At 71.5% G+C, this 56,241-nt stretch carries 53 protein-coding genes, 9 tRNA genes, 1 other RNA gene and 1 pseudogene; 38 read left to right on the plus strand and 26 right to left on the minus strand.

Translation table 11 applies throughout. The annotated features are described in order from the left end of the window. From ABZ079_RS05790 to ABZ079_RS05800, 3 genes are all read right to left on the minus strand, one after another. A partial coding sequence (locus tag ABZ079_RS05790; protein WP_356938163.1) for a DEAD/DEAH box helicase occupies positions 1-1,861 on the minus strand: 1,861 nt, incomplete at its 3' end. 311 nt (positions 1,862-2,172) lie between these two features. Then, the gene (locus tag ABZ079_RS05795; protein ID WP_356938164.1) at positions 2,173-2,682 is read right to left on the minus strand and encodes a hypothetical protein; all 510 of its coding nucleotides are present in this window, start codon (positions 2,680-2,682) and stop codon (positions 2,173-2,175) included. 88 nt (positions 2,683-2,770) lie between these two features. Then, entirely contained in the window at positions 2,771-3,121 is a 351-nt protein-coding gene (locus ABZ079_RS05800) for a metallopeptidase family protein (RefSeq protein ID WP_356938165.1), read from the minus strand. A gap of 119 nt (positions 3,122-3,240) precedes the next feature. Here ABZ079_RS05800 and ABZ079_RS05805 point away from each other — a divergent pair, with 119 nt between their 5' ends. The 4 genes from ABZ079_RS05805 to ABZ079_RS05820 all read left to right on the plus strand — a co-directional run bounded on the left by ABZ079_RS05805 (position 3,241) and on the right by ABZ079_RS05820 (position 5,174). Continuing rightward, on the plus strand, positions 3,241-4,812 hold the full coding sequence (locus ABZ079_RS05805) for a metallophosphoesterase (protein ID WP_356938166.1): 1,572 nt from the start codon (positions 3,241-3,243) through the stop codon (positions 4,810-4,812). 80 nt (positions 4,813-4,892) lie between these two features. Further along, a tRNA-Glu gene (locus tag ABZ079_RS05810) sits at positions 4,893-4,965 on the plus strand. Positions 4,966-5,001: 36 nt separating this feature from the next. Beyond that, a tRNA-Asp gene (locus ABZ079_RS05815) sits at positions 5,002-5,076 on the plus strand. Positions 5,077-5,100: 24 nt separating this feature from the next. Further along, positions 5,101-5,174 (plus strand) — tRNA-Phe (locus tag ABZ079_RS05820). A 96-nt stretch (positions 5,175-5,270) separates the two neighbouring features. Here the strand turns inward: ABZ079_RS05820 and ABZ079_RS05825 are convergent. After that, positions 5,271-5,471 (minus strand): DUF1918 domain-containing protein, encoded by a 201-nt coding sequence (locus ABZ079_RS05825; RefSeq protein WP_356938167.1) that lies wholly within the window; start codon positions 5,469-5,471, stop codon positions 5,271-5,273. A gap of 115 nt (positions 5,472-5,586) precedes the next feature. On the opposite strand from ABZ079_RS05825, the gene ABZ079_RS05830 reads away from it, so the two are divergent. The 4 genes from ABZ079_RS05830 to ABZ079_RS05845 all read left to right on the plus strand — a co-directional run bounded on the left by ABZ079_RS05830 (position 5,587) and on the right by ABZ079_RS05845 (position 10,610). Next, on the plus strand, positions 5,587-5,802 hold the full coding sequence (locus ABZ079_RS05830; RefSeq protein ID WP_356938168.1) for a hypothetical protein: 216 nt from the start codon (positions 5,587-5,589) through the stop codon (positions 5,800-5,802). Positions 5,803-6,073: 271 nt separating this feature from the next. Further along, entirely contained in the window at positions 6,074-10,030 is a 3,957-nt protein-coding gene (hrpA, locus tag ABZ079_RS05835) for an ATP-dependent RNA helicase HrpA (RefSeq protein WP_356938169.1), read from the plus strand. Positions 10,031-10,126: 96 nt separating this feature from the next. Continuing rightward, positions 10,127-10,201 (plus strand) — tRNA-Asp (locus ABZ079_RS05840). A 217-nt stretch (positions 10,202-10,418) separates the two neighbouring features. After that, positions 10,419-10,610 (plus strand): DUF6274 family protein, encoded by a 192-nt coding sequence (locus ABZ079_RS05845; protein ID WP_356938170.1) that lies wholly within the window; start codon positions 10,419-10,421, stop codon positions 10,608-10,610. A 459-nt stretch (positions 10,611-11,069) separates the two neighbouring features. Here ABZ079_RS05845 and bldC read toward each other — a convergent pair whose 3' ends face one another. Both bldC and ABZ079_RS05855 read right to left on the minus strand, forming a co-directional pair. Beyond that, positions 11,070-11,276, minus strand: a complete 207-nt coding sequence (gene bldC / locus ABZ079_RS05850; RefSeq protein ID WP_003949541.1) for a developmental transcriptional regulator BldC — start codon at positions 11,274-11,276, stop codon at positions 11,070-11,072. Between the two features lie 563 nt (positions 11,277-11,839). Further along, positions 11,840-12,682: a hypothetical protein gene (locus ABZ079_RS05855; RefSeq protein ID WP_356938171.1), complete on the minus strand. Its 843-nt coding sequence runs from the start codon at positions 12,680-12,682 to the stop codon at positions 11,840-11,842. Positions 12,683-12,882: 200 nt separating this feature from the next. Here ABZ079_RS05855 and ABZ079_RS05860 point away from each other — a divergent pair, with 200 nt between their 5' ends. Continuing rightward, complete coding sequence (locus ABZ079_RS05860; protein ID WP_356938172.1) at positions 12,883-13,989, plus strand: Glu/Leu/Phe/Val dehydrogenase dimerization domain-containing protein; 1,107 nt, start codon at positions 12,883-12,885, stop codon at positions 13,987-13,989. A 290-nt stretch (positions 13,990-14,279) separates the two neighbouring features. Then, positions 14,280-14,531 (plus strand): DUF3073 domain-containing protein, encoded by a 252-nt coding sequence (locus tag ABZ079_RS05865; RefSeq protein WP_356938173.1) that lies wholly within the window; start codon positions 14,280-14,282, stop codon positions 14,529-14,531. A gap of 66 nt (positions 14,532-14,597) precedes the next feature. On the opposite strand, the gene purM is transcribed toward ABZ079_RS05865, so the two are convergent. The 7 genes from purM to purS form a co-directional block, all read right to left on the minus strand. Continuing rightward, positions 14,598-15,695 (minus strand): phosphoribosylformylglycinamidine cyclo-ligase, encoded by a 1,098-nt coding sequence (purM, locus tag ABZ079_RS05870; protein ID WP_356938174.1) that lies wholly within the window; start codon positions 15,693-15,695, stop codon positions 14,598-14,600. Between the two features lie 43 nt (positions 15,696-15,738). Continuing rightward, positions 15,739-17,268, minus strand: coding sequence for an amidophosphoribosyltransferase (purF, locus tag ABZ079_RS05875; RefSeq protein WP_356938175.1), 1,530 nt, complete (start codon positions 17,266-17,268; stop codon positions 15,739-15,741). 201 nt (positions 17,269-17,469) lie between these two features. Continuing rightward, positions 17,470-17,925 (minus strand): META domain-containing protein, encoded by a 456-nt coding sequence (locus ABZ079_RS05880; RefSeq protein ID WP_356938176.1) that lies wholly within the window; start codon positions 17,923-17,925, stop codon positions 17,470-17,472. Between the two features lie 80 nt (positions 17,926-18,005). Beyond that, positions 18,006-18,803 (minus strand): sterol carrier family protein, encoded by a 798-nt coding sequence (locus ABZ079_RS05885; protein WP_356938177.1) that lies wholly within the window; start codon positions 18,801-18,803, stop codon positions 18,006-18,008. 401 nt (positions 18,804-19,204) lie between these two features. Beyond that, positions 19,205-21,463 carry a phosphoribosylformylglycinamidine synthase subunit PurL gene (purL, locus tag ABZ079_RS05890; protein ID WP_356938178.1) on the minus strand — a complete coding sequence of 753 codons (2,259 nt, stop codon included), beginning with the start codon at positions 21,461-21,463 and terminating at the stop codon, positions 19,205-19,207. Next, the gene (gene purQ, locus ABZ079_RS05895) at positions 21,460-22,140 is read right to left on the minus strand and encodes a phosphoribosylformylglycinamidine synthase subunit PurQ (RefSeq protein WP_356938179.1); all 681 of its coding nucleotides are present in this window, start codon (positions 22,138-22,140) and stop codon (positions 21,460-21,462) included. Before purQ ends, purL begins: the two co-directional genes overlap by 4 nt. Beyond that, positions 22,137-22,409: a phosphoribosylformylglycinamidine synthase subunit PurS gene (gene purS / locus ABZ079_RS05900; RefSeq protein WP_356938180.1), complete on the minus strand. Its 273-nt coding sequence runs from the start codon at positions 22,407-22,409 to the stop codon at positions 22,137-22,139. Before purS ends, purQ begins: the two co-directional genes overlap by 4 nt. A gap of 310 nt (positions 22,410-22,719) precedes the next feature. Between purS and ABZ079_RS05905 the strand changes: the two genes are divergently transcribed. The 8 genes from ABZ079_RS05905 to ABZ079_RS05940 all read left to right on the plus strand — a co-directional run bounded on the left by ABZ079_RS05905 (position 22,720) and on the right by ABZ079_RS05940 (position 27,394). Continuing rightward, positions 22,720-23,037, plus strand: coding sequence for an Lsr2 family protein (locus ABZ079_RS05905; protein ID WP_356938181.1), 318 nt, complete (start codon positions 22,720-22,722; stop codon positions 23,035-23,037). A gap of 167 nt (positions 23,038-23,204) precedes the next feature. Beyond that, a tRNA-Gly gene (locus ABZ079_RS05910) sits at positions 23,205-23,276 on the plus strand. 82 nt (positions 23,277-23,358) lie between these two features. Beyond that, positions 23,359-23,431, plus strand: a tRNA-Gly gene (locus ABZ079_RS05915). 126 nt (positions 23,432-23,557) lie between these two features. Next, positions 23,558-24,496 carry an ABC transporter ATP-binding protein gene (locus ABZ079_RS05920; RefSeq protein WP_356938182.1) on the plus strand — a complete coding sequence of 313 codons (939 nt, stop codon included), beginning with the start codon at positions 23,558-23,560 and terminating at the stop codon, positions 24,494-24,496. A 68-nt stretch (positions 24,497-24,564) separates the two neighbouring features. Beyond that, complete coding sequence (locus ABZ079_RS05925) at positions 24,565-25,353, plus strand: ABC transporter permease (protein ID WP_356938183.1); 789 nt, start codon at positions 24,565-24,567, stop codon at positions 25,351-25,353. 20 nt (positions 25,354-25,373) lie between these two features. Further along, the gene (locus ABZ079_RS05930; RefSeq protein WP_356938184.1) at positions 25,374-26,684 is read left to right on the plus strand and encodes a histidine kinase; all 1,311 of its coding nucleotides are present in this window, start codon (positions 25,374-25,376) and stop codon (positions 26,682-26,684) included. Continuing rightward, positions 26,681-27,295, plus strand: coding sequence for a response regulator transcription factor (locus ABZ079_RS05935; RefSeq protein ID WP_356938185.1), 615 nt, complete (start codon positions 26,681-26,683; stop codon positions 27,293-27,295). Before ABZ079_RS05930 ends, ABZ079_RS05935 begins: the two co-directional genes overlap by 4 nt. Positions 27,296-27,318: 23 nt before the next feature. Further along, positions 27,319-27,394 (plus strand) — tRNA-Gly (locus tag ABZ079_RS05940). A gap of 45 nt (positions 27,395-27,439) precedes the next feature. Here the strand turns inward: ABZ079_RS05940 and ABZ079_RS05945 are convergent. From ABZ079_RS05945 to ffs, 6 genes are all read right to left on the minus strand, one after another. Then, positions 27,440-28,339 carry a phosphoribosylaminoimidazolesuccinocarboxamide synthase gene (locus ABZ079_RS05945; protein ID WP_356938186.1) on the minus strand — a complete coding sequence of 300 codons (900 nt, stop codon included), beginning with the start codon at positions 28,337-28,339 and terminating at the stop codon, positions 27,440-27,442. Positions 28,340-28,431: 92 nt separating this feature from the next. Beyond that, the gene (locus ABZ079_RS05950; protein ID WP_356938187.1) at positions 28,432-29,934 is read right to left on the minus strand and encodes a N,N-dimethylformamidase beta subunit family domain-containing protein; all 1,503 of its coding nucleotides are present in this window, start codon (positions 29,932-29,934) and stop codon (positions 28,432-28,434) included. A 212-nt stretch (positions 29,935-30,146) separates the two neighbouring features. After that, positions 30,147-32,024 (minus strand): hypothetical protein, encoded by a 1,878-nt coding sequence (locus ABZ079_RS05955; RefSeq protein WP_356938188.1) that lies wholly within the window; start codon positions 32,022-32,024, stop codon positions 30,147-30,149. A 298-nt stretch (positions 32,025-32,322) separates the two neighbouring features. Beyond that, entirely contained in the window at positions 32,323-33,573 is a 1,251-nt protein-coding gene (purD, locus tag ABZ079_RS05960; RefSeq protein WP_356938189.1) for a phosphoribosylamine--glycine ligase, read from the minus strand. Positions 33,574-33,763: 190 nt separating this feature from the next. Then, the gene (locus ABZ079_RS05965) at positions 33,764-36,043 is read right to left on the minus strand and encodes a DNA polymerase III subunit gamma and tau (RefSeq protein ID WP_356938190.1); all 2,280 of its coding nucleotides are present in this window, start codon (positions 36,041-36,043) and stop codon (positions 33,764-33,766) included. A 53-nt stretch (positions 36,044-36,096) separates the two neighbouring features. Next, positions 36,097-36,195, minus strand: an RNA gene (gene ffs, locus ABZ079_RS05970) — signal recognition particle sRNA small type. Positions 36,196-36,267: 72 nt separating this feature from the next. On the opposite strand from ffs, the gene ABZ079_RS05975 reads away from it, so the two are divergent. The 6 genes from ABZ079_RS05975 (at position 36,268) to ABZ079_RS06000 (ending at position 41,409) form a co-directional block, all read left to right on the plus strand. Further along, positions 36,268-36,355 (plus strand) — tRNA-Ser (locus ABZ079_RS05975). A gap of 272 nt (positions 36,356-36,627) precedes the next feature. Continuing rightward, complete coding sequence (locus ABZ079_RS05980; RefSeq protein ID WP_356938191.1) at positions 36,628-36,849, plus strand: hypothetical protein; 222 nt, start codon at positions 36,628-36,630, stop codon at positions 36,847-36,849. A gap of 1,724 nt (positions 36,850-38,573) precedes the next feature. Then, the gene (locus ABZ079_RS05985; RefSeq protein ID WP_356938192.1) at positions 38,574-38,915 is read left to right on the plus strand and encodes a MerR family transcriptional regulator; all 342 of its coding nucleotides are present in this window, start codon (positions 38,574-38,576) and stop codon (positions 38,913-38,915) included. Between the two features lie 272 nt (positions 38,916-39,187). Further along, the gene (locus ABZ079_RS05990) at positions 39,188-39,391 is read left to right on the plus strand and encodes a cold-shock protein (RefSeq protein ID WP_007383480.1); all 204 of its coding nucleotides are present in this window, start codon (positions 39,188-39,190) and stop codon (positions 39,389-39,391) included. A gap of 182 nt (positions 39,392-39,573) precedes the next feature. Then, positions 39,574-41,040 (plus strand): DEAD/DEAH box helicase, encoded by a 1,467-nt coding sequence (locus ABZ079_RS05995; RefSeq protein ID WP_356938193.1) that lies wholly within the window; start codon positions 39,574-39,576, stop codon positions 41,038-41,040. 69 nt (positions 41,041-41,109) lie between these two features. Next, the gene (locus tag ABZ079_RS06000; RefSeq protein WP_356938194.1) at positions 41,110-41,409 is read left to right on the plus strand and encodes an SCO5918 family protein; all 300 of its coding nucleotides are present in this window, start codon (positions 41,110-41,112) and stop codon (positions 41,407-41,409) included. A 58-nt stretch (positions 41,410-41,467) separates the two neighbouring features. On the opposite strand, the gene ABZ079_RS06005 is transcribed toward ABZ079_RS06000, so the two are convergent. The 5 genes from ABZ079_RS06005 to ABZ079_RS06025 all read right to left on the minus strand — a co-directional run bounded on the left by ABZ079_RS06005 (position 41,468) and on the right by ABZ079_RS06025 (position 47,291). After that, a complete protein-coding gene (locus ABZ079_RS06005; RefSeq protein WP_356938195.1) occupies positions 41,468-43,249 on the minus strand; it encodes a copper resistance protein CopC in 1,782 nt (593 codons plus the stop codon). 56 nt (positions 43,250-43,305) lie between these two features. Then, entirely contained in the window at positions 43,306-44,067 is a 762-nt protein-coding gene (locus ABZ079_RS06010; RefSeq protein WP_356938196.1) for a glucose 1-dehydrogenase, read from the minus strand. After that, the gene (locus ABZ079_RS06015; RefSeq protein ID WP_356938577.1) at positions 44,064-44,522 is read right to left on the minus strand and encodes a cupin domain-containing protein; all 459 of its coding nucleotides are present in this window, start codon (positions 44,520-44,522) and stop codon (positions 44,064-44,066) included. The genes ABZ079_RS06010 and ABZ079_RS06015 overlap by 4 nt, the downstream gene beginning before the upstream one ends. A gap of 74 nt (positions 44,523-44,596) precedes the next feature. Next, positions 44,597-45,184 (minus strand): GNAT family N-acetyltransferase, encoded by a 588-nt coding sequence (locus ABZ079_RS06020; protein WP_356938197.1) that lies wholly within the window; start codon positions 45,182-45,184, stop codon positions 44,597-44,599. Next, the gene (locus ABZ079_RS06025) at positions 45,168-47,291 is read right to left on the minus strand and encodes a penicillin acylase family protein (protein ID WP_356938198.1); all 2,124 of its coding nucleotides are present in this window, start codon (positions 47,289-47,291) and stop codon (positions 45,168-45,170) included. The genes ABZ079_RS06020 and ABZ079_RS06025 overlap by 17 nt, the downstream gene beginning before the upstream one ends. A 77-nt stretch (positions 47,292-47,368) precedes the next feature. Here ABZ079_RS06025 and ABZ079_RS06030 point away from each other — a divergent pair, with 77 nt between their 5' ends. The 5 genes from ABZ079_RS06030 (at position 47,369) to ABZ079_RS06050 (ending at position 50,243) form a co-directional block, all read left to right on the plus strand. Beyond that, entirely contained in the window at positions 47,369-48,091 is a 723-nt protein-coding gene (locus tag ABZ079_RS06030; RefSeq protein WP_356938199.1) for a siderophore-interacting protein, read from the plus strand. Between the two features lie 146 nt (positions 48,092-48,237). Next, entirely contained in the window at positions 48,238-48,831 is a 594-nt protein-coding gene (locus tag ABZ079_RS06035; protein WP_356938200.1) for an HhH-GPD-type base excision DNA repair protein, read from the plus strand. A gap of 152 nt (positions 48,832-48,983) precedes the next feature. After that, on the plus strand, positions 48,984-49,652 hold the full coding sequence (locus ABZ079_RS06040) for an HdeD family acid-resistance protein (RefSeq protein ID WP_356938201.1): 669 nt from the start codon (positions 48,984-48,986) through the stop codon (positions 49,650-49,652). A 94-nt stretch (positions 49,653-49,746) separates the two neighbouring features. Continuing rightward, positions 49,747-50,067 (plus strand): hypothetical protein, encoded by a 321-nt coding sequence (locus ABZ079_RS06045; RefSeq protein ID WP_356938202.1) that lies wholly within the window; start codon positions 49,747-49,749, stop codon positions 50,065-50,067. Between the two features lie 50 nt (positions 50,068-50,117). Next, positions 50,118-50,243, plus strand: coding sequence for a hypothetical protein (locus ABZ079_RS06050; RefSeq protein ID WP_356938203.1), 126 nt, complete (start codon positions 50,118-50,120; stop codon positions 50,241-50,243). 24 nt (positions 50,244-50,267) lie between these two features. On the opposite strand, the pseudogene ABZ079_RS06055 reads toward ABZ079_RS06050, so the two are convergent. After that, a pseudogene (locus ABZ079_RS06055) lies at positions 50,268-50,765 on the minus strand (helicase HerA-like domain-containing protein); the annotation flags it as partial. Between ABZ079_RS06055 and ABZ079_RS06060 the strand changes: the two are divergent. Both ABZ079_RS06060 and ABZ079_RS06065 read left to right on the plus strand, forming a co-directional pair. Next, on the plus strand, positions 50,749-51,045 hold the full coding sequence (locus ABZ079_RS06060) for a type II toxin-antitoxin system VapB family antitoxin (RefSeq protein WP_004943146.1): 297 nt from the start codon (positions 50,749-50,751) through the stop codon (positions 51,043-51,045). The pseudogene ABZ079_RS06055 and the gene ABZ079_RS06060 overlap by 17 nt on opposite strands. Before the next feature lie 97 nt (positions 51,046-51,142). Next, positions 51,143-51,781 carry a LytR C-terminal domain-containing protein gene (locus tag ABZ079_RS06065; protein ID WP_356938204.1) on the plus strand — a complete coding sequence of 213 codons (639 nt, stop codon included), beginning with the start codon at positions 51,143-51,145 and terminating at the stop codon, positions 51,779-51,781. Between the two features lie 121 nt (positions 51,782-51,902). On the opposite strand, the gene upp is transcribed toward ABZ079_RS06065, so the two are convergent. Further along, positions 51,903-52,538 carry a uracil phosphoribosyltransferase gene (gene upp, locus ABZ079_RS06070; RefSeq protein ID WP_356938205.1) on the minus strand — a complete coding sequence of 212 codons (636 nt, stop codon included), beginning with the start codon at positions 52,536-52,538 and terminating at the stop codon, positions 51,903-51,905. A 175-nt stretch (positions 52,539-52,713) separates the two neighbouring features. Here upp and ABZ079_RS06075 point away from each other — a divergent pair, with 175 nt between their 5' ends. From ABZ079_RS06075 to ABZ079_RS06105, 7 genes are all read left to right on the plus strand, one after another. Next, positions 52,714-52,911, plus strand: a complete 198-nt coding sequence (locus ABZ079_RS06075; RefSeq protein ID WP_356938578.1) for a hypothetical protein — start codon at positions 52,714-52,716, stop codon at positions 52,909-52,911. A gap of 326 nt (positions 52,912-53,237) precedes the next feature. Beyond that, positions 53,238-53,777, plus strand: a complete 540-nt coding sequence (locus ABZ079_RS06080; RefSeq protein WP_356938579.1) for a hypothetical protein — start codon at positions 53,238-53,240, stop codon at positions 53,775-53,777. Positions 53,778-53,842: 65 nt separating this feature from the next. Then, on the plus strand, positions 53,843-54,274 hold the full coding sequence (gene tadA / locus ABZ079_RS06085; protein WP_356938206.1) for a tRNA adenosine(34) deaminase TadA: 432 nt from the start codon (positions 53,843-53,845) through the stop codon (positions 54,272-54,274). Between the two features lie 45 nt (positions 54,275-54,319). Beyond that, positions 54,320-54,404 (plus strand) — tRNA-Ser (locus tag ABZ079_RS06090). A gap of 187 nt (positions 54,405-54,591) precedes the next feature. Continuing rightward, positions 54,592-54,771 carry a hypothetical protein gene (locus tag ABZ079_RS06095; RefSeq protein ID WP_356938207.1) on the plus strand — a complete coding sequence of 60 codons (180 nt, stop codon included), beginning with the start codon at positions 54,592-54,594 and terminating at the stop codon, positions 54,769-54,771. Positions 54,772-54,781: 10 nt separating this feature from the next. Further along, complete coding sequence (locus ABZ079_RS06100) at positions 54,782-55,075, plus strand: Dabb family protein (protein ID WP_356938208.1); 294 nt, start codon at positions 54,782-54,784, stop codon at positions 55,073-55,075. A gap of 174 nt (positions 55,076-55,249) precedes the next feature. After that, on the plus strand, positions 55,250-56,086 hold the full coding sequence (locus ABZ079_RS06105) for an RNA polymerase sigma factor SigF (RefSeq protein WP_356938580.1): 837 nt from the start codon (positions 55,250-55,252) through the stop codon (positions 56,084-56,086). Positions 56,087-56,241 lie beyond the last annotated feature (155 nt).

Raw genomic sequence — 56,241 nt, forward strand, 5'->3', positions numbered from 1 at the left:
GGCGGTCGTCACGACGCTCGAAGCCACGGTCACCGCGGTCGTCACGACGCTCGAAGGAACGACCACCACGGTCATTGCGGTCACGGTCGAACGGACGACGCTCGTCACGACGCTCGAAGGAACGGCCACCACGGTCGTCCCGGCGGTCGTCACGACGCTCGAAGCCACGGTCACCGCGGTCGTCACGACGCTCGAAGGAACGACCACCACGGTCATTGCGGTCACGGTCGAACGGACGGCGGTCCTCGCGGCGCTCGAAGCCCCGCTCACCCCGGTCGCGGTCGAACGGACGGCGCTCGCGACGCTCGTACGTCGACGCGGCCGCCGGACGCTCCTCGCGCTCGGTCTGCTGCGGCGCCGCAGCGGACGCCTCGGCCACGGCGAGATCCTCCGCCGCCGTCGCCTGGGCCTCGGCCACAGCCGCCTCCGGGTCCTCGCCGCGCTCGCGGGCGACCCGGGCGACCAGCCGGTCGGCCTCCTCGCGCAGCTCGGTCGCGCGACGCTGGGCGCGCTCCAGCTGCTTGGTGAGCTGGGCCACCTCGCGCTCGGCCTGCTGGGCGGCGTTGGCCGCGGACTCGGCCTGGACCTCGGTCATCGAGCGGGCGCCGGTGATCTCGGCGACCTCCGGGTCGAAGGCGCCGGCGCCCTGGATGATGTGGCGCGCGGCGTCGACGCCGGCGTCCTCCATCAGGCGGAAGATCTGGCGGCGCTGGTGCGGCAGGGAGAGGGAGACGACCGTGCCGGTACGGCCCGCACGCGCGGTACGGCCCGCACGGTGCAGGTAGTCCTTGTGGTCGCCGGCCGGGTCCACGTTCAGGACCAGGTCGATGCCGTCGACGTGGATGCCGCGGGCGGCGACGTCGGTGGCGACCAGGACGTTGACGTATCCGTCCTTGAAGTCGGCCAGGGTGCGGGTCCGGGCGCCCTGGGTCATGCCGCCGTGCAGCGCGTCGGCCTTCACGCCGGCCTCGCACAGCTGTTCGGCGACGCGGTCGGCGCCCAGCTGGGTGCGGACGAAGATGATCGTGCGGCCCTTGCGGGAGGCGATCGCGGCGGTGACCGGCGCCTTGTCCTTGGGCTTCACGATGAGGATGTGGTGCGACATGGTCGTCACCGCGCCCTGGGCCGCGTCCACCTCGTGCAGGACGGGCTCGTTCAGGTAGCGGTCGACGAGGGTCTTGATCTCGTTCTCCATGGTGGCGGAGAAGAGCATCCGCTGGCCGCCGGCCGGCACCTGGTCGAGCAGCTCCGTGACCTCGGGCAGGAAGCCCAGGTCGGACATCTGGTCGGCCTCGTCGAGGACGGCGATCTGCACGTCCTCCAGGGAGCAGGCGCCGCGGTTGATGATGTCGCGCAGGCGGCCCGGGGTGGCGACGAGGATGTCGACACCGCGCTCCAGGGCGTAGATCTGGTTGCCCATCGAGGTGCCGCCGCAGACGACCTTCATCTTCAGGCCGAGGACGTCACCGTACGGCTGGAGGGCGTCGGCGACCTGCATGGCCAGCTCGCGGGTCGGGGTGAGGATGACCGCGCGGGGCCGCTTCTTCTCGGTACGGCCGCCGGCCAGCAGGGCCAGGGTCGGCAGACCGAAGGAGAGGGTCTTGCCGGAGCCGGTGCGGCCACGGCCGAGGATGTCCTTGCCGGCCAGGGCGTCCGGGATGGTCGCGGCCTGGATCGGGAAGGGGGTGGTGACGCCGTTCTGTGCGAGCTTGCGCACGATGCCCTCGTGGAGGCCGAGGTCGGCAAAGGTGGTCTGGGGGGTGTCAGCGGCCTCGGGGGCCTCGATGACCTCGGTCGTCACGTCGGTGAGTTCGTTCTCGTTCTCGGACACGACGATCTGGTCAGTACTGGACACGGACATGCGAATGCGAAACCTTCCGGAGTCTCTTCGGCACGCGCCCGTCAACTCCGTGATTCGCTCACGACCGCCTCAATGCGGTCCGCCACGGCAAGGGAGAGTACGCGCCACACGGCGCGCTCTGTGGTGGCGCCGGGCAAATGGGATCAAACGATCTACCACCATACGCACCTACCGCCCCCTAAGGCAAACCGGCCCCATATCCGCAGGTCAAGCAGTTTCACCTGGCTCCCTCCCCGGCGACGCCCCTCACTCTCCTCCCGACGGCACGACGGCGGAATCCGGCGGTGCCGAACACACCGCACCCCCCGATCTCACACCGACACGCCTGCTGCGGGCGCCGGCTCCCGCTGCACCAGCTGGGGTCCCGTCTCCTCGTGCGCCGACGAGGACGGCTCGGCCGACGGCGGCTCCGAGGCGGGCGGGGGCGGGGTGGAGGCCGGCGGCTCGGGCGGGGCGGAGGTGGGCGGGGGCGTCGGCTGCTCCTCGGTCGGCGCCGGTTCCCCGGGCTTGACGGTCTTCCCCGGCTTCGCCGACGTCACGGACGCGCTGCCCGCTCCGGACGGCGCGGCCGACGCCGAGGCCCGCTTCCCCGGCTTCACCTTGCCGCCGTGCCCGCGCTTGCCGTCGGCCCCGGCATCGCCGGACCCGAGGCCGCCCGCGCCGCCCACCGGGCCACCGTCAGGTGCCTCACCGCCGCGCTGCCCCGCCGAGTGCGCGGGCCTGGCCCGGCCCGCGTCGTCCCCCACGTTCACACAGCCGGCGGCGGCCGCGACGGCCAGCACCGTGACGGCCAGACGGACGGGTACGTACAAGGGGCGCACGGCGGCCACCTCCGGGGGCAAGGAAAGGAGTCAACCCCTCCAACTCCCGCCGCCCGCAAGAGGACACGCGCCGCGTTCGACTCGGCGCTCACCCGTAGCCGAGGGCGTGCAGCCGGGCGTCGTCGATGCCGAAGTGGTGGGCGATCTCGTGCACCACGGTCACCTCGGTCTCCACGACGACGTCCTCGCGGGTCTCGCACATCCTGAGCGTCGGCCCCCGGTAGACGGTGATCCGGTCCGGCAGGACACCGGCGTACCACTCGCCCCGGTCGGTCAGCGGGGTCCCCTCGTAGAGCCCGAGCAGCTCGGGGTCCTCGGTGGGCGGTTCGTCCTCGACGAACACCGCCACGTTGTCCATGAGCCGCGTCAGCTCCGGCGGGATCCGGTCGAGCGCCTCGGCGACCAGTTCCTCGAACTCCTCGCGCGTCATCTCCAGCACAGGGCCATTGTCCGGTACGAGGGGCCGGTACGCGGGGCCCGTACGTGCGCGGAAGAGGCGGGGGTGTGCGCATGCCGTGTCATCGCATATCCGCGGCGGGACATGGGCATACGGGACCAATGGCCCGCGTCCCCCTCGCAGCCCTGGACCGCATGCTGAACCGGACCCCGAACCGCACACGCCGCACGCGCACGACCGCACCGCCCGCCCTGGAACTCGCCGCGCGCCCCCGTCCGTGGCTCCACGCCCTCGGCCTCACGGCGGTCGTCCTCGTCGGCGCCTGGCTGGGCCTGCTGATCGTCGGCAACGTACGGGCCCCGGTCGGCCCGATGAACACGACGATGGCGCTGCGCCCCTCCCTCACCGGCGGCACGAAGATCAATATCTCCCCGCTGGGCGCGCTGTCCCTGGACAGCCATGTCGCCCCCGTCCGCCTGGACGTCAACGTCGACCAGCTGGACCCGCTCCGTTCGCAGGCCCTGGTCGACCACCCCGAGCGGCTCTCCGGCCTCCAGGACGAGGTGGCCCGCGACGTCGAGCACGGCACCCTCGACCTGGCCCTGCGTTCCTGCGTCGCCGTCGTCTCCGGCGCCGCGGCCCTCGGCCTCGCCGTCTACCGCCGCCCGCGCCGGGCCCTCGCGGCCGGCGCTCTGGCCCTGACCCTGCTGGCCGCCTCGGGCGCGACGGCGTACGCCACCTGGAACCCCAAGTCGGTCCTGGAACCGAAGTTCTCCGGGCTGCTCAGCTCGGCGCCGTCCGTGGTCGGCAACGCGCGCAGCATCGTCACCGGATTCGACGTCTACCAGAAAGAGTTGGCCCGCCTGGTGACGAACGTGACCAAGCTCTACGACGTCACGTCCACGCTCCCGGCCTACCGGCCCGACCCCTCCACCATCCGCGTCCTGCATGTGTCGGACATCCACCTGAACCCGGCGAGCTGGAAGATCATCGCCTCGCTGGTCAAGCAGTACAAGGTGAACGTGATCGTCGACTCGGGCGACACGATGGATCACGGCACGGCGGCGGAGAACGGATTCCTGGACCCGATCAGGGATCTGGGCGCGCCGTACGTCTGGGTGCGGGGCAACCACGACTCCGGGAGCACCCAGCGCTATCTGGAGCGCATGATGAACGTGCACGTCCTGGACGACGGCCGGGCGGAGACGGTCGGCGGCCTGCGCTTCGCGGGCATCGGCGACCCGCAGTTCACCCCCGACCGCTCGGTGGTGCCCGGCGGCAACGCCTCCGAGGAGCTGGCGGGTGACCGGCTGGCCAGCGCCCTGCGCGACCAGCGGACGGCCGGCACGCCGGTGGACGTGGCGATCGCCCATGAGCCGTCGGCGGCCCGTGAGACGGACGGCGAAGTCCCGTTGGTGCTGTGCGGCCACCTGCACCACGCGGGCACCCGGATGCTGAAGTACGGCACCCGGCTGCGCATGGAGGGCTCGACCGGAGGCAGCGGCCTGCGTGCGGTGGAGCGCCGGTACCCCGCCCCCATCCAGACCTCGATCCTCTACTTCGACCGCGACAGCCGCCGCCTCCAGGCCTGGGACGCGATCGAGCTGGGCGGTCTGGGACTGACAACGGCCGAGGTCAGCCGCCATCTGGCGGATGAGAACCGTCCCGAGGCGCTCCCGAGCCCGACGTCCTCCACCCCCCTGCCCGGGCCGCCGTCCCACGGCTCTCCGTAAACCGTTTTGGCGATACCCCCCGCCATCCCATATGCTTCTCACGTCCCCGACGCGCTGCGAAGCGCCCAGGCGGGCCGATAGCCCTCATCGTCTAGCGGCCTAGGACGCCGCCCTTTCAAGGCGGTAGCACGGGTTCGAATCCCGTTGGGGGCACGCAAGATCGTGTGCGACACTGTTGCACACAAGCTTGGTCCTGTGGAGCAGTTTGGAGTGCTCGCCACCCTGTCAAGGTGGAGGCCGCGGGTTCAAATCCCGTCAGGACCGCTGGTGTTTCACGTGAAACACCGTGGCTGGGTAGCTCAGTTGGTACGAGCGTCCGCCTGAAAAGCGGAAGGTCGCCGGTTCGACCCCGGCCCCAGCCACAGCCGCCCTGCTTGGGTAAACACCTCCTCTGGAATCTTCCAGAGGGGGTGTTTTCATGTCGGCTACGCCAACCGGTACGCCAACGACCGTCGCAGCTAGAGCTGGTCTCCAGCCTCGCGATGGTCGACGACGCTGTCAGGCCCTGGGGACATGATCGTCTCGTGGCCGTTCTCAGACCTCACGCGGTACGGCGGTGTCCCGTCCGGTCCAAGGACTTCCACGATCTCCACGACGTGATCCCGCTGTCCGGCAACGCGGCCGTGGATGACAAGCCGATCCCCTTTGCTGGCATACATACCGATCTCCCCTATCTAGAGACATGGGTCACTCCGGCACCCAGCGTGACGGGGTCGCCCGTGGATGTCATGGGTCTTGAGGCAAGATCACCTGTAAGGGCGCGAGGGATCAAGCGTGGGTCCCACCAAGCGTCCGGAGCGCCTTCCGCTGTTCGTCCAGGGAGGCGTGTGCGTAGAGCGGATACGCAAGCGCCGGAAGCCGCGCAGCCAGGAGATGGTGCGCTCGACGACCCAGCTGCCCCGTTCGACGAACGGGGCCTTACCGTACGCCGTGATCGTCGGTGTGCTCACCGCCGCCTTCACCTCGGTCGGCAGCGTGACCACCGCCTAGCTCGGCACCGCGCCCCTCACAGCGCCGCCCGCCCAGCGCAGTTCCCGGGCCGCGCGTGCCGGGCGGCCACCCGGGTGCCGGCGCCGCCAGATCGGGAAGACCGCGCACGGGACGGCGCCCGGCCGGCCAGCAGCGCGGGTCGGGTCGGCCATGGAGAACCGCTCTCGCTGAGGGCTTTGCGTGCCGCCGCGGGGTGGCTGGGGTGGGTCGGTGCCGACGCCGGTCAAATCGTTCGCGTGTTTTTTGCACGGGGTGAGATCCTGGACCGCGTATGTCTACGCATCCCGCCCCCGCCCTCGGCGCCCTCGCCCCCCGACTGACCGAGCTGTCGCTGCGCGACGCGCACCGGCTCGGTCGGCGGCTGGAGGGCGCGCGCAAGATCCGTAAGCCGGAGGCCCGCGCCGCCGTCCTCGCCGAGATCGACGCCGAGGTCGGCAAGGCCGAGGCCCGGATGGCCGAGCGGCGCTCCCGCGTGCCCGCGGTCACGTACCCCGAACAGCTGCCCGTCAGCCAGAAGAAGGACGAGATCGCGGCCGCCATCCGCGATCACCAGGTCGTCATCGTCGCCGGTGAGACCGGTTCCGGAAAGACGACGCAGATCCCGAAGATCTGTCTGGAGCTGGGACGCGGCGTCCGGGGCATGATCGGCCACACCCAGCCCCGCCGTATCGCCGCCCGTACCGTCGCCGAGCGGGTCGCGGAGGAGATGAGGACCCCGCTCGGCGAGGCCGTCGGCTGGAAGGTCCGCTTCACCGACCAGGTGAACCAGGACGCGACCTTCATCAAGCTGATGACGGACGGCATCCTGCTCGCCGAGATCCAGACCGACCGTGAGCTGCGCGCCTACGACACGATCATCATCGACGAGGCCCACGAGCGGTCCCTCAACATCGACTTCCTGCTCGGCTACCTCGCCCAGCTGCTGCCGAAGCGGCCGGACCTGAAGGTCGTCATCACCTCGGCGACCATCGATCCCGAGCGGTTCTCGCGGCACTTCGGTGATGCCCCGATCATCGAGGTCAGCGGCCGGACGTACCCCGTGGAGGTCCGCTACCGGCCGCTTCTCGAAGAGGACGCCGAGGACGCCGACCGGGACCAGATCACCGCGATCACCGACGCCGTCGAGGAGCTGATGGCGGAGGGGAAGGGCGACATCCTCGTCTTCCTCTCCGGCGAGCGGGAGATCCGGGACACCGCGGACGCCCTGGAGAAGAAGAAGTACCGGTTCGTGGAGGTGCTGCCCCTCTACGCCCGGCTCTCGCACGCCGAGCAGCACCGCGTCTTCCAGCCGCACACCGGGCGCAGGATCGTTCTGGCGACCAACGTCGCCGAGACCTCGCTGACCGTCCCCGGCATCAAGTACGTGATCGACCCCGGCTTCGCCCGGATCAGCCGCTACAGCCACCGCACCAAGGTGCAGCGGCTGCCCATCGAGCCGATCTCCCAGGCCAGCGCCAACCAGCGCAAGGGCCGCTGCGGCCGTACGTCCGACGGCATCTGTATCCGCCTGTACAGCGAGGACGACTTCCTGGCCCGCCCGGAGTTCACGGACGCGGAGATCCTCCGTACGAACCTCGCCTCCGTCATCCTGCAGATGACCGCTGCCGGCCTCGGCGACATCGAGAAGTTCCCCTTCATCGACCCGCCGGACCACCGCAACATCCGCGACGGCGTGCAGCTGCTGCAGGAGCTGGGCGCGCTTGACCCGGCCCAGAAGGACCCGCGCAAGCGGCTCACCGACACCGGCCGGAAGCTCGCCCAGCTGCCCGTCGACCCGCGCCTGGCCCGCATGGTCCTGGAAGCCGACGAGAACGGCTGTGTCCGCGAGGTGATGGTGATCGCGGCCGCGCTGTCCATCCAGGACCCGCGCGAGCGCCCGGCCGAGAAGCAGGCCCAGGCCGACCAGCAGCACGCCCGCTTCAAGGACGAGACCAGCGACTTCCTCGCGTACCTGAACCTGTGGCGGTACGTCCGCGAGCAGCAGAAGGAGCGGGGATCCAGCTCGTTCCGCCGGATGTGCAAGCAGGAGTACCTGAACTTCCTGCGCATCCGTGAGTGGCAGGACATCTACAGCCAGCTGCGCACGGTGGCCAAGCAGATGGGCATGCACCTCGAGGAGCCTTCGGCGGGCACCGACGCCCCCGCCGACCGCATCCACGTCTCCCTCCTCGCCGGCCTCCTCTCCCACATCGGGATGAAGGACGTGAAGGACGGCAACAAGAACGAGTACCTGGGCGCCCGCAGCGCCAGGTTCGCGATCTTCCCGGGCTCGGCGCTGTTCAGGAAGCAGCCCCGGTTCGTGATGTCGGCCGAGCTGGTGGAGACCTCGCGCCTGTGGGCCCGGGTCAACGCGAAGATCGAGCCCGAGTGGGTGGAACCGCTCGCCGGTCACCTGCTCAAGCGCACGTACAGCGAACCGCACTGGGAGAAGGACCAGGCGGCCGTGATGGCGTACGAGAAGGTCACGCTCTACGGCGTCCCGATCGTCGCCCAGCGGAAGGTGAACTACGGCCGCATCGACCCCGAGGTCAGCCGCGAGCTGTTCATCCGCAACGCGCTGGTCGAGGGGGACTGGCGCACGCACCACAAGTTCTTCGCCGACAACCGCAAACTCCTCAGCGAGGTCGAGGAGCTGGAGCACCGCGCCCGGCGCCGGGACATCGTCGTGGACGACGAGACGCTGTTCGACTTCTACGACCAGCGGGTGCCCCAACACGTCGTGTCCGGTGCCCACTTCGACTCCTGGTGGAAGCGGAAGCGGCACGAGCAGCCGGACTTCCTGGACTTCGAGCGGGAGATGCTCATCCGGGAGTCGGCGGAGGCGGTCACCAAGGCCGACTACCCGGACACCTGGCGGCAGGGGCCGCTCAAGTTCCGGGTGACGTACCAGTTCGAGCCGGGGGCGGACGCGGACGGCGTGACCGTGCACATCCCCCTCCAGGTCCTCAACCAGGTCACGGACGAGGGCTTCGACTGGCAGATCCCGGGCCTGCGCGAGGAGGTGGTGACGGAGCTGATCCGCTCCCTGCCGAAGCCGATCCGCCGTCACTACGTGCCCGCGCCGAACTACGCGAAGGCCTTCCTGGAGAAGGCGGTGCCCCTTCAGGAGCCGCTCACCGTGACGATGGCGCGCGAGCTGAAGCGCAGGGTGGGCGTCCCCTTCGAGGCGGACGACTTCGACTGGGCGAAGGTCCCGGACCACCTGAAGATCACTTTCAGGATCGTGGACGAGCGGCGCCGCAAGCTGGCCGAGGACAAGGACCTGGAGGCGCTGAAGCTGCGCCTGAAGCCGAAGGCGCGCCAAGCCCTGTCCCAGGCGGCGGCCGCGACCGCGTCCCGGGAGGGCGGCGAGTCCCTGGAACGCAAGGGCCTGACCGACTGGACGATCGGCACACTCACCCGCGTCTTCGAGACCCGCCGGGCCGGCCAGCCGGTCAAGGCGTACCCGGCGCTGGTGGACGACGGCGACACGGTCTCGGTCCGCCTCTTCGACACCGAGGCGGAACAGTCCGAGGCCATGTGGAAGGGCACCCGTCGCCTGATCCTGCGCAACATCCCGGTGAACGCGGCGAAGTTCGCCTCCGACAAGCTGACGAACGCCCAGAAACTGGCCCTGTCGGCCAACCCGCACGGCTCCGTGCAGGCCCTGTTCGACGACTGCGCGATGGCCGCGGCGGACAAGCTGATCGGGGACTTCGGCGGGCCGGCGTGGGACGAGGAGTCGTACCGGAAGCTGTACGACAAGGTGCGTGCGGAGATCGTGGACACGACGGTCCGCACGGTGGGCCAGGTACAGCAGGTCCTGGCGGCCTGGCAGGCCTGTGAGCGCCGTCTGAAGGCCGTACGCAGCCCGGCACTGCTGGCGAACCTGACCGACGTCCGCAAGCAGCTGGACGCCCTCGTGAAGCCCGGCTTCGTCACCTGGGCCGGCATACGACGCCTCCCCGACCTGGTGCGCTACCTGGTGGCCGCCGACCGGCGTCTGCAGCAGATGCCGACCGGTGTCCAGCGGGACACCACGCGCATGGAGAAGGTCCACGAGATGCAGGACGAGTACGCCTGGCTCCTGGAACAGCTCCCCCAGGGCCGGCCGATCCCCGCCTCGGTCCTGGACATCCGCTGGATGATCGAGGAGCTGCGGGTCAGTTATTTCGCCCACGCGCTGGGCACGGCGTACCCCGTCTCCGACAAGCGGATCGTGAAGGCGATCGACGCGGCGGTCCCGTAACCGGCCGCGCACAGGGGGTGAGTTCGACCAGGCGACTCGCCTCCTGTACAGTCTCTTCTCGCAGCGCAAAACAGCGAGTCGAGCGCCGCGAAACCTGGTCCTGTGGAGCAGTTTGGAGTGCTCGCCACCCTGTCAAGGTGGAGGCCGCGGGTTCAAATCCCGTCAGGACCGCATAGATGAGTGAGGCCCGCGCCCGACAAGGACGCGGGCCTCACTCGTTCCCCGCGCCGGCAGAAGACACCGGCCTCACGCGTAAGGGCCCCCTCGGGGGCCCTTACGACGTTCCCGGCCGGCGCCCCCGCGGGCGTCCGCGCCCTTGACGACGTCACATTCGCTCGGTACTCAGGGAGCAGGGCTCGTTCCTCCTGTATGGCCCCGGAGGTGGCGTATGGCGGCATCGGCCAGGCACGAGACGAGGGCGCTTCTGAGGGCGCATCTGTCGGCTGCCTCGTCCTACCGGCACCTCACCCGCCACTGCCCCGTCTGCCGTCACCTGCTGCGGCTGGCGATGGACGCCGGGCCACGGCCGCAGGACACGAGCGAAGAGATCGGCGAGGACGAAGGCTCCCGGAGCGCGTGACCCGCGTCGGCGCCAACCCCCCTCGGTGCACGGGACGCTGGAACACACGCTTCCACTAGTGCACCCGGGCCACGGGCAACAAGCCGCCCGGCCTGTGACGGGAGTCACTGCATGACTTTCTAAAAGGGTGGCACTTACCCCCGTCATACAAGTGGTCAATTTAATATGTGCAATGGCACCTCGTTCAGAGGCCGCGCACGGAACTCCCGACTCCCCTCCCCGGACTCCGGCAAGCCCGCTCACCGAGGCCCCGCACAGCCAGGACCAGCGCACAAAAAAGATCGCGCTGGACCCGGCGGAGTCCAGCGCGATCTACGACGCACCCTGTGTCGCTGCCTACAACGTTCTCTTCGGCTTGGGCGAGGGGCCTGTTGGGGCAGGTCCCGCGTCGCTTGGCGCTAGGGTTCCGGGCGCCTCGGTGGGTTGGGGGACCAGCCGTATCGCCCGCTGTTCAGTTGTTCAGGCCTCGCTGCGCTGCTGCGGAATGCCCGCGAGCAGAGCGCGGACCTCGGCCTCGCGGTAGCGGCGATGCCCGCCGAGCGTACGGATGGACGTGAGCTTGCCGGCCTTCGCCCACCGCGTGACCGTCTTGGGGTCGACGCGGAACATGGTGGCGACCTCAGCCGGGGTCAGCAGCGGCTCGGCATCAGGGGTGCGAGCGGTCATGAGCGGCCTCCTCGGGAGAACCGAACCTTCTCGGTTCTTTCCTCTAAATTCTGCACCTTGACCCGCGTTGCCCGAAATGGCGGACGCGAGTCGAGTCGGTTATAGGACGAACGGCTTGTCCTCGGCACTACAACTACACCATCTGTCCAGCCGCGTCGGCCAAACCGATGGAATTGCCCTCCCAGGTGTTCATCAGCGACGGAAGCCGATGGACCATGCCATAGCGGACAGTCACGCCACTGTGACGATCAGTCACAGTGGCGATCAGGAGTCACCAGACCCCCCAAAGCGTGCAATGCTGAGATTCCGCCCACAATGGAGCACAGTTGGACGGACGGAGCCCTCCCCGGACTCCTTGTCCTATTTTGGCATGAGGAGGGGCAAGAGGCGCAAGGGCCCAGTACGTGCGGTCCGTCACGCTTCAGCCATCCTCGACACAAAAGGCCGGGATCGGGACCAACGCCCCGTCAGCTGGTGAAGTGTCGTTGACCGTACGCTGTTCGACGACATCTGAGCTGTGACCCGGGTCACTATCTGGGTGTTTCTGTTGAAACGTCAGTTCGTCAGTTGGCCGAACGCCGGTCCCGCACCGCCCGCCACCGCTCGACGAGCCGCCCGTAGGCCTCTCCGGCCGCCGCTCCGTCGCCCCGGCGCAGCGCCTCGATGCCCTCGGCCACGTCCGCCGCCGAGTGATCGCCTTCCAGCTCACCGGCCGGCAGCACGTGCACCAGGCCGCCGTAGTCCAGTTCCACCCGCGAGCGCGGGTGGAACTCCTCCAGCCAGCGGCCGACGTCCACCAGCCCGTCGATCAGCGGGCCCTCATCGAGGGTGTCCTTCAGCGTGCGCAGCGCCCGCGCCACCCGGCGGCGGGCCTGCACCATGGGCGTGCGGTAGCGCAGCACAGGGGGCACCTCGGCGGTCCCCTCGTCGTACCGGCGCTCCTCGTCGGAGACCAGCACGAACCAGTTCAGCGGCACCTGCCAGGTCGCCGTGCGGATCCACGGGCGGGCATCGGGGTTGCGGGCCAGCCAGCGCTCGTAGTCCTGGGCGGCCTGGCGGCGCACCACCGGCGGCAGCACCGCGTCCAGCACCGGCGGGGGCAGCTCCTCCTCGAGTTCGTCGAGGGCCTGCCAGCCGCGCAGCCGGGTCCGCCAGGGACACACGCAGGTCACCCCGTCGGCCTCCAGCACGAAGGCGTCCCCGCTCTCGTGCACCGGTACCGCGATCGGCGGTATGGGCAGCAGGCCGGCGAGCGAGCGGCGCAGTTCGTCCTGATAGGAGGGGCGGTCGGGACGGCGGGCGTAGCGCGCCCAGTGGCTGCGCTCCGGCTCCGGGAAGGCGCCCAGCGGCTCGTACACGCGCAGGTACGCCGCGTAGGGGACGATCACGGAGGACACCTTGGGCACGCCTGCTCCCTCCCCATCGCACCCGGCTCGAAACCACTGCAAATCGTGCCACGGCGATACGTGCGCGGAGGGCTTGGGCGAGTGATCCTGAACACTGCGCGGATGGTGGTCGTGCGGAGGCTCTACGCTCATGCCACAGCACCCGCCACCCGTACGGGGGCTGAGCCCCGCCCGCCGCTACTTACACAGGAGTCACCACAGTGACCGACGTAACCGGCGCACCTGCTGATGTCCTGCACACCCTGTTCCACTCGGACCAGGGCGGCCATGAGCAGGTCGTGCTCTGCCAGGACCGCGCGACCGGTCTGAGGGCCGTGATCGCCATCCACTCCACCGCCCTGGGCCCGGCCCTCGGCGGCACCCGCTTCTACCCGTACGCGACCGATGCCGAGGCCGTGGCCGACGCCCTCAACCTCGCGCGCGGGATGTCGTACAAGAACGCCATGGCCGGACTGGACCACGGCGGCGGCAAGGCCGTGATCATCGGCGACCCGGAGCGCGACAAGACCGAGGAGCTGCTCCTCGCCTACGGGCGCATGGTCGCCTCCCTCGGCGGGCGCTACGTCACCGCGTGCGACGTCGGCACCTACGTCGCCGACATGGACGTCGTGGCCCGCGAGTGCCGCTGGACCACCGGCCGCTCCCCCGAGAACGGCGGCGCCGGCGATTCCTCCGTGCTCACCGCCTTCGGCGTCTACCAGGGCATGCGTGCCTCCGCACAGCACCTGTGGGGCGACCCCTCGCTCCGCGGCCGCAAGGTCGGTATCGCCGGCGTCGGCAAGGTGGGTCACCACCTGGTGAGGCACCTGCGCGACGAGGGCGCCGAGGTCGTGATCACGGACGTGCGCGCGGACGCCGTCCAGCGGATCGTCGACCAGTACGCCGAAGGCGTGTCGGCCGTCGCCGACACCGAGGCGCTGATCCGGGTCGAGGGGCTCGACATCTACGCCCCCTGCGCCCTCGGCGGTGCCCTGAACGACGACAGCGTGCCGGTGCTCACCGCCCGGGTGGTGTGCGGCGCGGCCAACAACCAGCTCGCCCACCCGGGCGTGGAGAAGGACCTCGCCGACCGCGGGATCCTCTACGCGCCGGACTACGTGGTGAACGCCGGCGGGGTCATCCAGGTGGCCGACGAGTTGCACGGGTTCGACTTCGACCGGTGCAAGGCCAAGGCGGCGAAGATCTTCGACACCACGCTGGCCATATTCGCACGTGCGAAGGATGACGGTATTCCGCCGGCCGCCGCGGCCGACCGGATCGCCGAGCAGCGGATGGCCGAGGCCCGCGCGGGCCGCACGGCGCGGTGAGGCGATCGCACACGTGAGCGGTACCCGTCGGCGGGAACTTAGAGAGAACTCTCACTTCCACCGGCGGGTCGTTCCCCGATAAGTGGTTAAAATCGCCACTGACCAGCGAGGACGGGGCGCCTCGAAGGTCCTGTGCACACGCGCGTGGTGCGGGCGACGTACCGTATGGGCGCGGGCTCAGGTACCGTGGAAGCCCTACGGACCGGCCTCTCCGCGGAGGGTCCGTTCCGGATCATGAACGCGTGTCAGACTCTGGGGCCGTCGAGCCCCGTCACCGAGGGGGTCGAGCCATGGGGCGCGGCCGGGCCAAGGCCAAGCAGACGAAGGTCGCCCGCCAGCTGAAGTACAACAGCGGTGGGACAGACCTGTCACGTCTGGCCAGTGAACTGGGCGCATCGACTTCGAGCCAGCCGCCGAACGGCGAGCCGTTCGAGGACGATGAGGATGACGAGGACGATCTTTACTCTCGGTACGCCGACCTCTATGGGGACGACGACGAGGAAGAGGACGAGGGTCCCTCACAGCACCGTCGCGGCGCTTGACCTAGTACTCAGCACCTACCCGGTCGGTGGCACTGCCACCGACCGGGTTCTGTGCTACCCGCAGGTTCAGACGGCGTAGTCGCCGACCAGCTCGGCGCCGGTCTCCTTGTCACCACGGTCGGTGATCTCGCCCGCGACCCACGCGTCGACCCCGCGGTCGGCCAGCGTGGCCAGGGCCACCTCGGTGGACTCCTCGGGCACGATCGCGATCATGCCGACGCCCATGTTGAGGGTCTTCTCCAGCTCCAGGCGCTCGACGTTCCCGGTCTTCCCGACCAGGTCGAAGATCGCGCCCGGGGTCCAGGTGGCGCGGTCGACCACGGCGTGCAGGTCGTCCGGGATCACCCGGGCCAGGTTGGCCGCGAGTCCGCCGCCGGTGATGTGGCTGAAGGCATGGACCTCGGCGGTGCGGGTCAGCGCCAGGCAGTCCAGCGAGTAGATCTTCGTGGGCTCCAGCAGCTCCTCGCCGAGGGTGCGGCCCAGCTCCGCGATCTCCGTCTCCAGGGCCAGGCCCGCGCGGTCCAGCAGCACGTGGCGGACCAGGGAGTACCCGTTGGAGTGAAGCCCGGAGGCCGCCATGGCGATCACCGCGTCACCCTGGCGGATACGATCCGCGCCCAGCAGCCGGTCGGCCTCCACGACCCCGGTACCGGCGCCGGCGACGTCGAAGTCGTCCTCGCCCAGCAGGCCGGGGTGCTCCGCCGTCTCACCGCCCACCAGGGCGCAGCCGGCCAGCACACAGCCCTCCGCGATGCCCTTGACGATGGCGGCGACGCGCTCGGGATGGACCTTGCCGACGCAGATGTAGTCCGTCATGAACAGCGGCTCGGCACCGCACACCACGATGTCGTCCATGACCATGGCGACCAGGTCGTGGCCGATGGTGTCGTAGACGCCCAGGCGGCGCGCGATGTCGACCTTCGTCCCGACGCCGTCCGTGGCGGAGGCGAGCAGGGGGCGCTCGTAGCGCTTGAGGGCGGAGGCGTCGAAGAGCCCGGCGAAACCGCCGAGGCCGCCCAGAACCTCGGGGCGCCGCGTCTTCTTCACCCACTCCTTCATCAGCTCGACGGCGCGGTCGCCCGCCTCGATGTCGACGCCCGCGCTCGCGTAGCTGGCACCAGTGCCCGCGTGCGGAGCACGCTGATCAAATGGGGCAGAAGACATGACCTTGAGAACTTTCGTGTCGTACTGCGTGAAACAGCGGGGATTACGGGCGACGGATCGCGTCGGCGGCGGCCGTGGCGGCGGGCCCGGCGGCCAGCTCGGTCTCCAGGAGCTGCTTGCCCAGCAGCTCGGGGTCCGGCAGCTCCATCGGGTACTCGCCGTCGAAGCAGGCGCGGCACAGGTTCGGCTTGGCGATCGTGGTCGCCTCGATCATGCCGTCGAGGGAGATGTAGGCCAGGGAGTCGGCGCCGAGGCTGGTGCCGATCTCCTCGATGGTCATGCCGTTGGCGATCAGTTCCGCGCGGGTGGCGAAGTCGATACCGAAGAAGCAGGGCCACTTCACGGGCGGCGAGGAGATCCGGATGTGGACCTCGGCGGCGCCCGCCTCGCGGAGCATGCGGACCAGGGCCCGCTGGGTGTTGCCGCGCACGATCGAGTCGTCGACGACGACCAGGCGCTTGCCCTTGATGACTTCCTTCAGCGGGTTCAGCTTCAGGCGGATGCCCAGCTGGCGGATGGTCTGCGAGGGCTGGATGAAGGTGCGGCCCACGTAGGCGTTCTTGACCAGGCCGTTGCCGAAGGGGATGCCGGAGGCCTCCGCGTAGCCGATCGCGGCCGGGGTGCCGGACTCCGGGGTCGCTATGACCAGGTCGGCCTCGGCCGGGGCTTCCTTGGCCAGGCGGCGGCCCATCTCCACACGCGAGAGGTACACGTTCCGGCCGGCGATGTCGGTGTCCGGACGGGCGAGGTACACGTACTCGAAGACACAGCCCTTGGGCTTCGCTTCCGCGAACCGCGAGCTGCGCAGACCGTTCTCGTCGATGGCGACGAACTCGCCCGGCTCGATCTCCCGCACGAAGCTGGCGCCGCAGATGTCGAGGGCGGCGGACTCGGAGGCGACCACCCAGCCGCGCTCCAGGCGGCCGAGGACCAGCGGGCGGATGCCCTGCGGGTCGCGGCCGGCGTAGAGGGTGTGCTCGTCCATGAAGACGAGGGAGAACGCGCCCCGCACCTTCGGGAGCACCGCGTGCGCGGCCTCCTCGATGGTCAGCGGCTTGCCGTCCTCGTCGACCTGGGCGGCCAGCAGGGCCGTCAGCAGGTCGGTGTCGTTGGTGGCCGCGACCCGCGTGGAGCGGCTGTTGTTGTCGCTCGGCAGGTCGGCGACCATCTCGGCGAGCTGCGCCGTGTTGACCAGGTTGCCGTTGTGGCCGAGCGCGATCGAGCCGTGCGCGGTGGCACGGAACGTCGGCTGGGCGTTCTCCCACACGGAGGCACCGGTGGTCGAGTAGCGGGCGTGTCCGACCGCGATGTGACCTTGGAGCGAACCGAGCGAGGTCTCGTCGAAGACCTGGGAGACCAGGCCCATGTCCTTGAAGACGAGGATCTGGGAGCCGTTGCTGACCGCGATTCCCGCGGATTCCTGACCCCGGTGCTGGAGGGCGTAGAGCCCGAAGTACGTGAGCTTTGCGACCTCTTCACCCGGAGCCCAGACGCCGAAGACGCCGCAAGCGTCCTGGGGGCCCTTTTCGCCGGGAAGCAGATCGTGATTGAGTCGACCGTCACCACGTGGCACGTTTCCGAGTGTAGGCGAGGTCGACCACTGGTCCGAATTGGGGATACGCGCCCGTCCCGGACCGGGCGTTGTCGATCACCTTGGGGGATTCCTCGTTTTGCCTGGTCAGATCGGCTTTTCAGCGGCTGCTCCGGGCCCCGGGCGGGCTGCGCGGCGCGGTTGCGGGCCTCTTCGCCGTATGCGTGAGTGAGGTGTCGCACATCATTCGGGTGCGCCGCGGCTGAGGTGGACGCGGTCGCCGTCGCCGTCGGTGAGCGTGAGCTTCGCGTCGTCGGCCTTGGCGGTGAGCGTGCCGGTGGTGAGGGTGCGGGCGAGGGTGCGCTCGAAGTCCATCCGGTCCGGAGCGCAGGCCATCCTGGTCGTCCGCAGGTCACCGAAGGTGATCCGGTCGCCGTGCACGGTGACCCGGGCGCTGAACCGGTTGCAGCCGAGGTTGCCGGCCGCCTTGCCGTCCTCGTCGATACGGAGGTGGGCGGTGGCGGGCGCGTGCCGGGTCGTACCGCCGATGGTGACGCCGTCGACCCGCCAGTCGATCCCGGTCACCGGCTGCTGGACGCTCACCGAACCACTGTCCGCCTTCTCGCTGCCACAGGCCACCGCGAGCGGGAGGAGCACGGTGGCCGCCATCAGGGTCATGCGCTGCTTGTGCCGGTTCATACGGATTCGACGGGTCGCCGGTACGACCGGTTCCGCTACGCCCGCTCCCGCTGCGCCCGCTCCCGCTGCGCCCGGTACCGCTATGCCATCAGCGGCAGCAGATCCCCGATGTCCGCCCGTTCCCCGCTCGCGCTGACCTTCGCCTCCGCCACGGCGTCCTTCCAGGCCACACGTCCGGTGGCGAGCCGGACCCAGGTCAGCGGGTCGGTCTCCACGACGTTGGGCGGGGTGCCCCGGGTGTGCCGGGGTCCCTCGACGCACTGCACGACGGCGTACGGCGGCACGCGCACCTCGGTGGATCCGCCGGGCGCCTTCACGGCGAGGGCGTCGGCGAGCAGCCGGGTGGCGGCGGCCAGCGCCTGGCGGTCGTAGGGCACCTCGAGACCCGCGACGGCCGCGGTGAGGTCGTCGGTGTGGACGACGAGTTCGACGGTGCGGGTGACGAGGTAGTCGTCCAGGGGCAGCGCGCCCGCGTTGGTCGCCAGCAGCCGGCTGCCGGGGTGCTCGGCGAGCAGGGCGCGCAGGGTCTCGTCGACGCCGGTGAGGTAGGCGTCGAGGTCGGAGTGCTCGGCGGAAAGGCCGCGGGTGAACTCGTCGATGGCGGTGGAGCTGGCGGCGGTGGCGAAGGGCCACTCGACCACCGTGACGTCCTGCTGGGGCGGGGCGGGCTTGTCCAGGGCCCGGTGCACGGCCGTGAGCGCCATCCCGATGTGCGCGACCAGTTCCCGGACGGTCCACTCGCCGAGCCGCGTCGGCAGCGCGAGTTGCTCGGGGGTCAGGCCGCGGACGGCTTCCCGTACGTGTCCGAACTGGGCGAAGACCGCCGCACGGGTCTTGGCGGGGTCGTAGCTGCGGGCGCGCTTCTTGGCCGGAGACATGGCGGTGAGCCTATGCACGTCCGCGGCCTCACCGCGAGTGGATACGGGACCGGGAGCCCGCACCGCCGTCCGCTGCGGCCTGACCGTGTGTCCCTCGGGCCGTTCTCGAACAACGCGAAGGCAGAGCGGGTGCGTTCGGCCGCGTCCGCGGCGATCGCTGCTGCAGGCTGCCCCGGTCCGGCGTCAGCCGGCGGGACCGGGGGAAGGGTGCCCGCGCCGACTCCGAGGATGTCGGGGGCTGTTCGCTCTGGAAACTCACGCGCACCCCCGCCGGCCGCCGGCCTCACTCGCGGCCGGTGTCCGCACCGCTCCGCCGTAACCGCTCGCCATCGGGCCGAAGTCAGCACGGGCGAAGGCCCTGCCCGGCGTCGCGGACAGGGCCCTCACACGGTGGGTGGCGATCACGCCAGCAGTGCCGGGATCGTCCCCTCGTGGGCCTCGCGCAGCTCGGCGAGGGAGAGGGCGAACTCGCCCTGGATCTCCACCGAGTCTCCGTCCACGACACCGATGCGGGTGGCCGGCAGGCCGCGCGCACCGCACATGTCGTTGAAACGGACCTCCTCCGAGCGCGGCACGGCGACGACCGCGCGGCCGGCGGACTCGGAGAACAGGAAGGTGAAGGCGTCCAGGCCGTCCGGGACGATCAGCCGCGCGCCCTTGCCGCCGAGCAGCGCGGACTCCACGACCGCCTGGATCAGACCGCCGTCGGACAGGTCGTGAGCGGAGTCGATCATGCCGTCGCGGGAGGCGGAGATCAGGATCTCGGCCAGCAGCCGCTCACGCTCCAGGTCGACCTTGGGCGGCAGACCGCCGAGGTGGTCGTGGATCACCTGGGACCAGGCCGAGCCGCCGAACTCCTCGCGGGTGTCGCCGAGGAGGTAGAGCAGCTGGCCCTCCTCCTGGAAGGCGACCGGGGTGCGGCGGGCGACGTCGTCGATGACACCCAGGACGGCGACCACCGGCGTGGGGTGGATGGCCGCCTCGCCCGTCTGGTTGTAGAGCGAGACGTTGCCGCCGGTCACCGGGGTGCCCAGCTGCCGGCAGCCGTCGGCCAGACCGCGCACGGCCTCGGCGAACTGCCACATCACCGCCGGGTCCTCGGGGGAGCCGAAGTTCAGGCAGTCGGAGACGGCGAGCGGCTTGGCGCCGGTGGTCGCCACGTTCCGGTAGGCCTCGGCGAGGGCCAGCTGGGCGCCGGTGTACGGGTCCAGCTTGGCGTAGCGGCCGTTGCCGTCCGTCGCGATGGCGACGCCGAGACCGGTCTCCTCGTCCACGCGGATCATGCCGGAGTCCTCCGGCTGGGCGAGGACGGTGTTGCCCTGTACGAAGTGGTCGTACTGGGACGTGATCCACTTCTTGGAGGCCTGGTTGGGGGAGCCCACCAGCTTCAGGACCTGGTCCTTCAGCTCCTCGCTCGTCTCCGGGCGGGGGAGCTTGTTCGCGTCGTCGGCCTGGAGGGCGTCCTGCCAGGACGGGCGGGCGTACGGACGCTCGTAGGTCGGGCCCTCGTGGGCGACCGTGCGCGGGTCGACGTCGACGATCTTCTCGCCGTGCCAGAAGATCTCCAAGCGGTCGCCGTCGGTCACCTCACCGATGACGGTGGCGATGACGTCCCACTTCTCGCAGATCTCCAGAAAGCGGTCGACCTTGGCCGGCTCCACGACCGCGCACATGCGCTCCTGCGACTCGCTCATGAGGATCTCCTCAGGAGACAGGGTCGAGTCGCGCAGCGGGACGTCGTCCAGTGTGACGCGCATGCCACCGGAGCCGTTCGAGGCCAGCTCGGAGGTGGCGCAGGAGAGGCCGGCGGCACCGAGGTCCTGGATGCCGACGACCAGCTTCTCCTTGAATGCCTCCAGGGTGCACTCGATGAGGAGTTTCTCCTGGAAGGGGTCGCCGACCTGGACCGCGGGACGCTTGGACGGCTTGGCGTCGTCGAAGGTCTCGGACGCGAGGATCGAGGCGCCGCCGATGCCGTCACCGCCGGTCCGGGCGCCGTAGAGGATGACCTTGTTCCCGGCGCCGGAGGCCTTGGCGAGGTGGATGTCCTCGTGCCGCATCACACCGATGGCACCGGCGTTGACCAGCGGGTTGCCCTGGTAACAGGCGTCGAAGACGACCTCGCCGCCGATGTTGGGCAGGCCCAGGCAGTTGCCGTAGCCGCCGATGCCGGCGACGACGCCGGGCAGGACGCGCTTGGTGTCGGGGTGGTCGGCCGCGCCGAAGCGCAGCGGGTCCACGACGGCGACCGGGCGCGCGCCCATCGCGATGATGTCGCGGACGATGCCGCCGACACCCGTGGCCGCGCCCTGGTAGGGCTCGACGTAGGAGGGGTGGTTGTGCGACTCGACCTTGAAGGTGACCGCGTAGCCCTGGCCGACGTCCACCACACCGGCGTTCTCGCCGATGCCGACGAGCAGCGCGTCCGACTGGGGCGCCTTCTCGCCGAACTGGCGCAGGTGGACCTTGGAGGACTTGTACGAGCAGTGCTCGGACCACATGACCGAGTACATGGCGAGTTCGGCGCCGGTCGGGCGGCGGCCGAGGATCTCCAGCACCCGCTCGTACTCGTCCTTCTTCAGGCCGAGTTCGGCCCAGGGCAGCTCGACGTCGGGGGTCGCGGTCGCGTGCTCGACCGTGTCCAGAGGCGTCCGGCTCATGCGTTGACCAGCTTCTTGAGGATCGAGGTGAAGAAGGGGAGGCCGTCGGTACGGCCCGTGCCGATCAGCGGCTCGACGGCGTGCTCGGGATGCGGCATGAGGCCGACGACGTTCCCGGCCTCGTTGGTGATGCCGGCGATGTCCCGCAGCGAGCCGTTGGGGTTGAAGTCCAGGTAGCGGAAGGCGACGCGGCCCTCCGCCTCCAGCTTGTCGAGCGTGTAGTCGTCGGCGACGTACCGGCCGTCCATGTTCTTCAGCGGGATGTGGATCTCCTGGCCCGCGCGGTAGTCGCTGGTCCAGGAGGTCTCCGCGTTCTCCACCCGCAGCTTCTGGTCACGGCAGATGAAGTGGAGGTGGTCGTTGCCGAGCATCGCGCCCGGAAGGAGGTGGGCCTCGGTGAGGATCTGGAAGCCGTTGCAGATGCCGAGGACCGGGAGACCGGCCTTCGCCTGCTCGATGAGGGGCTCCATCACGGGCGAGAAGCGCGCGATGGCACCCGCGCGCAGATAGTCGCCGTAGGAGAAACCGCCGCACAGCACCACGGCGTCGACCTGCTTGAGGTCCTTGTCCTTGTGCCACAGGGCGACCGGCTCGGCGCCCGCCAGGCGGATCGCACGCTGCGTGTCCCGGTCGTCGAGGCTGCCCGGGAAAGTGACGACGCCAATACGAGCGGTCACTTCGCGGCCTCCGCGACTTCCGCCGCGTCTTCCACCTTGACGGTGAAGTCCTCGATCACGGTGTTGGCGAGGAAGGATTCCGCAAGATCGTGGATGCGGGCGAGTGCGGCCTCGTCGACCGGCCCGTCAACTTCCAGTTCGAAACGCTTTCCCTGGCGTACGTCGGAGATCCCTTCGAAACCCAGGCGCGGCAGCGCACGCTGGACCGCCTGGCCCTGGGGGTCGAGGATCTCCGGCTTGAGCATGACGTCGACTACGACGCGTGCCACTGGCACTCCCGATGTGTGGTGCTGAGCAGGTTCCTTCAGACTACCCGCACAAAATTTCTACGCGAGTAGAGTTGTAGGAAACTACGTGAGGCGCATCACGATCGGGTGTCGAAGCCTCGCAGTCGTGAAAAGTTCTGGGAAAGTTCGGGAGTCCGCCCGCGGCATCTATTGTGCTGGGACACGCGGACGGATTTAGTCGGGCTTCACTTTGCATTGCCGGGCACTGTACAAATGAATTGGCAATAGCCGATACTCGGCACGTCATCGCTGTTGAGCTGTATCGACGTGCCGCACGAAGGGACCGATATTCGTGGCGCAAAAGGTCGTGGTCACTCTCTTTGACGACATCGACGGCTCGGAAGCGGCGGAAACGATCGCCTTCGGACTCGACGGCAAGTCGTACGAGATCGACCTGAACGAAACCAACGCCAGGAAACTGCGCAAGGCGCTCGCGCCCTACGTCGAGGCCGGCCGCAAGCGGTCGCGGTCCGGCAGGGCGTACAAGCAGACGGAGGTCGCCCCCGACCCGGCGGCCGTCCGCGCCTGGGCCCAGGCCAACAAGATGGACGTCCCGGCACGCGGACGCATCCCCAAGAAGGTCTACGAGGCGTTCAGCGCCGCGCAGTGACCCGCGAAGGGGCAGCCCTCAGGGTCCGTCAGCGGGCCCTGAGGGCCGTGCACTTGGCGTACGCGGCGCCGCAGGGGGGACCGACTTGCGCTACCCCCCTGCTGATCAGCTAATGTCTGTGACACGCCGAGGGGCGAGGCCGAGAGGCCGGATCCCGAGGACACCATGCGGGTGTAGTTCAGTAGTAGAACATCCCCCTTCCAGGGGGAAGGCGCAGTGTGCGATTCCTGTCACCCGCTCTGGCACCGGTCGACACGACCACTCATGTGGATCAGGTAGGCTGGTGCTCGCACCGATCGGTGGGAGCCGGTCGGGAGCAGTGCGGACGTAGCTCAGTTGGTAGAGCGCAACCTTGCCAAGGTTGAGGTCGCGAGTTCGAGCCTCGTCGTCCGCTCGGGAATGAGACCCCGGTCCACTGGGCCGGGGTCTTTTCGTATGCCTGCGGTGCCCTGACATTTGTCATGCCGGGCGATGACACCGCGCACTGCCGGGCCGCCCCCGTCGCCGGGACGCTGGCTTCATGGACAGAGACGAACACGAGCACGTGATCGAGGTCACCGACCTCAGGCGTGTCTACGGGGGCGGGTTCGAGGCCGTACGCGGAATCACCTTCTCCGTGGCGCGCGGGGAGATCTTCGCCCTGCTGGGCACCAACGGAGCCGGCAAGACCTCCACGGTGGAACTGCTGGAGGGGCTCGCCGCGCCGGCCGGAGGCCGGGTCCGGATCCTGGGCCATGACCCCTACCGCGAGCGGGCCGCCGTACGCCCCCGCACCGGCGTGATGCTCCAGGAGGGCGGCTTCCCCTCCGAGCTGACCGTCGCCGAGACCGCCCGGATGTGGGCGGGTTGCACCAGCGGCCCCCGGCCGGAGCAGGAGGTGCTGGAGCTGGTCGGGCTCGCGGACCGGCACGGGATACGGGTCAAGCAGCTGTCCGGCGGCGAGCGGCGCCGCCTGGACCTGGCGCTCGCCCTGCTCGGCGAGCCCGAGGTGCTCTTCCTCGACGAGCCGACGACCGGGCTCGACGCGGAAGGCCGCCGGGACACCTGGGAGTTGGTACGGAGCCTGCGCGACGCGGGGACCACCGTGCTGCTCACCACGCACTACCTGGAGGAGGCCGAGGGCCTCGCCGACCGGCTCGCCATCCTGCACGAGGGCCGCATCGCCGTCTCCGGAACCCCGGCCGAGGTCACCGCCGGCCGCCCTTCCCGGATGTCCTTCGAGCTGCCCGACGGCTACTTCCTCGGCGACCTGCCGCCCCTCGCCGACCTCGGCGTCTGCGGGCACGAGAGCGACGGCAGGGTCGTACGGCTGCGTACGACGCAACTGCAGCGGACCGCCACCGGGGTGCTGACCTGGGCCGAGCGGGCCGGCGTCGAACTGCGTGGGCTGGATGTGCGATCAGCCTCGCTGGAGGAGGCGTTCCTCGGGATCGCACGGGAGCGGGAGATGGCGGCATGAGCGGGAGCGACGTGGAAACGGGACGCCGGGGCACGAGCGAGGCCGGCGCGCGAGCGGGAGGCGGTGGCATGAGCGGGGTGGCCCCTGGGACCCTCGGGCCCACGGCACGGCGGCTGCGGGCGCTGGCCCGGGCCGAGCTGGCCCTCCTCGGCCGGAACCGGGGGGCCGTCTTCACCGCCCTGGCCGTACCGCTCGCCCTGCCCTTCACCATGCGGCCGGTCCTCGACCAGCTGGACCTGGAGAAGGCGGGCCTGAACATCGGCACGGTCCTGCTGACGACCGCCATCGGCTTCTCCTTCCTCTTCGCCGTCTACACCTCGCTGGTCAGCGCCTACGTCGCCCGCCGCGAGGAACTCGTCCTCAAGCGGCTGCGCACCGGCGAACTGTCCGACGCCGAGATCCTCACCGGCACCGCCCTGCCCGTGACCGCCCTCGGCCTCGCCCAGGCCCTGGTGCTGTGCGCCGGCTGCGCCGCGCTGCTGCACACCGGGGCACCGAAGGCCCCGTATCTGCTGCTGCCCGGGGTGCTCGCCGGACTCGTGGTCAGTGCCGCGCTCGCCGCGCTCACCGCGTCCTTCACCCGGACCGCCGAGAGCGCCCAGGTGACCGCGCTGCCGCTGGTTTTCGTGTCCATGGTCGGCTCCGGGATCACGGTGCCCACGGAGGTCATGCCCGACCGGCTCGCCTCCGTCTGCGAACTCCTCCCGCTGTCCCCGGCGATCCGACTGGTCCGCGCGAGCTGGACCGGCCAGTTGAGCGCGTACGAGACGCTGGGCGCCCTCGCGACCGCGCTGGCCTGGACGATCGTGGCGGTGTTTGCTGTACGACGGTGGTTCCGCTGGGAGCCGCGGCGGTGACACAGGGGGAGCGAGCACACATGCTGGGGCGGATACGGCGGTGGCAGCAGCGGCACTGGCGGGAGCGCAGCAAGGCCGAGCGGGTCGAGCTGCAGAGCGTCGTCACCTGGTACCTGACCACGTGGTTCTTCTCGCTCAGCTGGCTGATGCTGCCACTGGTCGGCGGGCTCGACCGCCGGCCCGTGCCGCTCGTCCTCGGCGGGCTGCTCCTCGTCGTGGCGGCGCTCCAGTGCGCGGACGCCAACCGGCTCACCCGGCCCGTGCTCGACCACTACCTCGGACGCGCGGAACTGCCCGCCCGGGCGCTGCACGGCTCCTCGGCCCTGCTCGGCCTGGCGCTCACGCTGGTCGTGGCGCTGGCCGTGACGGATGGCGCCGACGGGGTGACGACCAGGCTCGCGATCGGCGCCTGCCTCCTGCCGCCCGGACTGCTGTACGGCCTGGTGGCGCCCATCCCGGTGTTCCTGCGCCGGTCGGCGCTGCTCGCGGTGGTGCTCATGGCCGCTCTCGGGCTCGCCCACCCGGACGGGCTCGACATCCTCATGACCGGCGTCATGACCGCCTTCGGCACGCTTTTCTCGCTGCTCGCCTGCCGCTGCGGCGCCTGGACCCTGTCCGTGCTCTGGGAGGCGGAACGGGCCCGCGAGGTCGAGGCACGGCTCGCCGTCGCCGAGGAGCGCTTGCGGTTCGGTCGCGACCTGCACGACGTACTGGGGCGGAACCTCTCCGTGATCGCCTTCAAGAGTGAGCTGGCCGTACAACTGGCCCGGCGGGGACGGCCCGAGGCCGTGGAGCAGATGATCGAGGTGCAGCGCATCGCGCAGGAGTCCCAGCGCGAGGTCCGGGACGTCGTACGCGGTTACCGGGAGGCCGACCTCGAGGTCGAACTCGCGGGTGCGCAGGGTGTGCTGGCGGCCGCCGGGATCGATTGCGAGGTGCGCGCGCGGGCCGGGAAACTGCCCCCCGAGGTGCAGTCCGCGCTCGGCTGGGTGGTGCGCGAGGCGACCACCAACGTGCTGCGGCACGGGGACGCGAGCCGGTGCGCGGTGGGACTGCGGGTACGGGAGGGGCATGTGGTGCTGACGGTCGAGAACGACGGGGTGGCAGGTCCGAGCGGCGGCACCGGCACCGGCGCCGGCCGGGCGGGGGGCCCGGAGGGCGGCGGCTCGGGACTGGCCGGACTGCGGGAACGGCTGGCCGCCGTGGACGGGAGCCTGGTGGCGGGGCCCGTCGGCGCGGGCCGGTTCCGGTTGGTGGCGGAGGTGCCGCTGGGAGACGGCGAGGCGTCGACGGGATCTGCGCGGGAGAAAGTGAGCGAAGTCGCGTCATGAGTGGTCCCGTACGGTTGCTGCTCGCCGATGACGAGCATCTGATCCGGGGTGCGCTGGCCGCCCTGCTCTCCCTGGAGGACGATCTGCGGGTCGTCGCGGAGGCGGCGAGCGGGCCCGAGGCGCTGGCGATGGCCCGGGCGCACGAACCCGATGTGGCCGTACTGGATCTCCAGATGCCGGGCGCCGACGGTGTGAGGGTCGCCACATCCCTGCGCCGGGAACTTCCCCGCTGCCGGGTGCTGATCGTCACCGGTCACGGGCGCCCCGGGCATCTGAAACGGGCACTCGCGGCCGGTGTGCGGGGATTCGTCCCGAAGACCGTCAGCGCCCAGCGGCTCGCCGAGATCATCCGGACCGTGCACGCCGGAAACCGTTACGTCGACCCGGAGTTGGCCGCCGACGCGATCTCCGCCGGGGACTCCCCGCTGACCGCCCGGGAGGCGGAGGTGCTGGAGCTGGCCGCCGACGGCGCGCCGGTCGCGGAGATCGCCGAACGGGCCGCGCTGTCACCGGGGACCGTGCGTAACTACCTTTCCTCGGCCGTCACGAAGCTCGGCGCGGAGAACCGCCACACGGCAGTGCGTCTCGCACGCGAGCGAGGTTGGGTATAGTTGCTCTCGCGCCACGGCGCAACGCGGACGTAGCTCAGTTGGTAGAGCGCAACCTTGCCAAGGTTGAGGTCGCGAGTTCGAGCCTCGTCGTCCGCTCCAGCAAGGCCCCCGGTTCCCCGGGGGCCTTTCGCGTTACCGCTCGCCTTACGACCAGCTCGTGCCCGTCAGCCGCTCGTACGCCTCCACGTACTTGGCCCGGGTCGCCTCCACGACCTCCCGCGGCAGCGGCGGCGGAGGCTGCTCGCTCTTGCGGTCCCAGCCGGACTCGGCGGAGGTCAGCCAGTCCCGGACGAACTGCTTGTCGTACGACGGCTGCGCGCGGCCCGGCTGCCACTGGTCGGCCGGCCAGAAGCGGGAGGAGTCCGGAGTGAGGACCTCGTCGGCGAGGACGAGGGTGTCGCCTTCGAAGCCGAACTCGAACTTGGTGTCGGCCAGGATGATCCCCCGGTCGCGGGCGATGTCCCGGGCGCGGGAGTACACGGCGAGGGTGGCCTGGCGCAGCTGGGCGGCGGTCTCCGCGCCGACCTGGCGGGCGACCTCCTCGTAGGAGACGTTCTCGTCGTGCTCGCCGACCTCGGCCTTGGTGGCCGGGGTGAAGATCGGAGCCGGCAGCTCGGAGCCGTCGACCAGGCCTTCGGGGAGGGCGAGGCCGCAGACCGTACGGGACTCGTCGTACTCCAGCAGGCCGGAGCCGGTGAGGTAGCCGCGGGCCACGCACTCCACCGGGACCATCTTCAGCGACTTGCAGACCAGCGTGCGGCCCGCCCAGTCGGCCGGGGCGCCCGCGGGCAGCTCGGTGCTGATCACATGGTTCGTGGCCAGGTCACGCAGCTGGTCGAACCACCACAGGGAGAGCCGGGTGAGGACGCGGCCCTTGTCGGGGATCTCCGTGGGGAGCACCCAGTCGTAGGCGGACATGCGGTCGCTGGCGACCATCACGAGGTCGCCCGCCTCGTTCTGGTACAGGTCGCGCACCTTTCCGGTGTGCAGGTGCACCAGGCCCGGAACCTGAATCGGCTCGGGCTTTTCTACGAATCCGGACACGGTTCCTCCCCGTGGTTCTGTCCAAGTGCCTCGATTCTCCCTTATCGGGGCGATCGGTTTCGGCCAGGGGGTCGGCCGCGGTCCCCCGGGGGTCAGTCACGTTTGCAGATGCGGTCCAGCAGGTTCGCCGTGGCGCGCTGGATACGGGGGTCCACATGGCCCGGGCGGTCCAGAGCCGGGGACCAGGCGAAGGTGCCGGAGGCGAACACCCAGGCGCCGGAGGGGGCGCGGTACAGGGAGGTCTCCTGGTGGCGCAGGGTGCCGTCGTTGTCGGTGTAGGGGGAGTGGGCGAGCAGGATGCGCTCGTCGTGCTCGGGCAGCGGGGTGCGCGGGAAGTACCGGTCGGCCTCGCCGGCGACCAGGCCCTCGATCTCGTCCCCCTCGTGTGCGCCGGCCGCCTCCCACAGCCAGTGGCCGGCGTTGCGGACGATCAGCGGGTGCGGCTCGGGCACCCGGCCCGCGTACTGGATGCCGACCAGCTGCTGCTCGGGCCGGTCGATCTCCCGCCACAGCACCGGCTTTCCGGGACCCTTGCGCTTGCGGCAGGTCAGCAGCCGGTCCGGGACACCCGACGGGGAGGGCCCCAACTCCACCTGCCAGTACATGGTGTTCGCGGAGAGGAAGACCAACGAGGTGCCGCGGTCCCGGGCGTCCTCGACGGCACGGCGCATCGGCATCGACCAGTACTCGTCGTGCCCGGGGAAGACCAGGCCCCGGTAGCGGGTGGGGTCGACGCGGCCGGCGTGCAGGTCGCGGGCGTCGGCGTAGGCGAGGTCGTAGCCGTAGCGCTCGGCCCAGCGGATGAAGTCGTAGGCGTGGCCGACGTGCAGGGGCAGGCCCGCGCCCGCGTAGGGGCGGTCGAAGCAGACCGTGGTCGCCGCGTCGGCCTCACCGAGCAGCCGGCCCCGCTCGTCCCAGGCGTGGTAGAGGCTGGCGCCGATATGGCCGTCCTCCGGGTAGAGGTTGTACGCCTGCCACGTGATGTCCGGCAGCAGCAGGAGCAGATCGGCGGGGTGGTCGTCGCGGACCGTGAACGGCACATGGGAGCGGTAGCCGTCGGCCGTGGTGAGGACGGCCACATGGGCGCCGATGCTCCAGTGCGAGGGCACCTGGAGCCGCCAGGACAGCCACCAGTGGTGGCAGGAGACCGTGCGGTCGGCGGTCAGCGGCGGGGGCTGGACGATGCCGGACAGGCGGGGGCTGGTGGTGATCTTGGCCGCGCCGTCGCCCCCGTAGTGGCCGATCCGGTAGATGTCGACGCTGAACTCCTGCGGCGGGTCGACCGTGACGTGGAAGTCGATCGCCTCGCCGGGCGCGACCGCGCCGGTGGACGTGAAGCCCTTGATCTGGCGGTGCACGTCGTCCGCCGAGCGGGGCCCGGAACCGGCCGAACGCGGGGCCGGGACGCGCGGGCGGCCGTCCGCGCCGGTGAGCGGCTGCGGGCTCGGGTCGACGTACCAGGGCACGACATGGCCCGTGTCGTCGAAATAGGTCTCACTGCCACGCAGCCAGGGCACCGGTCCCTGACCGAAGGGGTCCGTGACGGCGTGCGCGAGTGCTCCGGACTCCCAGCGGCGGATGTGGTCCGAGGCCATGGTCGCTCCCCTCCCTCGTGCCCCCGTTGCCCTGTGTCGGTGGTGCTCGGTCGTGGTGTCGTATGTCGCAAGCCTTTGCCAAAGGCGTGGTCGGTCCCAGCACATCACATAACGCACGGGCTCGGTCACTAGTCGTTGCGAATTGACCTGAAGTGGAAGTCGCTTCTCCGTTACGGTCGTCGGGACGGAGGGGTACGGCGGTGTCGCGCGGATCAGACGAGTCGTACCGGCTTCTCGGGGCGTATCCCGGACGCGCCCAGCCAGTCGCGCAGCGGGCCCGGGTCGCCCTCTTCGATCAGGCTGAGGACCCTGGGCGTCAGGTCGGTGGCCCGCTCGCCGCCGAGCAGCAGGGACGGGCCGTCCAGCCAGTCCAGGGCGGGGACCGCGCCGGCGGTGTCGACGGCCGCGCAGCACACCATCGCCCTGACGTGGTCGGCGAGCAGTTCGCGGGCGGTGCGCGGGGGCTGCAGGGGGAACAGCGGCAGGCCGCCGTCGTCCCACAGGGAGCTCGCGGGGCTCTGTCCGGCAGCGCTCGCGCCCCTCGGCACGGCGGCCTCCTCCCGGGCCAGCTCGGCGCTCAGGCCGGCGGCGAGAGCGGCACTGCGCTCGGTACCGCGGTCGGTGTCTTCTTCGTCGTCGTAGGCCGGGGAGGCGGGCGAGTTCTCGGAGGCGTATGGGGCATCGGAGGGGGTGGCGTCGGTGGCGTCGGTGCCGGTGCCCGCGGGGCCGGTACCCGCCGGACCGGTGTCCTCTGTTCCGGCGGCATCGATTCCGGTGGCGACCGTCCCGGCGGCTGCGGTCCGGGTGGGCAGGGTGAGGTGGTCCAGGACACGGGCCAGGGTGGGGCCGCCCGGGTCGGGGGCCGTGGGGTCGAGGGAGGGGCGGACACCGAAGGAGTCCAGGACCCGGTGCAGGCGGGCCGCGTCGGCCCGCCAGGTGCGGTCCACGACCTCCTCCGGATACGCCTGCCAGTCCACCGGCGCCCAGTCGGGGCCGGACTCGGCGGGGCCGCCGTGGAAGAGGCGCGCGGCGAGCAGCGAGGCCGCCTCGTCCACCGTGCCGGGCTCCTCCAGCAGGTCGCAGGCCGGCCGCTCGCCGAGGCGGGAGGCGAAGCCCTCGGCGAGCCGGTCGCGCCGGGACAGCTCGGTGAGCGCCGCCACCACACCCGCGTCCAGCCGGGCGGGCCAGCGGCCCATGCGCCAGGCGGGCAGCGCGACCCTGGTCAGCAGCCGGTCCCAGCCGGCGTAGGCGAGACCGACTTGCTCCTGGGCGACGATCCGCAGGCCGTAGTCCACCGCCTGGGCCCGCTCGGCCGCCGCCGCGGCGACCCCGCGCTCCATCTGCGTCGCGTGCTCCCGGCAGCCGCGCAGCAGCAGCCGGGCCACCCAGCCGAGGCCGGCGCAGACCCCGCGGGCCAGCGGGCAACGGCCGGACGTCGAGGCGACGGCCACCGCCGCGTCCAGCCCGCGGACGAAGCGGCGGGCGGCCGCTATGTCCGGGTGCGCCGAGGGGCCCGTACCGGCGATGACCGGGGCCAGGACCGCGCGCAGCTCGCCGACCCTCATCCACCACAGGAACGGTGAGCCGATGACGAGGACCGGCGCGACGGGGGTGCGCCGTTGGGCGCGGTGGCCCGGGCCCGCTATCTCGTCGGGCGCCGGACGCGGGGGCGGGCCGTGGGCCGAACGGGTGCGGTCCTCCAGCCAGCTGTCGCAGTCCGGGGTGAGCGCTATGGCCGACGGCGCCGGCACGTCCAGGCGGTCGGCGAGGTCGCGCACCATCCGGTACAGGTCCGGGGCGGACTTCTCCGGGACCGGCACCGTGGGGCTCACAGCGGGGCGGGCCCTGGCCACGACCAGGGCGATACCGGCTGCGGCGAGCAGCACCAGCACGGCGAGCACGCCCACGGTCCAGCGGGCGGCGTCCCAGCCCCGGCCGACGAGATGGCCGGCCGAACCGCCGGTCAGCAGGATCACCGCGGCGCCCGCGGGCAGCAGGGCCACGGCCAGCGCCCGGCCCCGGATCCGCAGGACGGCCAGGGCCCGGGAGCGCGCGGCCTGCGCTCCCATCTCCACACCGATTCCGGTCACGTGCCGACCTCACCCCCTCTGCCGATGCCGTGCTGTCCTGGTCGTGCTCACTCCCCCACTGTGGCACCCGTCACTGACATCGCAATGCCGGAGGGCCAAGTGCCGGAACGCTTGCGCGGCACCCTAGTTGGGGCCCCGGCCCCCGTCAGCCGGATGGGCGATCGCTCACTCGATGGAATGGCTTTGGTCAGAGGTGGGTGACAGACAGCAAGGATCGGGCCCCGGATTCTGTCCGGGGCCCGAGGGGAGACGAGGGTGCGCGCGACCGGCGCGTAAAGGCGTGTGCCCTGCTGGCGCCTTACGCCTGCGCCGCCTTCGCCGCGATGTCCGTGCGGTGCTGCGAGCCGTCCAGGCCGATCCGGCCCACCGCCCGGTACGCCCGCTCGCGTGCCTCGGCGAGATCCCTGCCGGTGGCCGTGACGGACAGCACCCGTCCGCCGGCGCTGACGATCGCGTCGCCGTCCCGCTTGGTTCCGGCGTGCAGCACGTACGCGTGCGGGGCGTCCTCGGCGGCCACCTCGTCCAGACCGGTGATCGGGTCGCCGGTGCGCGGGGTGCCGGGGTAGTTGTGCGAGGCGACGACGACGGTGACGGCCGCGTCCTCGCTCCAGCGCAGGGGCTCCAGATCGGCGAGGTCGCCGGTGGCCGCGGCCATCAGGACACCGGCCAGCGGGGTCTTCAGGCGGGCCAGCACCACCTGGGTCTCCGGGTCGCCGAAGCGGGCGTTGAACTCGATGACCCGGACACCGCGGGAGGTGATCGCCAGCCCGGCGTAGAGCAGCCCGGAGAAGGGCGTGCCGCGGCGGCGCATTTCATCCACGGTCGGCTGCAGCACGGTCTGCCGCACCTCGTCGACCAGCTTCGGGTCGGCCCACGGCAGCGGCGAGTACGCGCCCATTCCGCCGGTGTTCGGGCCCTCGTCGCCGTCCAGGGCGCGCTTGAAGTCCTGGGCCGGCTGCAGCGGGACGACCGTCTCGCCGTCGGTGATGGCGAACAGGGACACCTCCGGGCCGTCGAGGAACTCCTCGACGACCACGCGCTCGCACGCGGCGGCGTGCGCCTTGGCGGCCTCGATGTCGGAGGTCACCACGACGCCCTTGCCGGCGGCGAGTCCGTCGTCCTTGACGACGTAGGGGGCGCCGAAGGCGTCGAGGGCCACGGCGGCCTCCTCGGCGGTGGTGCAGACGTACGAGCGGGCGGTCGGCACCCCGGCCGCGGCCATCACGTCCTTGGCGAAGGCCTTGGAGCCCTCGAGCTGGGCGGCCTCCCCGGACGGGCCGAACACCGGGATGCCCGCCGCGCGGACGGCGTCGGCCACACCGGCGACCAGCGGGGCCTCCGGGCCGACGACGACCAGGTCGGCGCCGAGGCCGGTGGCCAGCTCGGCGACCGCGGCGCCGTCGAGCGCGTCGACCGGGTGCAGCTCGGCGACCTCGGCGATGCCGGCGTTGCCGGGGGCGCAGTGCAGCGCGGTGACATCGGGGTCGAGGGACAGGGAGTGGCACAGGGCGTGTTCGCGGGCGCCGCTCCCGATGACGAGGACCTTCACGGGGTCAGCCTAATGGCAAGGTTGCCGAAGGTTCGGGGCCGGGGAAGTCGTACGTTCCTACCAAGGGTGGCCCGGTGCGGGAGTGACCGCCCTGCGGGCTGCCGCTCCCGGGCCACGCTGCCGGCCCGAACGGCCTCGTGCTCGGTGGCCGGATGGGCCCGATGAGCCTGCCCGGCACCGCAAAGGCCACCTACTCGTTGGAGAACTCCTCCACCACCGTCGCCCCCAGCTCCCGCACGATCAGTTCGTGGCCGGACAGGGCCGACTCGTCCAGGTCCGGGTCGTCGTCCTCGGGGATGTCGTCCTCAGGAGCGACCGGGGGCGGCTCGGGTGCGGCCGTGGACCGGGGGGCAGGAGAGGGCGCCGCCGGGGCGGAAGCGGGGCCGCCCTGCGCGGAGGCCGACGCCTGCGGGGGCTGCGGAGCCATGGAGGGAGGTGCGGCCGGGGCGCCGTAGCCACCGCTCCCCGCGGGAGCGCCGTAGCCACCGCCTCCGCCGAAGCCCGCCGAGCCGCCGGCCGCCGGAGCGGCGCCGCCGCCCGACGGATCGACGATCGCCTCGATCTTCCACTGCACGTGGAACTGCTCGGCCAGCGCCTGCCGCAGCACGTCCTCGCTGCCGCTGCTCGTGAAGTTGTCACGGGCGCCGGCGTTGACGAAGCCGAGCTGCAGGGTGGTGCCGTCGAAGCCGGCCACCTGGGCGTTCTGGCTGAGCAGGATCCAGGTGAAGCGACGGCGGTTCTTGACGGCCTCGAGGATGTTCGGCCAGAGCGCGCGGGGGTCGAGGCCGCCGGTGGGAGCAGCCGGGGCCGAGGGCGCCGTCGGGGTGGCGGACGGCTGCTGCTGCGGCTGAGCCGGGGCCGGGGCCTGACGCTGCTGGGGGCCCGCCGGAGCGGCGGCCGTGGGCCAGCCACCGGGACGCCGCCCGCCACCGGCGGGAGCTGCGGTGGGCCAGGCGCCCGGGGCCGGACCGGCAGGGGCCGCAGGGGTTCCGGGGGCTGCCGGAGACGGCACCGGTGCCTGGGCGGCGGGAGCGGGAGCTGCCGGGGCCGGGGCGGCGGAAGCGGAAGCCGGGGATGCGGGGGCGGCGGGAGCGGGAGCCGGGGATGCGGGGGCCGCCGGTGCTCCCGGAGCCGCCGCCGGGCCTCCCGTCACGGCCGGACCGCCGGCTCCGTTGCCCGGGCCACCACCGGCCCGCACCGCCGCGCGAGCCGCGGCCGGGCCCCCGCCGGCCGGTACCGCCGCGCCGCCGCCGTGTGCCTCGGGGCCCGGGACGTATCCCAGGGCGGGCGCGCCGCCACCGGCCGAGAAGCTGACGCCGCGCTCGAGACGGTCGAGGCGGGCCATCACCGACCGCTCGTCGCCGTAGGCGGCGGGGAGCAGCACGCGCGCGCAGATCAGTTCCAGCTGGAGGCGGGGCGAGGTGGCGCCACGCATCTCGGTCAGGCCGTCGTTGACGAGGTCGGCGGCGCGGCTCAGCTCGGCGGCGCCGAAGGTGGAGGCCTGGGCCTGCATGCGTTCCAGGACGTCGGCGGGGGCGTCGATGAGCCCCTTGTCGACGGCGTCCGGAACGGCGGCGAGGATCACCAGGTCCCGCAACCGCTCCAGCAGATCGGCGACGAACCGGCGCGGATCGTTGCCGCCCTCGATGACCCGGTCGACGACCTCGAAGGCCGCGGCACCGTCACCGGTGGCGAACGCCTCGACGACGGAGTCGAGGAGGGAACCGTCGGTGTAGCCGAGAAGGGAGGTGGCCATGGCATACGTCACACCCTCCTCCCGGGCTCCGGCGAGCAGCTGGTCCATGACGGACATGGAGTCACGCACGGATCCGGCGCCCGCACGCACGACGAGCGGAAGCACACCCTCCTCGACCGGGATGTCCTCCTGCCGGCACACCTCGGCGAGGTACTCCCGCAGGGTGCCCGGCGGCACCAGCCGGAAGGGGTAGTGATGGGTCCGCGACCGGATGGTCCCGATGACCTTCTCGGGCTCGGTGGTCGCGAAGATGAACTTCAGATGCTCGGGCGGCTCCTCGACGACCTTGAGCAGCGCGTTGAAGCCGGCCGACGTGACCATGTGGGCCTCGTCGATGATGTAGATCTTGTACCGGCTGCTCGCGGGCCCGAAAAAGGCCTTCTCGCGCAGCTCACGGGCGTCGTCCACGCCACCGTGGGAGGCCGCGTCGATCTCGATGACGTCGATCGAACCCGGCCCGTTCCTGGCGAGGTCCCGGCACGACTGGCACTCCCCGCACGGCGTCGGAGTGGGACCTTGCTCACAGTTCAGGCAGCGGGCCAGGATGCGCGCGCTGGTGGTCTTCCCGCACCCACGCGGACCGCTGAACAGGTACGCGTGATTGACCCGGTTGTTCCGCAGCGCCTGCTGCAGCGGGTCGGTGACATGCTCCTGCCCGATGACCTCGGCAAAGGTCTCCGGGCGATAGCGGCGGTACAGCGCGAGAGACGACACGCATACGAGGTTAATGGCGCCCACCGACAACGGGCTCCGCCCGCAGGCCCGGGAACGCAAGCGCCCCCCACGCACCCGCCAGAGCCGACCTACCCTTGCTGCCTTCCGGCCCTGGGGGAGTTCAGTCAGATAGCGCCGCGTGAGGGGCTGCGCCCACAGTACCCGATGACGGCCGACGGGAACGAGTTCGCGAGCACTCCCCTCGGTCATGTAATGTTTCCGGCGGAGGATTCGCCTAGAGGCCTAGGGCGCACGCTTGGAAAGCGTGTTGGGGGCAACCCCTCACGAGTTCGAATCTCGTATCCTCCGCCAGTGCCTCACCGGGCACGATGTCGAAGGGCCCCGCTGCTCGCAGCGGGGCCCTTCGACGTTGTCCGGCCCAGTTCTCGTCCAGCGGGGAGCCGCGGGGAACGGCAGGGGCCGGCGGGGCTGCCCCCCGCTCCGCCCTCGTGGGCATTTCGCAGGTCAGAGCCGCACCCGCCCCACCTCGCTCCGCGAAGCGGTGTTCGCTGTCGGGGCCCGGGCCGAACAGCGAACGCGGACGGCCGCCCCGAACGGAGACCCGCGGGCGCATACTGGTCACAATGACAAAGCCAGCTGCACAGAAGCGCTACTTGCCTACCAGCCCCTTCAAGGCCCCGGTCGCGCCGCCCCGCAAGCAGTTCGCCGTGGGCGACCAGGTCACACACGACATGTACGGCCTCGGCCGAGTGATCGGCATCGAGGAGGGAATCGCCGCACTCGTCGATTTCGGCTCGGTGCGAGAGCGGATCCTCAGTCCGTACACCAAGATGAGCAAGCTGTAGGACCGCCGTGCCGGGTCACGGCACGGCGGCTCCTTCACGGCCCCGAAACGAATGGAAGACCTCTCATCGACCTGACCTCGCTGTTCTCCGCTCCGGAAGGGGCGCCCCGCTACGCCACCGCGGCATCGCCGCCTCCGGCGACCAACCCCTTCCAGGCCCCGGACTTCGGGGAGGACGAAACCTTCCCGATGGAGGATGATGCGTGGGCATCCCTCTCGGACATGGGTCGACTCAACGCAGGGCAAGCCGGCTCTGACCGGTGACAGTGGCTTCGGCAGCCGGGTCTCACCGGCCGTCTCGGTATCCGTCTCCTCCAGCTACGTTCACGCAGGTGAACGGCCCCAGCCGGCCCCTTCACACCCACCAGCAGACCTGGAAAGCGTGTGGGGGGCAGGGCGCATGATCGGCTGGCAGGTTCTGCGAAGGCGCGGCGGCGCCTGTGATGGCGTTCGCGCTGACCGGCTGCGGCGCGACGACGACGGCGCGAAGATCCCGACGGCGGTGGGACGACATGTCCGCGTACGTCGACAGCCGGCGCACGTGGTCGCGCATGCGGGAGAACGGGATGCCCCCCCGACCCGGACGCCAAGGGACAGGTCGGCTTCTCCGTCCAGGGCCTGGCGCTGACGAAGGACCCGAAGTTCACTGCGCGACCAGGAAGTGCGCCGGACTCAACGCACGGTCTCCCAGGGCAGGGAGAAGGCCGACGAGCCCGAGCTCACTCCGGCGCAGACCAACGACGAACCTGAGTGCGCCGGCCGCATGCAGACGGACGGCGCCCCTGACTTCCCGGACCCGGGTCCGGACGGATATTGCCGACAACCCGGGTGAGCCGGGCTCGGATCAGCGCTCGGCCTCAGCCGAGCGAGCCGCCCGCCGCCTCTGCGCCCCGATCATCGCGTGCGGGCCAACCCGCCGGCCGGCAAGGGCCGATCATGGCCGAGACGGTTGGACACATCGATGACGCGCCCGGGACGGCCCCCGCGCCTCCCCCGCAGCGCCGCCGCCCGGGACGGCCCCAGCTCCTCCTCCGCAGCACCGTTCGGCGGGGACGGGGACGGCGTACGGTCCTGCTCACCTGGCCGTGACCGGCGTGGCGGCGGTCGCCGTGGTCGGCTCCCTGGGCCCGCGGCGGGAAGAAGGCACGACGCGGTCCCGCTCCGGTTCCGTTGTCCGGGAACCGGACCACTCCGGCCGAACGCACCCGGTGGACATCCAGTCGGGCCACAGGCCGGAGGTCCCCTTGCCGGTCAAGGCGACGGATACCGTGACCCGGCGGCCGAGCAGGGCGCGGCGGCACGCTGCTGCGCGTCGATGACCGGCCGGTTCCGCTCAGGTGCGGGATGCCGCCGATGTACCGGGACCTGGCCTTGGCCCCTCAGCCGGGTTCCGCGGGCCGGGCCTCCCGGGCGCGTGCCCGGGGAGCCCGTGGGGCTGCTTTCCCAACCCCTTCGGGACGAGTAGCCAGGCTCCACCGGCGCAATCCTCGGGCCGGCCGCGAGCGGTCCGGCGGGCGCGAGGCCGCGCGCAGGCGGAAATCTGCAGGAGCAGCGCCACATATCGGGCCGCGACGACGTTAGGGTTGTGAGGTCAGGACACCAGGACACCGAGGCACCCACATGGACGGGGCCGCAGCCGCCAGTGGTGTCGTCGGTGCCGCATCCCTCGGCACGGTGCCGAGCCCATCCGGGCCCCCCTCGCCGCGGACCCCAAACGAAGGTGCCATGCCCGCAGAGAACCCCGCCGCCGGCAACCTCGACGACGACGACTACCCCGCCTACACGATGGGGCGTGCCGCCGCCGTTCTCGGCACCACCCCGGCCTTCCTGCGGGCCCTCGGCGAAGCGAAGCTGATCACCCCGCTGCGCTCGGAAGGCGGCCACCGCCGCTACTCCCGCTACCAGCTGCGCATCGCCGCCCGCGCCCGCGAGCTCGTGGACCAGGGCACACCCGTCGAAGCCGCGTGCCGCATCATCATCCTCGAGGACCAGCTGGAGGAAGCCCTCCGCCTGAACGAGGAGATGCGCGGCACGACGGACGACTCCGGCACGGGTGGCAATCCCTGAATACGGCGGCCCGGCGAAAGAATATCTGTTCCGGCCGTTGCAGGATTACATGCCGGGCGCCACGAGTTTCTCCGCCCCCTTCAAAGGAGGTTAAGGAAAGCACGTCGTCCGGAAGGTTCCTGTGTTACCGTGATAACAGTTGCAGTTTTGATTGCCGGAGCTTCCCTGTGAAATCTTCCGGGTCTTTCCGGGTCTTCCGGAGGGGTGATCATCGCGGCGACTCGGGGTCCGCACAGTGTGGATCCCGGCACTGCCCCCGAGGGAGATTCAATATGGCATCTGGCACCGTGAAGTGGTTCAACGCGGAAAAGGGCTTCGGCTTCATCGAGCAGGACGGCGGCGGCGCCGACGTGTTCGCGCACTACTCGAACATCGCCACCTCCGGCTTCCGCGAGCTTCAGGAGGGCCAGAAGGTGACCTTCGACGTCACGCAGGGCCAGAAGGGCCCGCAGGCCGAGAACATCGTTCCCGCCTGACGCTGACGCGTACCACGTGGCTGAGGCCCGCGCTCTTGGGGCGCGGGCCCCAGCCCGTTTTTTTGCCCCGCTCCACCCCATTGACGCTTTCCCTTCGGCTCTTTCTTGCGAATTCTCCCGCGGTTCCGCACCGCCGAAAGGAATTCCTCGACACGTGCCGCACGCATCGAGGAAGGTTCCCCATGAACCGCACCCGCCGCACCGGCGACAGCTCCTCTCGTTTCCGTTCGCGAGGGACGAGCCCGCAAGGACGGCAGGGATCCCGTCCCGGTTTCGCCGGAAACAGCGGCCAGGGCTCGCGCCGCTCCCGGCCCGCCGCCGGCGGTGAGTTCGCCCTTCCCGTCACGCTCACCGAGGCGCTGCCGGCGGTGGAGGCGTTCACCGACCTCGACCTGCCGGAGCGCCTGCAGGCCGCACTCCGCGCCGAGGGCGTGACCGCGCCCTTCCCCATCCAGGCGGCGACCCTGCCGAACTCGCTGGCCGGCCGGGACGTCCTGGGCCGCGGACGCACGGGTTCGGGCAAGACGCTCGCCTTCGGCCTGCCCCTGCTGGCCCGCCTGGACGGCCAGCGGGCCGAGCCCCGGCAGCCGCTCGCCCTCGTCCTCGTACCCACCCGTGAGCTGGCCCAGCAGGTCACCGAGGCGCTCACCCCCTACGCACGGGCGCTGCGCCTGCGGCTGGCCACGGTGGTCGGCGGCATGTCGATCGGCCGGCAGGCGGCCGCTCTGCGTGCCGGTTCCGAGGTCGTCGTCGCGACCCCCGGCCGCCTCAAGGACCTCATCGACCGGGGTGACTGCCGACTGCACCAGGTGGCCGTCACCGTTCTGGACGAGGCCGACCAGATGACCGACATGGGCTTCATGCCCCAGGTCACCGCCCTGCTCGACCAGGTGCGGCCCGATGGCCAGCGACTGTTGTTCTCGGCCACCCTCGACCGCAACATCGACCTCCTCGTGCGCCGTTACCTGCACGACCCCGTGGTGCACTCGGTGGACCCGTCGGCGGGCACGGTCACCACGATGGAGCACCACCTGCTGCACGTGAGCGACGACGACAAACACACCACCGCCACCGAGATCGCCGCTCGCGACGGGCGGGTGATCATGTTCCTGGACACCAAGCACGCGGCGGAACGACTGGCCAAGCACCTGCTGTCGGTCGGCGTACGCGCCTCGGCGCTGCACGGCGGCAAGTCCCAGCCGCAACGCACCCGCACCCTCGGCCAGTTCAAGGACGGCCAGGTGACCGTTCTGGTGGCCACCAACGTCGCCGCCCGCGGCCTGCACGTCGACAACGTCGATCTGGTGGTGAACGTCGACCCGCCCGGTGACCACAAGGACTACCTGCACCGTGGCGGCCGCACCGCCCGCGCCGGCGAGTCCGGCACCGTCGTCACGCTGGTCCTGCCGCACCAGCGGCGCACGGTGAACCGTCTGATGGCCGACGCCGGCATCACCCCCCAGACCACCCGCGTCAGCCCGGGCGGGGACGAGCTGAGCCGTATCACCGGTGCCCGGACGCCCTCCGGAGTGCCCATCACGATCGCCGTCCCGGCCACCGAGCGCCCCGCGCGGGCGGGGGCCGCCGGGCGCGGCCGGAGCGGGCGGGCGACGCGGTCCCGGCGTCCGGGCTCGCGCCCGACCCGATAGCCACGCGAACCGACGGGGCGCCGGCACCTGCCCCACCGTCCCACCCCGACCGCTCCCCGTGGAGGCATCATGCGCTGTGTCATCGCCCGTTTCCCCTTCGACCTGGTCAAGAGCGAGGTCGAGCAGTCGATGGAGGGCATCCCGCCCGAGCCCGCCACCGGGGCGTGTGTGACCATCGGCCGCCGGGTGTACCCGGTCAAGCAGGTCGGCCAGGTGATCACCAAGCAGGACCGGCGCGACTTCACCGCGGGTGAAGTGAGCAGGGCACTGACCCGGCTCGGCTTCACCTGTCATGAGGCCCCGCCCGCCCGGCCGCAGGGCTACGTCGACCCCTCGTCGCTCCCCTGGGCCGACAGCCCGCTGAGCTAGGCCCCGAGCCGCCCTTCCGTTGCTCCCGGCCGGTGGCCACGCGTCCCCGGAACGTGGCCTACCGCGTCACCCGTACCGGGCGGGACACCGTCACCTGGTCCACCTCCGACACCCGTACCGTCACCTTCATCGTCCAGGTCCCCGGGATGGGCAGGTCGAAGGAGTCGGTGGCCCAGTAGCCGCCGCGGTCCGTGACCTTGGTGTCCAGGGGACCGAGCCGCTGGGCCGGAAGGGTGAGGGCGATGCGGAGTTCGGGGACCGTGGACAGGCCGCCGTCGGGTCCGTAGACCACCGCCTGGACGGAGTTCCGGCCGACCCGGCCCGGGTCCAGGGTGATCTGGACCGTGCCGCGGCCGCCGGGTGTGCCGACGTCGAACGGGATCGTGGTGACGGAGGCCGTCGGGAGACCGGCCGCCGTCACACCGGAGTCCGCCGCCTCGGCGGCGGCACGGCCGGGCAGGGTGCTGGTCAGGAGGGTCGTCAGAACCAGGACCAGCACGCTCACGGCCGCTTCGGCCAGCACCGAGCGGCGCAGGAGGTGCAGGGAGGTCCCGGGGGGCGGGACGGAAGGGGACGGCTCCGGGGGAAGAGGGGGGCCGGTGGCCGGCTCGGGGACGCGGGCGAGGGCCGTCGTCCCGGGCGCGGCCGCCCGGGCCAGCCGGGTCGTCCAGGTGCGGGAGCACGCCGCCGCCAGCAGCAGCGCGGTCACCGCCGCCAGTTTGGCCAGCAGGGTACGGCCGTACGTCGTGTCCGTGAGCGCCTGCCAGGAGCCGAGGCCCCGCCAGGACTGGTAGACGCCGGTCAGGGCCAGGACCGTCACGGAGATGAGGGCCAGGCGGGAGAAGCGCAGGACCGTGACGGGCGCCGGTGAGGTGCGGTGCAGCGTGCGCAGGAGGGCGGCCAGGCCGCCGAGCCAGGCCGCCATGGCCAGCAGGTGCAGGGTGGCCGAGGTGATCGCCAAGGGGACCTGGATGCCCGCCGAGGCGTGCTCGGCCGCCGCCCAGGTCAGGGAGAGGGCCACGGAGAAGACCGCGGCCGCCGCCAGGGTGATGCGGCGGGAGAGCCTTGTGCCGCGGACCCTCGGGAGCATCACGAGGGCTCCGGCCAGCAGCAGCAAAACCAGCCGCGCGAGAAGGAGTTCGCCGGGGCGGGTCGTCGCCGTGCGGGTCAGGGCGGAGAGGGACAGGGCGTTCGCCGGGGAGGTGCCCTCCTCGTACGGGCCCCGCAGCAGGAGGAGGGCCGTCGTGGAGGCGAGGAGCGCACCGGCGGCGGCCAGGGCGGGGGTACGCAACGGGGCCGCCGTGGGCGGGCGGCAGTACGCCACGAACGCCGCCGCGCCCAGGAGGAGGGCCACGGAGAGGTAGGCGAGGTAGCGGGCGATGTTGTACAGAGCCGTCGTCGCGGGGTTCTCCGTGCGGTCCGGTGCCGGGCTCGCCGCCGTCGCCGTGCGGGTGCCGACCGAGAAGGTGAGCGCGCCGGACACCGGGTGGCTGTCGGCCGACACCACCCGCCAGGCGACCGTGTAGGTGCCCTCGGCCAGCTTGGCGGGGAGAGCCACGCGGGCCGTGTCGGAGCGGCCGGGGGCATGGTCGGCGGGGCCCGTGCGAACGCGGTGGTTCTCGGGGTCGTAGACCCGGAAGGAGCCGGTGAGCAGGCCGACCGATTCGGTGAAGGTGAGGGTCACATGCCGGGGTGCCGTCCTCAGGACGGTCCCGTCGGCGGGATCGGTCCCGCGCAGGGCGGCGTGTGCGGAGGCGGGGGCCGCCGCACCGAGCAGCACCAGCAGCAGCCCCGCACCGAGCAGCGTCAGCCGCCGCAGCCATCGGTGTCCGTCGCGCACCTCGCCCCTCCCGTCGCCCGCCCTCTGTCTACATACGGAGAGATCCGCCGCCGTGCTCACCACGTCGGCCGGGCCGTCACCCCGCCGTCCACCACGAGGTCGTGGCCGGTGATCCAGGAGGCGAGCGGCGAGGCCAGGAAGACGCAGGCGCCGGCCACGTCCTCGGGGCGGCCGAGGCGGCCGGTGGGGGCGGCGGCGAGCCAGCGGCGCACGCCGTCCGGCCAGGCCTCCGCGAGGCCCTCCCGCTCGATGAGGCCGGGCGAGACCGTGTTGACGCGGATGCCTGCCGGGCCGTACTCCAGGGCCGCCGCGCGGGCGTGCATCACCACCGCCGCCTTGGCCGCGCCGTAGTGGGCGTGGCCGGGGGCGGGATGGCCGGCCTCGATGGAGGCGATGTGGGTGATGGTGCCGCCGCCGTGTGCGCGCAGGTGCCCGGCGGCGGCCTGGGTGCAGGCGAACACGCTGGTGAGGTTGGTGTCGACCACCGTGCGCCACTCGGCCGCCGTCATGCCGGGCAGGGGCTGGACCGGCTGGACGGCCGCGTTGTTGACGAGGGCGGTGAGGCGGCCCCCGGACCAGTCCGTGGTCTCGCGGACCAGACGGTGACAGGCGTCCTCGTCCGTCAGGTCCGCCCGGAGTACGACCGCCTCGCCGCCCGCGTCCCGGATGCGCGCGGCCACGTCCTCGGCCGCGGCGAGCGCCGTACGGCAGTGGAGGGCCACCGCCGCGCCCTCCTGGGCGAAGCGCAGGGCGATGGCGCGGCCGATGCCGCCGCCCGCGCCGGTCACCAGGGCGGTCTGTCCGTCGAGCAGGCTCATGGGCGGCACAGTTCCCTGATCAGGGCGGCCTCGGACGGGTAACGCGCCGTGAGGTCCTCGGCGTTCCCGTGTGCGTAGTCCTCGTAGGTGAATCCGGGCGCCATCGTGCAGCCGAAGAACGTCCATGCGCCGCCCGGGGCGACGCGCGCGCCCATCCAGGTGCGGGCCGGCACGGTCAGCTGGAGGTGCTGACCGGACCGCAGCCCGGGGCCCAGGACGGCGGTCCGGGTGGTGCCGTCGGGGGCGAGGAGAAGGAGGTGGAGCGGGTCGCCCAGGTAGTGGTGCCACACCTCGTCGGTGGGCAGGCGGTGCAGGGCGGAGAAGTCGTCGGAGGTGAGCAGCGCGACGATGGCGGAGCCCTCGGGCCGGCCGTCCGGCCGCTCGGGCCCCGCCCAGGTGCGCCGGAACAGACCGCCCTCGCGCGGAATGGGTTCGAGTCCGTAGTGAGCGATCAGCTCTTGCGGCGTCGTCTCGTCAGGCGTCGTCTCGTCGGGCGTCGTCTCGTCAGGCGTCGATGCGTCGGGCGTCGTCACCCGGGGAAGGCTACCTCCCGGTCCAGGAAGGCCAGTTGCGCCCGCTTCCGCGGCAGGTGGACGTCGGGGAGGTCCACCTCGGGGAGGACGACCACAGGCCCGCGCCGGAAGCCCTGGTGTTCGAAGCGGGTGATCGCCTTGGTGTTGCGGACGTCCGGGTCGACCACGATCCGGCGCCGGTCCAGGGTCAGCAGCGCGTACGACGTGATCGCGGTCAGCAGGGCCGTGGTCCAGCCCGGTCGGAGGCCCTCGGCGCCGGCGGGGGCGAGGAGGAGGTGGACGCCGAGATCGCCGGGGCGTACCTCGTAGCACTCGCCCACCCGGTCGGCGGCGGGCTCGTACGTCTGGAGCAGGGCGGCCGGCTCGCGGTCCTTGGTGACCAGGTAGGCGTGGTGGGTGTCGAGCGTGGCCATATGGGCGTAGATCTCGGTGACTTGGGCCTTGGTGAGGCCGTTCATGCCCCAGAAGACGGCGCGTTCCCCGCTCACCCAGGCGTGGATCACGTCCGCGTCCGCCTCCGGGTCGAGGGGGCGGACGCGGACGGTGCCGTAGCCGTCGATGTGCTGTTCATGCAGGTCGGTCATTGGTTTCCTCGGTGCGTGCCAGCAGGGTCCAGTCGGTGACGATGGGGGCCAGTTCCCCCTCGAGCCACAAGGGGAGTTGGTCGTGGTGGTGCGGGGTGCCGGGGACCCCGTCGGCGCCGAAGGGGACCGCCCAGCGGCTGCGGGCGCGGTCGGCCAGGTCCCAGACGTAGCGGGCGGCCGGGCCGCGTGCGGCGCGGTCGGTGAGGCCGGGGACGGCCGAGGTGCACAGCACGCAGTCGTGGTCGCCGGCCAGGCCGGGTTCGGCGTACGGCCTCCCCGGCTCGTCCGGCTCGTCCGGAAGAGCCCGCCAGGGGGCCAGGCGGTGGGTGTCGGACCAGGTGCCGGTGGGCGGCTCGGCGGCCACTTCCTCCAGGGCCGTACGGACGATCGCCGGGCGGTCGATGCCGTACAACTCCTCCGCGCTCAGCAGATGTTCGAGGGCATAGCCGATGCGCGGTAGGAGGGCCAGCCACGGGAGGAGGACCTCCGGGTAGGCCGGGGACTCGGTGAGCGGGGCGAACACCGGGTGGTCGGCGAGGTGGCGTACGACCGCGCCGCGCACCGCCGCGTAGGCCGCCGCGTCGGTGCTGCCGGCGTCCATGCGGCGGTTCCAGGCGAGCAGGCGGTCGCGCAGGCGGGAGGCGTCCGGGGTGAGGCCGTCGAGGGCGGCGAGGTGGTCGAGGAGGGGGCCGGCGGAGGCGAGGTGGGTGTCGGTGTGGATCGCGTGCATGCCGTCGGCGTTCCAGGTGCGGCGTGCGTCGAGGAGGGCGCGGATGCGGGCGGCGCGGTGCGGTGGGGCGAACTCGACGCCGAGGGGGGTGGCGGGGCCGCGCTGGTTGGCCATCACCGCGATGCCGTCGGTCAGGTCGGCGTACGGCGCCTCGTGCACGCCGTGCCACTCGTGGCCGGGTTCCCAGGCGGGGACCGGGTGGATGCGGTTGACCTCCGCGCGGAGCGGTACGTAACCGGCGACCCGGTGCAGGAGGCCGCCCTCGGTGTCGGCGGCCTGTACGACGTTCACGGGTTCGGTCCAGGCGTCGAGGGCACGGTCGATGTCGGCGACCGTGCGGGCGCGGAGGAGGGGGAGGAGGGCACCGAAGCCGAGGTCTTCCGTGACGCGGGGTGGGTAGCGGAGGGCGAGGGCGGTGGGAAGGGCGTGGGGCTGGGCGTGTCCCGCCTCCGGCCCCTCCGGGCCTCCGGCGATCACCGGGCCCCGCTCCGTCTCGATGACCTCGATCTCCGTCGCGGCCTCGCCCGCGATCTCCACGGTCTCGGTGTGCCGTGCGGCTCGGTGCCAGACGCCGTCCGGGCCGAGGGACTCGATGCCGGCGCCGGTGCGGCGGAGGCGCTCCCGGTACAGGTCCTGGTAGTCGGCCATGGCGTTGGTGATGGCCCAGGCGACCGTGCCGGTGTGGCCGAAGTGGGCGATGCCGGGGACGCCGGGTACGGCGAGGCCGACGACGTCGAACTCGGGGCAGGAGAGGCGGATCTGCTGGTAGACGCCCGGGTCCTCGATGAAGCGGTGCGGGTCGCCCGCGATGAGCGCCTGCCCGGTGTCGGTGCGGTCGCCGGCGACGAGCCAGCCGTTGCTGCCGGCGGTGCCGGGGCCGTCGGTGGCGAACAGCCGGACGGCGTCGGGACCGAGGTGCCGTACCGCCTGCTCGCGCCAGAGCTTGGCGGGGAAGCCGGCGAAGAGGATGTGGGTGGCGAGCCAGACACCGAGCGGCGTCCAGGGCTGCCAGCGGCCGGGGGCGAGGCCGGTGCGGGCGAATTCGGGCGCGCGGCGGGCCCCGGCGGGCAGGCCCTCGTTGACCCCGTCGACGTACGCACGGACCCAGTCGGCCGTTTCGGGGTCCCGGTGTTCCAGCGCGGCGAAGCAGCGGCGGGCGGTGTCGTCGAGACGGGCCCGGCGGGCGAGGACGTCCCAGGAGAGGGCGCCGGCCCCGAGGAAGGAGGCCGAGGTGCCCTGCGAGCGGTGGCGTTCGACCTCCAGTTGCCAGGCCCGGTCATGGGCGGTCACCCGGCCCTGGGCGTGGGCGAGTCCGCGGGCACTGGACGCGCGCAGATGGGGAATGCCCCAGGCGTCACGGTAGGTCTCGGTGGTCACCGCTGAGACCCCCCTCTACTTTAGGTTAGCCTTGCCTAACTGCTTGTACCGGAATCGTACGCGAGGGCGGAGGGGTCATGGGGCAGGGCCGGGGCTGGGAGGGGGCGGTCCTCAGACTGCTGCGCGCCAAGGACTTCGTGTGCACCGTCACCGACGCCGAGGACGTCACCCCCCACTACCGGCGGCTGCGGCTGGACGACGGCGGACTGCTCGCCGCGGCCGGAGTCCACCCCACGATGTGGGTCCGGCTGTGGTTCTCCGCCGGTGGCCGGCCGCACCAGCGGGCCTACACCCTGGTCGATCCCGACCCGGCGGCAGGCACCTTCGGCCTGGAGTTCGCCCTGCACGAGGGCGCCGCCTCCGACTGGGCACGGTCGGCGCGGCCCGGCGACACGGTCGAGGCCACCGTGCAGGGCACCGGCTTCCAGCATCCCGACCCCGCGCCCTCGCACCTCGTCGCGATCGGCGACCCGGCCTCCCTGCCCGCGATCAACTCCCTGCTCGGTGCGCTGGACTCCGCACCGGCGACCCTCTGGTTCGAGGGGGACCTGGACGGTCTGCCCTGCCGTGCCGACGCGGAGCACCACGACATACGGCAGATCCCGCGCCGGGACGCGGGCGCCCACCTGGTCGAACGGGTCCGTGCCGAGCTGCCCGCCGTCCTCGACGGCGTCCCCGACCCGTACGTCTGGATCGCCTGCGACACGGCGACGACCCGGGCGCTCGCGTCGTACGTCCGCAGGGAACTGGGCGTACCGAAGCAGCGGGTGCACGCGCTCGGGTACTGGCGCGCGGACTGAGGCGAGCGCGGACCGGGACGGGGCGCGGCCCAAGGCGGGCGCACGGACCCAGGCAGACGCGCGAACCCGGGCGGGGCACGGACCAAGGCGGGCGCGCGGACCGAGGCGGGCGCGCGGACCGAGGCGGGGCGCGGGATCATCGACGCATGGACGTCACTCTGCATCTCGCCCAGGACCCGGAGGCCGACGCGCTGCTCGGGCGCTCCCCGCTCGCCGCGCTGGTGGGGATGCTGCTCGACCAGCAGGTGCCGATGGAGTGGGCGTTCAAGGGGCCCCGGACGATCGCGGACCGGCTCGGCGCCGAGGATCTGGACGCGCACGAGATCGCCGCGGCGGACCCCGAGGCATTCGCCGCGCTGCTCTCCGAGAAGCCCGCCGTACACCGGTACCCGGGCTCGATGGCCAAGCGCATCCTGCAGCTGTGCCAGTACCTGGTCGAGCAGTACGACGGGGACGCGGAGGCCGTCTGGCGCGGCGTCGGCAACGGGGCCGAGCTGCTGAAGCGGCTGGAGGACCTGCCGGGGTTCGGCAGGCAGAAGGCGCAGATCTTCCTCGCGCTGCTCGGCAAGCAGCTGGGGGTCACGCCCCAGGGGTGGCGGGAGGCCGCGGGCGCGTACGGCGAGGCGAAGTCCTTCCGGTCCGTCGCCGACATCACCGGGCCGGAGTCCCTGGCCAGGGTGCGCGCCCACAAGCAGGAGATGAAGGCGGCGGCGAAGGCCGCCAAGGCCGCGGGCAGGTGAGAAACGCGCCGGACGGCCGGCCCGTGCGGGGCACCCGGGCGTGAGGGACATCCCGGGCGGACCGCGGACGCGCCGGGTGAGCCACCGCGGGGGATTACGCCGGTCGGCCCACCCGGATGGCGGGGCCGTCCGCCGCGTTCCCAGCATGGACCATGACCGAGGCACCGAACAGCGGCCCCGAATGGGGCCGCGAGTACGACGACCGGCACGTCCACACGGCACACCCTCCGGGCGGCCGCCACGAGCCCGAGCCACCGTTCGAGGGCCCCCTGCACGCCCTGTCCCGTGCCGCCTGGCAGGTCGTCCTGGTCACCGGGATCGCCTCGCTCGCCCTCGGGGTCCTGGTACTGATCTGGCCCGGTGCCTCCCTGCTAGCGGCCGGTGTCCTCTTCGGCCTCTACCTCGTGATCAGCGGAGTCTTCCAGCTGGTGTCCGCCTTCGGCACGCACAAGGCGACCTCGCTGCGCGTGCTGGCCTTCATCAGCGGCGCCCTGTCCATCCTGCTCGGCCTGTTCTGCTTCCGCGGGCCCATGCAGTCGATCCTGCTGCTCGCCCTGTGGATCGGCATCGGCTGGCTGATCCGCGGGATCACCCAGACGCTGGCCGCCGCCTCCGACTCCCGGATGCCCGCCCGGGGCTGGCAGATCTTCCTCGGGATCCTCACCTTCATCGGCGGCATCGTGCTCATCGACTCGCCCTTCGAGTCGGTCGCCGTACTGACCCTGGTCGGCGGCGTCTGGCTGGTCGCGGTGGGGATCGTGGAGATCATCACCGGGTTCCGCATCCGCGGCCGGGCCGACCAGGTACCGCGGACGGTGTGACCGCCGTCAACCGCACGTCCCCCGGTTACGCCGAGCAAGCGAATCTCGCGGCAGGGGCGCTGCGTTCCCCGACCACCACGGGGAGACACCTGCCGTGAACGGGACCACGAGCATTCCCCGGGGCCGTACCCGGCTGCGGGTGCTCGTGCTGCTCCTCGCGCTGTGGGTGCCCGGGGCCCATGTGCAGGTGCAGGCGGCTTCCGCCCTCGGCATGGCTGCCGAGACCGCCGAGCACGACGTCCTCGACATCGTCCTGCGGCCGTCCGCCCGCGCCGTGCACCGGTCCGACGTGCCGCAGCGCCCCGCTCCCCTCCCCGACCCGGCGCCCGCCCGGCCCGCGGCACACCCGCGCCCCGCCACGCCGAGGGTGCCGTACGCTCCGCCCCTGCTGCGCACGGTGGTTCTGCGCTGCTGACGGACCCGCGCCCCGCACAGGTCAGTCGGCTCGACGCAAGGAGCACAGCCATGCCCATGGACCCGTACGCCGCCCTGCGCGCCCTGCTGCGCGCGGAGGCCCGACGCGCTACGGCGGACAAGCCGGACCAGCGGCAACCGGAGCCGCAGCGGCAACCCGGGGAACGCAACCGCTGAACCGGAACCGGCGGGGGCGGGCCATCGCCTCCGCCGGGCCCTCCGGACAGGGAGCGGGTGATCTCGCGGCCGATCTGGGTGCCGACCGAGCGGGCCCGGGACGTGAACATGCCGCTGCTCACGTCCTGTTCGACCAGCGGCGGCTCCTCCTCGGGGGGCCTCGGCCACGGGCGTTGGCCTGGGGCCCCCTCCCGGAGGGGCCGCCCCGCGGGCCGTGCGCTCAGCCTCTCGTACGCCGACGCGCGGTCCACAGCCTGTGCACAACGGCGCCGGCACCGAGGCCGTGAGCAGCACGTCCAGGTCGTACGCCGGCCTCGGGGTCCGCACGGTGGCCTCCGAGGCCTTCCGGCCGTCGGGGGTGAAGGCACGCAGGGCGTGCTGGACGCGGTTGCCGAGCCGGGCGAGGGCGGTAGTAGCCCATATGACTGGTTTGCGACACCTTTTCAAGCGTGGCACTCCGCCGCCATGGCTGCGCCCGGAACGTCTGGGCCGGTAGGCTTTCCGTGTGATCTTCAAGCGCATCGGAAACGGCCGGCCGTACCCCGACCACGGCCGGGAAAGCACCCGGCAGTGGGCGGACGTCGCGCCGCGCCCGGTCCGCCTCGATCAGCTCGTGACCACCAAGCAGCAGCTCGATCTGGAGACCCTGCTGGCGGAGGACTCGACGTTCTACGGCGACCTGTTCGCGCACGTCGTGAAGTGGCAGGGCGACCTGTACCTGGAGGACGGTCTGCACCGCGCGGTCCGTGCCGCCCTCCAGCAGCGCCAGGTGCTGCACGCACGCGTGCTCGAACTCGACTGACCCGGGCGACGCGACCGTTGGCCCTTTCGGGTTCTGCTGAGCGGCATCGGCTGATCATCAGATAGGCATCGCCGCTCGGGCGCACTACGCTGCGCTCATGAGCATGCTGACTCCCCCGGGCATGGGCGGCAAGTACCGGATCACGGGGGGCACATACCCTCGGATGCGACCGCCCCGGCGCCGTGGCAGGCTCATGGCCGCCGTGGCGGCGTCCGTCACCGTGCTCGGTCTCATCGGCTGGGGCACCCTGCAGCTCATCGACGTCTTCACGGGCGGCGGCAAGAAGGCCCCTGCGTCCGCTCTCACGGCGAACTGCCGCACCAAGGCCGCCCACGCCGCACGGGCCGAAGCGCTGCCCCAGCCCGGAACGATCACCGTGAACGTCTACAACGCCACCAAGCGCACCGGGCTCGCCAAGGAGACCGCGAACGAGCTGAAGAAGCGCGGCTTCAAGATCGGTGACGTGGGCAACGCGAGCAAGGAGTTCGACAAGAAGGTCAAGGGCACCGGGATAGTCCTCGGCCCCACGTCCGCTCTGAACACCTCGCTGCCGGTGCTCGCCACCCAGCTCGCCGGCGCCGAGCGCCGCACCGCCACGGGGCGCAAGGGCGCCGACCTGGACCTGATCCTCGGCGACTCGTTCAAGGGACTGGCCGAGCAGGCCTCCGCCGATCAGGCCCTGGCCAGGCTGAGTGCGCCCACACCTTCGGCGGATTCGACGAAGAAGAGCTGCTGAGCCTTGGCCGGCGAAGCGCCGGGGAGCTGCGCGGTGTACGGCCGCGGGCCGTCGGCTGCTTGTCGCGCAGTTCCTCGCGCCCCCTGCGGCGCCGCCTCCTGAGGGCGCCTGCTCAGATCGCCTACTCCGCCGCGCCGTACAGCCGGTCGCCCGCGTCGCCGAGGCCGGGGACGATGTAGCCGTGCTGGTTGAGGTGGTCGTCCACCGCCGCCGTGACGACCGTCACCGGGGTGTCCGCCAACTCGCGTTCCATGACCTCGACGCCCTCGGGGGCGGCCAGCAGGACCACGGCCGTCACGTCGTCGGCGCCGCGCCTGATCAGCTCCTGGATCGCCGCGACCAGCGTGCCGCCCGTGGCCAGCATCGGGTCCAGGACGTACACCTGGCGGCCCGAGAGGTCCTCCGGCATGCGCGTGGCGTACGTGGAGGCCAGCAGGGTCTCCTCGTTGCGGATCATGCCCAGGAAGCCGACCTCCGCCGTGGGCAGCAGCCGCATCATGCCGTCCAGCATGCCGAGACCGGCCCGCAGGATGGGCACGACCAGCGGGCGGGGCCGGGCGAGCTTGACGCCGGTGGTGGTGGCCACCGGCGTCTCGATGTCGACCGCTTCGGTGCGCACGTCCCGCGTGGCCTCGTAGGCGAGCAGGGTGACCAGTTCGTCGGCGAGCCTGCGGAAGGTGGGGGAGTCCGTGCGCCGGTCGCGCAACGTGGTGAGCTTGTGGGCGACCAGGGGGTGGTCGACGACGTGGAGACGCATGCCCCTAACGGTACCTGCGCTCCGCACCCCCTGGTGCTGGCGTCAAACCGCCCGTCCGAGGGAAAGTGGAAGGGACGGACTGGGGTGGTGTGACGTGCCTGACCTGCCTGACCTTCCTGAGAACGCGCCCGGGAACACCGGCGGCGCGGCGAAGCCCGCGGCGTCCGGCTCCGCGCTGCCCAGGGCCGCGCAGCCCGGCTCCGCCGCCTCTGGCCGCCCGTCCCGCGAGACGGACGCCGAGCGCCGGCGCCGGCGCGCCCAGTTCCTGCGCGACCTCGCCGAGGCCCGCGCGCTGCGCGCCCGGGTCCAGCCGCGACGCGCCAAGGCCGCACGGCTGCGCCACGCGATGCGGATGCGAACGTTCCGCTGGTAGGGAGGGAAGCCGTGAGCAAGGCCCGGTAAGGAAGTTGGCGATCCGGAAGACCCGCGCCCACGCCGGTGTTCGCGAGGCGGGCGTGCGTGAGTGACTGGAAAAGCCGCGTACGATCCGCAGGTGGCGGCAATGAGTGCGCTGCTGGGTCGATGACCGAACCACGATCGAAACAGCCAGACACACAGGGAGCCGAAGACGTCCCCTGAACGCCTTGTTTCTGCCACGATTCCGAGTGGGTGGGGCTCGGAGCCCAAGCTCTCTCCGCCCACGTACCTCCGCCGGGGGGACCCCCAACCGGCACGCCTATGACCAGTGGGAGAGTCACGGTGTACTTCGCCGCACTGCTCGCGCGCACCGAAGACGGGTGGGAAGCGAGCGACACAGAGCTGGACGATGTGGAGACCCTGTCGGATCTGGCCGACCTGGCCCGGGAAGCCTCTCCCGACGAGGACACGGTGCTCGTTCTGATCGAGCAGGAGGACGCCTGGTTCGGCGTCGTCCGTGTGGACGGCGAGGAAGACCCTCGCATCTACGTCTCGGACGCCGCCGCCGCCGTCCGCAGCGCCTACGGTGAGCTGCTGCTCACCGATGAACTCCTCGGCCGGGAGCCCGGCGCCGACGACGGCCCGGACCTGGACGCCCTGGACCTCGACGGCACGGAGGACGGTGAGTCCGAGGACGACGAGGACGAGGACGAGGCGGTTGCCGCCGCCGACGCCGTGCCGCACAGCCCGGTGGGCGACAGCGAGATCCTCGACGACCTGGGCATCGGCGAGAAGGAGCTGCGCGCCCTGGACGCCGACGACGCGCTGAGCTCGATCGCCGAGGCCCTGGGTGCCTCGGAGGTGCTGGAGACCGTCCGCTGACCGCCCAGGACACCGGCGGGACGGCCGGCTTCCCGGACCCGGTACGCGACCGCTGGCGGGCCGCGATGCGGCTCGCCCTGGACGAGGCCGAACGGGCGGCCCGGGGCGGAGACGTCCCCGTCGGCGCCGTCGTGCTGTCCCCGGACGGCGCGACGGTGCTCGGAGCCGGGCACAACGAGCGCGAGGCCACCGGCGATCCCACGGCCCACGCGGAGGTCCTCGCGATCCGGCGGGCCGCCGCGAGGCTCGGGGAGTGGCGGCTGACCGGCTGCACGCTGGTGGTCACCCTGGAGCCGTGCACGATGTGCGCGGGCGCGATCGTGCAGTCACGGGTGGACCGGGTGGTCTACGGCGCCCGGGACGACAAGGCGGGCGCGGCCGGCTCCCTGTGGGATGTGATCCGTGACCGCCGGCTCAATCACCGGCCGGAGGTCATCGAGGGCGTTCTCGCGGCGGACTGCGCCCATCTCCTCACGGAGTTTTTCCGGGACCGCTGAATACCGATTTCAAACCATGCCCCGCCTTGCTGTAAGGTCTCCCTCGGTAGCGTGTCCGAGCGGCCGAAGGAGCTCGCCTCGAAAGCGAGTGTGGCGCAAGTCACCGAGGGTTCAAATCCCTCCGCTACCGCTCGAAAAGGGCCCCGTCTCACGACGGGGTCCTTTCGTATGCCTGGGACGGGACCCCCGCACTGCCCGCACGGGCCCGGCGAAAAAGCCTGGAGCGGCGGGCCGTTGCTCCCGGAAAGAGGCCTGAAGGTTACACTCACCGCCGGCAGCAGGGGCCCACGGGGGGCAGAGGCACAGGGGAGGCCGCGGTGGCGGTGAACGCCAAGAAGATCGCCGTGTACGTGCTCGCGGTCTTCGCGCTGTACGTGATCATCACGGACCCGGCCAAGGCGGCCGACTATGTCCAGATAGGCTTCGAGGGCATATCGGACGCCGCCAAGGCCATCGGCGATTTCATGACCTGGGTCGCCCACGGAGGAAAGAGCTGAGGTACACCCCATGATCCGCCACCTGGTCCTGTTCAGGCTCAACGAGGGCGTCGAACGTGACGATCCGCGGGTCGTGGCGGGCGTGGAGGCCTTCAAGGCCCTCGGCGGCCAGATCGAGGAACTGCGTTTCTGGGAGTGCGCCTGGAACATCAGCGACCGGCCGATCGCCTACGACTTCGCGATCAACTCGGCCGTCGAGGACACGGACGCGCTCAAGCGCTACCTGGAGCACCCGGCGCACCAGGCCGGCGTCGCGCTGTGGCGCGAGTTCGCCACGTGGGTGATCGCCGACTACGAGTTCTGAGCCCTTACGCCCAGGAGCCCCCCGCTGTTCCAGCGGGGGGCTTCGGTGCGTCTTAAGCCCCAACTTGTCGAAGTATGAACCCAACACGGCGTTATGCGGTGCTTGCACACAGTGCACATGTCTTGTGATGCTATGACCGCTTTTGACGGATGATTGACCCATGAAGAGGTGGCGGTGACCGTGTCGGCCAGTACTGCGCCACCCCAGGAGGAGGCGTCCGCCCCGGCCTCTCCGGCTCCCGAGAAGCGCCGCGGCGCCGACACCCGGGCCCTGACGCAGGTGCTCTTCGCCGAGCTGAAGCAGCTCGAGCCGGGCACCCCGGAGCACAACCGGGTACGGGGAGCGCTGATCGAGGCGAACCTCCCGCTCGTACGCTACGCGGCCGCCCGCTTCCGCTCCCGCAACGAGCCGATGGAGGACGTGGTCCAGGTCGGCACCATCGGCCTGATCAACGCCATCGACCGCTTCGACCCGGACCGGGGCGTGCAGTTCCCGACCTTCGCGATGCCGACCGTGGTCGGCGAGATCAAGCGGTACTTCAGGGACAACGTCCGCACGGTCCACGTACCGCGCCGGCTGCACGAACTGTGGGTGCAGGTCAACAGCGCGACCGAGGACCTCACCACGGCCTTCGGGCGCTCGCCGTCGACCGCCGAGATCGCCGAGCGGCTCCGGATCAGCGAGGAGGAGGTGCTGTCCTGCATCGAGGCGGGACGGTCGTACCACGCGACCTCGCTGGAGGCCGCGCAGGAGGGCGACGGACTGCCCGGGCTGCTGGACCGGATCGGCTACGAGGACCCGGCCCTGGACGGCGTGGAACACCGCGACCTCGTCCGCCATCTCCTCGTCCAACTCCCCGAGCGGGAACAGCGAATCCTTCTGCTGCGGTACTACAGCAATCTCACCCAGTCTCAGATCAGCGCGGAGCTCGGCGTCTCCCAGATGCATGTCTCGCGGCTGCTCGCCCGTAGCTTCCAGCGGCTTCGCTCCGCGAATCGGATCGAGGCCTAGCCCCACGGACGCAGCCGCCGTCGGACCGATGCACAGCGGGTGTTCGGCCGATGCATAGCGGGCGCACGGAAGCACGGGCCGAACAGCATTGCCTCGCAAACCCGAGCGATCGGTAACCGGCACGAGCGAATCGCTCACCAGGGCGGTTCCCGACA

This window comes from Streptomyces sp. NPDC006314, assembly GCF_040613075.1.
Classification (GTDB): Bacteria; Actinomycetota; Actinomycetes; order Streptomycetales; family Streptomycetaceae; genus Streptomyces.

Coding starts and splice junctions, on each gene's coding strand:
- ABZ079_RS05865 (WP_356938173.1), top strand. CDS start 14,280: ATGGGGCGCGGCCGGGCCAAGGCCAAGCAGACGAAGGTCGCCCGCCAG.
- ABZ079_RS05845 (WP_356938170.1), top strand. CDS start 10,419: ATGGCGGCATCGGCCAGGCACGAGACGAGGGCGCTTCTGAGGGCGCAT.
- ABZ079_RS05925 (WP_356938183.1), top strand. CDS start 24,565: ATGAGCGGGGTGGCCCCTGGGACCCTCGGGCCCACGGCACGGCGGCTG.
- ABZ079_RS06040 (WP_356938201.1), top strand. CDS start 48,984: ATGACCGAGGCACCGAACAGCGGCCCCGAATGGGGCCGCGAGTACGAC.
- purL (WP_356938178.1), bottom strand. CDS start 21,463: ATGAGCCGGACGCCTCTGGACACGGTCGAGCACGCGACCGCGACCCCC.
- ABZ079_RS05980 (WP_356938191.1), top strand. CDS start 36,628: ATGACAAAGCCAGCTGCACAGAAGCGCTACTTGCCTACCAGCCCCTTC.
- ABZ079_RS06030 (WP_356938199.1), top strand. CDS start 47,369: ATGGGGCAGGGCCGGGGCTGGGAGGGGGCGGTCCTCAGACTGCTGCGC.
- ABZ079_RS06000 (WP_356938194.1), top strand. CDS start 41,110: ATGCGCTGTGTCATCGCCCGTTTCCCCTTCGACCTGGTCAAGAGCGAG.
- ABZ079_RS06100 (WP_356938208.1), top strand. CDS start 54,782: ATGATCCGCCACCTGGTCCTGTTCAGGCTCAACGAGGGCGTCGAACGT.
- ABZ079_RS05920 (WP_356938182.1), top strand. CDS start 23,558: ATGGACAGAGACGAACACGAGCACGTGATCGAGGTCACCGACCTCAGG.
- ABZ079_RS05935 (WP_356938185.1), top strand. CDS start 26,681: ATGAGTGGTCCCGTACGGTTGCTGCTCGCCGATGACGAGCATCTGATC.
- upp (WP_356938205.1), bottom strand. CDS start 52,538: ATGCGTCTCCACGTCGTCGACCACCCCCTGGTCGCCCACAAGCTCACC.
- ABZ079_RS06035 (WP_356938200.1), top strand. CDS start 48,238: ATGGACGTCACTCTGCATCTCGCCCAGGACCCGGAGGCCGACGCGCTG.
- purM (WP_356938174.1), bottom strand. CDS start 15,695: ATGTCTTCTGCCCCATTTGATCAGCGTGCTCCGCACGCGGGCACTGGT.
- hrpA (WP_356938169.1), top strand. CDS start 6,074: ATGTCTACGCATCCCGCCCCCGCCCTCGGCGCCCTCGCCCCCCGACTG.
- ABZ079_RS05805 (WP_356938166.1), top strand. CDS start 3,241: ATGGCCCGCGTCCCCCTCGCAGCCCTGGACCGCATGCTGAACCGGACC.
- bldC (WP_003949541.1), bottom strand. CDS start 11,276: ATGACCGCTCGCACCCCTGATGCCGAGCCGCTGCTGACCCCGGCTGAG.
- ABZ079_RS05985 (WP_356938192.1), top strand. CDS start 38,574: ATGCCCGCAGAGAACCCCGCCGCCGGCAACCTCGACGACGACGACTAC.
- tadA (WP_356938206.1), top strand. CDS start 53,843: ATGCGGCTCGCCCTGGACGAGGCCGAACGGGCGGCCCGGGGCGGAGAC.
- ABZ079_RS05880 (WP_356938176.1), bottom strand. CDS start 17,925: ATGAACCGGCACAAGCAGCGCATGACCCTGATGGCGGCCACCGTGCTC.
- ABZ079_RS05930 (WP_356938184.1), top strand. CDS start 25,374: ATGCTGGGGCGGATACGGCGGTGGCAGCAGCGGCACTGGCGGGAGCGC.
- ABZ079_RS06010 (WP_356938196.1), bottom strand. CDS start 44,067: ATGAGCCTGCTCGACGGACAGACCGCCCTGGTGACCGGCGCGGGCGGC.
- ABZ079_RS06065 (WP_356938204.1), top strand. CDS start 51,143: ATGAGCATGCTGACTCCCCCGGGCATGGGCGGCAAGTACCGGATCACG.
- ABZ079_RS06020 (WP_356938197.1), bottom strand. CDS start 45,184: ATGACCGACCTGCATGAACAGCACATCGACGGCTACGGCACCGTCCGC.
- ABZ079_RS06050 (WP_356938203.1), top strand. CDS start 50,118: ATGCCCATGGACCCGTACGCCGCCCTGCGCGCCCTGCTGCGCGCGGAG.
- ABZ079_RS05995 (WP_356938193.1), top strand. CDS start 39,574: ATGAACCGCACCCGCCGCACCGGCGACAGCTCCTCTCGTTTCCGTTCG.
- ABZ079_RS05825 (WP_356938167.1), bottom strand. CDS start 5,471: ATGTATGCCAGCAAAGGGGATCGGCTTGTCATCCACGGCCGCGTTGCC.
- ABZ079_RS05885 (WP_356938177.1), bottom strand. CDS start 18,803: ATGTCTCCGGCCAAGAAGCGCGCCCGCAGCTACGACCCCGCCAAGACC.
- ABZ079_RS05990 (WP_007383480.1), top strand. CDS start 39,188: ATGGCATCTGGCACCGTGAAGTGGTTCAACGCGGAAAAGGGCTTCGGC.
- ABZ079_RS05950 (WP_356938187.1), bottom strand. CDS start 29,934: ATGGCCTCGGACCACATCCGCCGCTGGGAGTCCGGAGCACTCGCGCAC.